Source organism: Pseudomonas sp. NPDC087626, assembly GCF_044743405.1.
GTDB lineage: Bacteria > Pseudomonadota > Gammaproteobacteria > Pseudomonadales > Pseudomonadaceae > Aquipseudomonas.
Genome location: NZ_JBIUWJ010000030.1, coordinates 1 through 57,465, shown reverse-complemented (window position 1 = coordinate 57,465; position 57,465 = coordinate 1). Strand labels below are relative to the sequence as shown.

The window sequence follows — 57,465 nt, the reverse complement described above, 5'->3', positions numbered from 1 at the left end:
AGGGTGGCGAAGTTGTCAGCCATGATCGCCATTTCGGTCTGCTGGACGTGCTCGGCAGTCAGTACGCCGCCCTTGTAGGGCAGGTCCCGGGTGGCGCAGGCGTCTTCGACCAGGGTGCAGCGAAAGCCCAGGTTCTTGGCCGCACGCACGGTGGTACTGACGCTGGAGTGACTCATGAAGCCGCAGACGATCAGGTCCAGGGAGCCAAGGTCCTGCAGGCGTTTTTCCAGGGGCGTGCCGTGGAACGCGCTGGGCAGCAACTTGCCGATGAGGGTTTCGTCGCTCAGGGGTTCGAGGCCGGGAATGAACTCACCGCGCTCGCCCTGGGGGTCGAACAGGCCGCCGACGGTGCCCAGGTGATGCACATGGACAATCGGTCGCCCCGCGGCCCGGGCCGCTGCGAGCAGTTGCTGGATGTTGGCCACGGCCTCTGCCATGCCGGTCAGGGCCAGCGGGCCGCTGAGGTATTCTTTTTGTGCATCGATGATCACCAGTGTCGCGTGGGCCAGATTGGCTGGCGCGTAACCACGACCGCTGAGTTGAAACATCGTCTTTGGAACGGACATTCTGGGGCTCCTTCGAGTGGGGCTTTTGCGACATTGTCCTCTGGCTGAGCGCTTCTGTGAATCGCTACCATCGTAGGCACCGTCGTTGCTGGGCTGCAGCCTGTCAAGAGCTGACCGGATGTTCAACCAAAAGCTGAAAAAACCGGATAAATCCTACATTTGCCCAAGGGTTTTTTCATTGATCGTCGGGGCAGGTTTAGGCTGTTAGAATCCCCGGTCGTTTTTTCAGGAGTTTACCCCGTGATCACTTCCCGTCTGCGCACTTTGCGCGACCATATTCGTTGGGCTGTCAGCCGTTTTCATGGGGAGGATCTGTTTTTCGGCCATGGGACCGACAACGCCTGGGATGAAGCCCGTCAACTAGTGCTGGGGGCGTTGCACCTGCCTTGGGAAATCGCCGACAGCTACCTGGACTGCGCGCTCGAAGACGACGAACTGGTCAACCTGCAGCGGTTGCTCAAGCGCCGTATCGAAGACCGCATTCCCACTGCCTACCTGCTGGGCGAGGCCTGGTTCTGCGGCATGTCGTTCATTGTCGATGAGCGCGTGTTGATCCCGCGTTCACCGATTGGCGAGCTGATCGAAAAACGCTTCGCTCCCTGGCTGGACAGCGAGCCGGCGCGCATTCTCGACCTGTGCACCGGTTCCGGTTGCATCGGCATCGCCTGTGCCTATGAGTTCCAGGACGCTGAAGTGGTGCTGGCGGACTTGTCGTTCGAAGCCCTTGAGGTGGCCAACCAGAATATCGAGCGCCATGGCGTCGATGAGCGGGTGTACACGGTCCAGGGTGACGGATTCGACGGTTTGCCTGGCCAGCGTTTCGACCTGATCGTGTCCAATCCACCGTACGTGGATGCCGAAGACTTTGCCGATATGCCGGACGAGTTCCAGCACGAGCCCGAGCTGGGCCTGGCCTGTGGCGAAGACGGTCTGAACCTGGTGCGGCGCATGCTCGCGCAAGCGGCCGATCACCTGAACGAGAAAGGCTTGCTGATTGTCGAGGTGGGCAACAGCCAGATACACGTCGAGGCGCTGTACCCGGAAGTCGATTTCGCCTGGCTGGAGTTCGAACGCGGCGGCCACGGCGTGTTCATGCTCAGCGCCGAGCAATGCCGTGAACACCAGGCACTGTTTGCATCACGGGCCTGATCCATCCTTCGCGAGCAAGCTCGCTCCTACGGGTTGTTACGAATCCTTGTAGGAGCGAGCGCCCGCTTGCGGCGCCCGCTTGCGGCCTGCTCGCGATGGTCTGCAGAGCGCCGCGCATACCCTGAATGTGCGCGTTGACGTTCTTCGCGGGCAAGCCTTGGTCCTACAGAAGTTGGCGGTGGTCAGCGGTGTGTGGCGATCCAGATCAGCAAACCGGCCTGGAACACTGAAAACGCCACCAGGCAGGTAATGGTGAAGCGCAAGCCGGTTTCTTCGCGTTTGAATTTGCTGACGGTTTCTTCCTGCTTTTGCAGTTTGACTTCCTGCTCAGCCAGGTTCTGCTCGGCTTGCTGCAACATCTGCGCGGCTTCGAGGATTTCCACGAACTGCAGCTTCTCGGTGTTCCAGTCGCCCAGCAGGTCACCGACCTTGCCGGCCTTGACGCTGCCTTTCAAATGCTGGGCGTCGGCGTAGACCACGTCAAAACCGTGCACCCGCAAAAAATGGTCGCGGCGCAGGCGCGTGTCTTCGACCAAGGCATCCTTGTTGCTCAGGTCCATCGCATCAAAGCTGTAGCTCGCCCACTTTTTCTTCGCCCAGGTAATGCCTTGGGCCGCGAGAAAACGCCCGATGCCGCGGTTCATTGGTTCTATCTGCACACCGCTGTCGGGGCCGAAGTGCACGCGCCGCTGTTCGTGGTCGACCCAGACGTCCAGGTGGTTCTGCTCCTTGCGCACCCGCTGGCCCGGCAACGTGATGCTCATGCGCAACAGGCTGCGCTCCTTGTTGTTGCGCTCGGCATAGCCGAACTCGACAAAGCGCAACGGCCGGCCCCCGGTGCTGCGATCGGTTTTCAGCGGCGCCAGGCGCAGCATCCGCCGGTGCTCGGCCGCAACGTCCGCCCACGGCTGCTGCGCCGCTTCGGGGGCCGTTGTGTCGGGCGTGGTGTCGGGTGATTTGTGGGTATCAGTCATAACGGCGAGATCCTGTCCAAGCGCTGCTTGTCGACAGACAATGGGCTGTCGACACTGGCTTATCGGCCGAATTGCGCAGGACTGGAGGGTAAAACCGGGCTAACTTCGAGCAATTGCATCAATAAAGCCGAGGATCCGGGTGCCGAGTTCTGCCGCCAGTGGCAGTTGCGGATCCTTGTAGGACGCCACCTGGCGCTTGATGTCGTTGGGCACGATGCGCATCACGTGGTTCATGCCCTCGATCACCACCAACTGGGCGTCGGGCTTGGCAGCCTTGAGCATTTGCGCATCCCCGACACCGACCTGCATGTCATTGCTGCCCTGGACGATCAGCGCGGGCATGTGCAGGCGGGCGAATGCGGCAGCCGGGTCCTGGCGGAACAGGCTGATCAAGTAGGGTTGCACGCTGGGGCGGAAGATCACTTGCAGCGCCGGCGGCACATTGCTGTCCACCTGACCGGCCTTGAGGCTGTCCAGCAGTTCATTGCTGCGCAGTAGCAACTGGGGCGGCAGGCGGTGGCTCAACTGTTGGCGCAACACCTGATCCACCGGTCGTGCGCTGCCGGACAGGGAAATCAGGCCGGCGGCGTCCACCTGGGGAGCGGCAAGGGTGGCTACCAGTGCCCCTTCACTGTGCCCCAATAGAATCAGCGGCCCCAGGCGCGGGTCACTTTTGAGTTGCTTGCCCCAGGCCACGGCGTCGGCCACGTAGGCCTCCAGGCTCAGGTTGCGCTCGTCCGGGGTGGCCGCCAGGCTCGCCGCCACGCCGCGCTTGTCGTAGCGCACGCTGGCGATATTGTGTTTGGCCAGCACCCAGGCCAGGCGCTTGAGGCTATCGTTGTTGCCGCCCTCTGGGTTATTGCCGTTGCGGTCGGTGGGGCCCGAGCCGGAAATGATCAGGACCACCGGCACCGGGGCGTCGGACTTGGGCAGCAGCATCGAGCCAAACAGCTCGCCGCTGCCGGTATCCAGGCTGACCGGGCGTTGCAGGACCGTGGCCTGCGCGATATTGCACAGCAGGCCGGTAATCAGGGTAAGGCTCAAGGCTATAACTCGCAGCATCATCACGCCATCATTCACAAGGTGTCGGTTGGACTCGCAGACACCCATAAGGTTCGAGGATGAACTACTGGGTGAGCCTGCGTATACTGGCGCGCACTTAGTTCAGCGATTTCACGGAGCGCCCTGCATGTCCGGCAATACCTACGGCAAGCTGTTCACTGTCACCACCGCGGGCGAAAGCCATGGTCCGGCGTTGGTCGCCATTGTCGACGGCTGCCCGCCGGGTCTTGAGTTGTCCCTGGACGACCTGCAGCGCGATCTCGACCGACGCAAGCCAGGCACCAGCCGCCACACCACCCAGCGCCAGGAAGCCGACGAGGTGGAAATCCTCTCCGGCGTGTTCGAAGGCCGGACCACTGGCTGTGCCATTGGCCTGCTGATCCGCAACACCGACCAGAAGTCCAAGGACTACTCGGCGATCAAGGATCTGTTCCGCCCGGCCCACGCCGACTACACCTACCACCACAAATACGGCGAACGCGATTACCGTGGCGGCGGTCGCAGTTCTGCGCGCGAAACTGCCATGCGCGTGGCGGCCGGGGCGATTGCGAAAAAGTACCTGGCGACCCAGGGCATCGTGATTCGCGGCTACATGAGCCAGTTGGGCCCGATCGAAATCCCGTTCAAGAGCTGGGACTCGGTGGAGCAAAATGCTTTTTTCAGCGCCGACCCGGACAAGGTGCCGGAACTTGAGGCCTACATGGATCAACTGCGCCGCGACCAGGACTCGGTCGGCGCCAAGATCACCGTGGTCGCCGAAGGCGTGAAGCCAGGCCTGGGTGAGCCGATCTTCGACCGCCTCGATGCCGAACTGGCCCATGCGCTGATGAGCATAAACGCGGTCAAGGGCGTGGAAATCGGCGCCGGGTTCGCCAGCGTCGCCCAGCGCGGTACCGAACACCGCGACGAGATGACCCCACAAGGTTTCCTCAGCAACAACGCCGGCGGCATCCTCGGTGGCATTTCTTCCGGCCAGCCGATCGTTGCCCACCTGGCGCTCAAGCCAACGTCGAGCATCACCACCCCGGGCCGTTCGATCGATGTCCACGGCAACCCGGTGGACGTGATCACCAAGGGCCGCCACGACCCCTGCGTCGGTATCCGTGCCACGCCGATTGCCGAAGCGATGATGGCCATTGTGTTGATGGACCACCTGCTGCGCCATCGCGGGCAAAACGCCGACGTGCGCGTCAGCACCCCGGTGTTGGGCCAGCTGTGAAGCCGGGCCCTGACGTCGCCGCGGTCTGATGGCCGTGGCGGTGCTCCCGTACTGGCGGCTTTCCAGCTTTTATCTGTTTTATTTCGCCTTGCTCGGTTCGACAGCGCCTTTTTTGGCGCTGTACTTCGACCACCTGGGGTTTTCGCCTGCGCGTATCGGCGAGCTGGTAGCGATCCCGATGCTGATGCGCTGCATCGCGCCCAATATCTGGGGCTGGCTGGGTGACTACACTGGCCGGCGCCTGGCCATTGTGCGTTTTGGCGCGGTCTGTACGCTGCTGACGTTCTGCCTGATCTTCGTCAGCAAGAGTTACGCCTGGCTGGCAATGGTCATGGCCCTGCACGCGTTTTTCTGGCACGCGGTGCTACCGCAGTTCGAAGTGATCACCCTCGCGCACCTGCAAGGCCAGGCTTCGCGCTACAGCCAGATCCGCCTGTGGGGTTCGATCGGCTTCATTATCGCGGTGGTTGCACTGGGGCGGCTGTTCGAATGGTTGAGCCTGGACGTCTACCCGGTAACCCTGGTGGTGATCATGGCGGGGATCATCATCAGCAGCCTATGGGTGCCCAACGCCCAGCCTGCGCCCGGCAACCGCCTGGCCGGGGAGGGCTTCATCAAGCAGTTGCGCAATCCGGGGGTACTGGCTTTTTATGCCTGCGTGGGCCTGATGCAGCTCAGCCACGGGCCGTACTACACCTTCCTGACCCTGCATCTGGAGCGCTTGGGCTACAGCCGTGGAGTGATCGGCATGCTCTGGGCCGTGGGAGTGGTCGCCGAAGTCCTGATGTTCCTGTTCATGAGCCGGATCCTGGCGCGGTTTTCAGTGCGCCGAGTGCTGCTGGCCAGTTTCCTGCTGGCCGCCTTGCGCTGGCTGCTGCTGGGGTCGTTCGCCGAGTTTCTCTGGGTGCTGTTGTTTGCGCAGGTCCTGCACGCGGCCACCTTTGGCAGCTTTCACGCCGCAGCCATTCATTTTGTCCAACGCAGTTTCGGCCCGCGCCAGCAGGGGCAGGGCCAGGCGCTCTACGCGGCGCTGGCCGGCACCGGTGGTGCGCTGGGGGCTTTGTACGCCGGCTACAGCTGGAATGCCCTGGGCGCCACCTTCACCTTTAGTATTGCAAGCCTCGCCGCGCTGGCTGCAGCCGTTATCATTGCCACACGCATGCAAGAGGAGTTGCCGAAATGAGCAGCCTGTCGGTTTACCACGTTTCAAGCCCGGACCTGCCGAACAAGGTCCTGACCCACTTCGACGACATCAGCGCGACCCTGGCCGAACAGGGTGTCAGATTCGACCGTTGGCAGGCGGCTGCGAAGCTTCAGCCGGGCGCCAGCGACGAAGAGCTGGTGGCCGCCTATCAGGGGCCGATCGACCAATTGATGACCGAGCGTGGTTACCTTGGGGTGCAGGTCATCAGTGTCAGCAGCGAGCAGCAGCAACCCGCTGAATCGCCTGCCGAGCTCCTCGAAGAGCAGCATTTTGACGAGGACCTGGTACGGTTGTTTGTTGCCGGACGTGGCCAGTTCAATTTGCATATCGGCGATTATGTGTACGCCGTACTCTGCGAGAAAAACGACCTGATCCTGCTGCCTGCCGGTACTCGGCACTGGTTCGACAAGGGTGAGCGACCGCACTTCGTGGCTATCGGCCTGTTCAGCACTGCTGTGGAACCGCTGCCCCGTATCACCCCAGGTGACTTCGCCGAGCACTTCCCGCGGCTGGAAGATTAAACTGCCGACCGGATACGCTACAGGCGATTAAACGCTGGCGCAGTGCGTCATCCGGGCTTTCCTTGTGCTGTGTGTAGGACGTTGCCTATTGCTGAGTCAGTGAAGACTGATTCAGCGTTCATGCGCTTGTTTAATCCGCCCTCTATGTAACTCTTTCTTTCTGACACTCAACCACTGGCCCGGACGATCACCGTTCGAGTTCAGGCATGGACGATCACCAGGAGAAAGGTAATGGACAGCGCAACGGGTGACGCCGGGCCGGAGGTCAAGCCAGTCAAACGCCGACGCCCGGATCGGGCAGGCAAGCCGCTGAGCGAGAAGGAACTGGAGATCTTGCACTGGGCCAAGCGCGGCAAGACCGTTTGGGAAATCAGTGTGATTCGCTCGATCTCCCAGGCCACGGTGAAATTTCACCTGGCCAATATCTACGCCAAGCTGCAGGTCAGCAACCGTGCACAAGCGGTGGGGGAGGCGGCCAGACGCGGTATGTTGCGCTGAAAAAAGGGCCACCTGACTGGGTGTCAGGTGGCCCAAGGAAATCTGCTAGCAACCCGCTTCGATTACATCGAGTGATAGGTCGGCAGGGCAAAGCGCTGTTGGCTCTGCAGCATGGAAATTTGCGGTAATTCACTGGCCTGTTCCGCCAGGTCGCGACGAATAGCGCTGATCACCCAGGACAGTTGATCGCCAGCATGCAGTTGGGCGTAGGAAATCGAGCGCTTGAAGACTTTGCCTTCACTGCTGCGCAAGGTCAGCAGAATGCCGCCATCCGGGCGTGCCTGGGTGGTGACGTCGAAGTTGGAGAACAGCGAAGTGAATTTTTCTTGGATCAGGCTCATGTCTATCAGCTCCGTGTGCACATGAATGGCAAGCATGGAGGGGTAGTTGCAGTGATTGTGCCAGTATCGTTATCTAAAAAAATACTTATAAATCAATGATATACGAAAAAGTGAATTTTTCGGATTCGTGCATTCTGCATGAATGGCCATCGTGCATCCTGCATTTTGCGAGATTGCACGGCCGTTTGCGGGCCCACCTGCCGGCAGTGGCAGTGGGCGAGGGCCGGATACAAAACATTTCAAAAACCGCGTGTACAGCGACAGAACCCCTGGCGTACTTTTTTGCCGTTAAGCAGAGGTTTTCCGTTGTGTCTCATACAGGGATGAAGTTGCCCGAACACCTCGATTGCATGTTCGCCCGACAATAACAATACAGGCCCGCCGCAGAGGGCCGAACGGGAGCAACCATGAGCAGCACGCACCACGACACTATTACCTGGAGCATGATGCTCCGTAAGTTGCCGTCGATCGTCAAAGCCCTGCCCCGGGTGGTCAAGGGCCTCAAGGTGGCCAATGTCAAACAGCCGGACCAGCCTTGTGGCCTGGCGTTCACCTTCGAACAGGCGACAGTTCGTAACCCTGATGGCCCCGCCTTGCTGCACGGCAGCGTGTCGCTGACTTATGCACAGGTCAACCAGTGGGCCAACCGTATCGCTCATCACCTGTTGGCCCAGGGCATCGGCAAGGGCGACGTGGTCGGGGTGTTCATCGAGAACCGTCCTGAACTGCTGGTCACGGTGCTGGCGGTGGCCAAGGTCGGCGCCGTCAGCGCCATGCTCAATACTTCGCAAACCCACCAGGCGCTGCTGCACAGTGTCAACCTCGTCAAGCCGGCGGCCATTGTTGTCGGTGGAGAGTTGGTCCAGGCCTATTCGGCGATTCGCCAGCAGGTCGCCATCGATGACAGCCGCACCTGGTGGGTGGCTGACCAGGATTGCTCTCGGCATCACGGCGAGGCACCAGAGGGCTTGCGCAACCTGATGGCCGAGAGTGCCGATTGCGCAAGCGACAACCCGCCCAGCAGCCAGCAGGTGTTTCTCGATGACCCGTGCTTCTACATCTATACCTCCGGCACCACCGGGTTACCCAAGGCCGGGGTCTTCAAGCACGGTCGCTGGATGCGCAGCAGCGCCAGCTTCGGCATGATCGCCCTGGATATGAGCCCGGACGATGTCGTCTATTGCACCTTGCCGCTGTACCACGCGACGGGCCTGTGCGTGTGCTGGGGCTCAGCCATCTGCGGCGCCTCGGGTTTCGCCATTCGGCGCAAGTTCAGCGCCAGCCAGTTCTGGAACGATGTGCGTAAGTACCAGGCTACAACCATCGGTTACGTGGGTGAGTTGTGCCGCTACCTGATCGACCAGACGCCGGCCACTAACGACCGGGATCACGCAGTCGTGAAGATGATTGGCAACGGCTTGCGCCCCGGCGTGTGGAGCGAGTTCAAGGGGCGTTTTGCGGTCAATCACATCTGTGAACTGTATGCCGCCAGTGACGGCAACATAGGTTTCAGCAACATCCTCAACTTCGATAACACCATCGGTTTTTCGCTGATGTCCTGGGAGTTGGTGGAGTACGCCCACGACAGCGGTGCGCCGCTACGCAACAGCAACGGCTTCATGCAGAAAGTCGGCAAGGGCCGGCAAGGCCTGTTGCTGGCGAAGATCGACGACAAGGCTCCGCTTGACGGCTATACCGACCCGCAAAAGACCGAAAAAGTGGTGCTGCACGATGTGTTCGAGAAGGGCGACCGTTACTTCAATACCGGTGACTTGCTGCGCAACATCGGTTTTGGTCACGCCCAGTTCGTCGACCGGTTGGGCGACACCTATCGCTGGAAGGGCGAGAACGTGTCCACCACCGAAGTCGAGAACATCCTCTTGCAACACCCGCACATTGCCGAGGCGGTGGCCTATGGCGTGGAGATCAGCAACACCAACGGGCGTGCCGGCATGGCGGCGATCACCCCGGCCGAATCCCTGGCGACCCTGGATTTCAGTGAGCTGCTGAGGTTCGCCCGCGAGCAGATGCCGGCCTATGCGGTGCCGTTGTTCCTGCGGGTCAAAGTCAAAATGGAAACCACTGGCACCTTCAAGTACCAGAAGACCCGACTCAAGGACGAAGCCTTCGACCCCAACAAAACCGGCGACGATCCGATCTATGCCTGGCTGCCCGGTTCAGACACTTACGTGCAGATCACCGAACAGGTACTGGCGGATATCCATGGCGGCAAGTTCCGTTATTGATTGTGGCTATGGTGGCATGAGAGAAAAAAGGGGTGACAGGGGGCAGGCCGCTTGCGGACACTAGCGGCCTATCGATTGACCGAATGTGGAGTCACCCATGTCAGACCAACCCCGCCAGATGACCCCGGAAGAAGCCGCCGAGTTTGCCGAGCAGGTTTTCAACAAGGCCCGTGAAGGCGATGCGGCGATGCTCGCGGCGCTGTTGAGCAAGGGTTTGCCGCCGAACCTGCGCAATCACAAGGGCGACACCCTGTTGATGCTGGCGGCTTACCACGGGCATGTCGATGCGGTGAAAGTGCTGCTGGAGCACAAGGCCGACCCGCAGATTCGCAACGACAACGGCCAGAGCCCGATTGCCGGGGCGGCGTTCAAGGGTGACCTGGCGGTGGTGGCGGCACTGGTCGATGGCGGGGCGGAGATCGAAGGTTCGTCCTTCGATGGCCGGACCGCGTTGATGATGGCCGCGATGTTCAACCGCACAGCCATCGTCGACTACTTGATTGGCAAGGGCGCAGATCCCAAGGCCAAGGACGCCAACGGCATCACCGCGCTGGACGCGGCCAAGACCATGGGCGCGGTGGATACCACGGCGCAGTTGGAGAAGATCCTCGGCTGATAGCCGGGTGGGCCGCAAGCTTCGCTGAATAATTACCGCCAAATACGCTATCCTTCGCGGCCGAAAATCTCCCTCGCTACAGGATCTGCCATGAAAGCCGCACTCATCGAACTCATCAGTAAAATCAGCTCCGGCTGCATGAGCGACGCGCAAATCGTGCAGATCGCCGATGAGGCGGCGAAGGCGTACGCCGACCCGGAGGCGTTCCTGGCGGCCAATCCGGACATCAACTACGACGACACTTTCCCGATTGCATTGGGCGAGTGGGTGGTAGTTGGCAGCCTGCCGGACACCGTGCTGTTCCAGGCTGACACCTATATGGACCTGTTCGAGCAGATCGTTGCGTCGTTCGGCCCCGGTGTGGCGTTCAACATCAAGCCCAAGCAACTGGCCAAGACCGAGGCGCTGACCGCGCTCAACCGGATCCAGATCCAGATGGGCAGCATGAACCCGGAAAACGGCGGTTACACGCTGCTCAACTTCAGCCAGTTGCTCGACGACGAAATCCAGCTCGTGCTGGTGTATGGCAACGACGTGGCACGGGTGCTGGAGTTGTGTGCCGAAGTCGGGATCAATGCGGCGCCGTCCCTGGAAGCGCTCAAGGTAGCCGTACACGTTTAACTCACGGCAATAAAAGGGAACCCTCCCGGGAGCCGGCTATCCTAAGGGGGGAATGCCTTCTATTGGGAGCAACACCATGGGTTCTACCTTTAATGGCCTGGTTGGCCTGATTATCCTGGCGCTGGATATCTGGGCGATCATCAACGTGCTCAAGAGCGGCGCGCAAACCGGGATGAAAATCGTCTGGATACTGCTGATCCTCTTGTTGCCGGTACTGGGCCTGATCATCTGGGCCATTGCCGGGCCACGGGGCAACGTGCGCCTATAGCCCCCATCAACAACCGTAGCAGCTGTCGAGCCCGCGAGGCTGCGTCAACGGCCGCAGGACGTTCATCCGGATTGGCAAGATAGCCGGGGGTCGCTGCGCAACCCAACGCAGCCTTCGGCAGCTGCTACAGGACCAGGTTAGCTCGCAGTACCCTTTTTTGTGTTTCCAGATATGCGTTGCACGAAATTTTCACAACCGCTCCAAGACAATTCGCCCGCTTGTTTTTCATCCCCGGTTTTCGCCCCGCCAGTGCTTGCGAGTAATAAATGGCAATGCCGTGGGTGATCGTGCAACATTTGTGCTCCGCGCAAGGTCCCGGCCATTTCCCCCAAGTCATGGCAATAAGAAAGCCTGGGCGCCGCTACTTCTTTGTAACTTCAACTTCCAATGGGTCCTAAAACGACATGGCAAACACGGACGCCCTGAATCAGCAGCGAGCCTCGAATCGCTTGCTGCAACCGACCGTCAAATCCCATCTGGCGTACACGCTACTCTGCGCCCTGGTCATGATGGTGATGCTCTCCCTGCTGCGCCTGGCGTTGCTGGTGTACAACCGGGAGATGATTCTTGACACACCGGCTTCGACTTTCCTCGAAGCTTTCGCCAACGGCCTGCGTTTCGACCTGCGTCTGGTGATCTACCTCAGCATCCCGCTGTTGCTGTCGCTGTTCAGCGTCCGGGCGATGGCCGCCCGTGGCCTGTTCCGGTTCTGGCTGACGGTAGTGTCGAGCATCGCGCTGTTCCTTGGCCTGATGGAGATGGACTTCTACCGTGAGTTCCACCAGCGCCTCAACGGCCTGGTCTTCCAGTACGTGAAGGAAGACCCGAAGACCGTGATGAGCATGCTCTGGTACGGGTTCCCGGTGGTGCGCTACCTGCTGGCCTGGGTGGTCGGCACTTGGTTGCTGAGCCTGGCGTTCAAGGGCGCTGACCGTGCTACCCGGCCGCGTGGCCCGTTCAGTGGCGGCAATGTCGGCACCCGTCAGGTGGCGCCGTGGTACCTGCGCACGGCGGTATTCATGGTCTGCCTGCTGATCTGCGTAGCGGCCGCCCGTGGCACCCTGCGTCAAGGCCCGCCGATGCGCTGGGGTGACGTGTACACCACCGACTCGAACTTCGCCAACCAGTTGGGCCTCAACGGCACCCTGCAACTGGTGGCCGCGGCGAAAAGCCGGATGTCCGAAGACCGCGACAACATCTGGAAAGCCACCCTGCCGCAGCCTGAGGCGCAGCAGATCGTGCGCGACATGCTGGTCATGCCGGACGAGAAGCTGGTGGATGCCGACAGCGCCGCCGTGCGCCGGGATTTCCTGCCGCCTGCCGACAAGACCCTGCCGATCAAGAACGTCGTCGTGATCCTGATGGAAAGCATGGCCGGTCACTCGGTCGGTGCGCTGGGCGCGCCGGGCAACATCACCCCGTACCTGGACAAACTGTCCAAGGAAGGCCTGCTGTTCGACCGTTTCTTCTCCAACGGCACCCACACCCACCAGGGCATGTTCGCCACCATGGCGTGCTTCCCTAACCTGCCAGGCTTTGAATACCTGATGCAGACCCCGGAAGGCAGCCACAAGCTGTCCGGCCTGCCGCAGTTGCTCAGTGCACGCAAGTTCGACGACGTGTATGTCTACAACGGTGACTTTGCCTGGGACAACCAGTCGGGCTTCTTCAGCAACCAGGGCATGACCAACTTTGTCGGCCGCAACGACTTCGTCAACCCGGTGTTCTCCGACCCGACCTGGGGCGTGTCCGACCAGGACATGTTCGACCGTGGCCTGGTAGAACTCAAGGCGCGTGAAAACGGCAAGCCGTTCTATGCCTTGCTGCAAACCCTGTCCAACCACACCCCATACGCGTTGCCGACTCCTTTGCCGGTGGAGCCGGTCACCGGTCGTGGCAGCCTCAACGAACACTTGACCGCCATGCGCTACTCCGACTGGGCACTGGGGCAGTTCTTCGAGAAGGCCCGCAAGGAGCCGTACTTCAAGGAAACCCTGTTTGTCATCGTTGGCGACCATGGGTTTGGCAACGAGCGCCAGATCACCGAAATGGACCTGGGCCGCTTCAACGTGCCGATGCTGATGATCGCGCCGGGTATCCAGGAAAAGTTCGGTACCCTGGATCACACCGTGGGGACTCAGGTCGACATCGTGCCGACCATCATGGGCCGCCTGGGCGGCGAAACGCGTCACCAGTGCTGGGGGCGTGACCTGCTCAACCTGCCGCAGGGCGATACCGGCTTTGGCGTGATCAAGCCTTCGGGTAGCGAGCAGACTACGGCGATCATCACCCAGGACCAGATCCTGGTGCTGCCGAAGGAAAAGGACATGGCGCCGAAGATGTACCAGTACCAACTGGGCGCCAATCCACGTGCCGAGATCATCCCGGACGCACCGCGTACCGCTGAGATGAAACAGAAACTGGAAGCCTTCCTGCAGACGGCAACCAAAAGCCTGATCGATAACACCGCTGGTGTAGTAGACGGCACGCCGGACTAAGGCCTGGCGTAATACAAAAAAGAGGCCCGTTCGGGCCTCTTTTTTTGCCTGCAGTTTTTGTCTTAGATCCTGCCGAGCAACAGCAATACCAGCAGCACCACGACCACCACGCCAATCACCCCGGATGGCCCATAGCCCCAACTTCTGGAGTGGGGGAATACCGGCAGACCACCGATCAACAGCAGAATCAGGATAACCAGAAGAATCGTGCCCATGTCGAATTCCTTATTGGAGAGTTATTGAACGTCGCATTGGTTGAATAACAGGCCCGACTGCAATAAATCCGAGCGGCTTAATATTTCCGACTGTGGCCGGCGCGAGAAAATTCAAAGTTTCTTTACTGCTATTTGCTTGCCGGTTTATTTCGTTTATCAACCACCGCGAGGGGGCTGCGCTGTGGTTCGGTTTGCCTGGGGCATTCAGCGCTTTGATGGTCATGGGTGTAGGAAATTCCTTCGCTACACTGCGAGCATCTTTCCCAGAACAACAAGGCAACTTCCTATGCAAAATCGCATGATGATCACTGGCGCCGGGTCCGGCCTGGGTCGCGAAATCGCTCTGCGCTGGGCTCGTGAAGGTTGGCAGTTGGCCTTGTCGGACGTCAGCGAGCCCGGCCTGCAGGAAACCCTCAAGCTAGTCCGCGAGGCCGGCGGTGATGGCTTTGTGCAGCGCTGTGATGTGCGCGACTACAGCCAGTTGACGGCCTTTGCCCAGGCCTGTGAGGTCAAGTTCGGCGGCATCGACGTGATCGTCAACAACGCTGGGGTCGCCTCAGGTGGCTTCTTCAGCGAGCTGTCGCTGGAAGACTGGGACTGGCAGATCGCGATCAACCTGATGGGCGTGGTCAAGGGCTGCAAGGCCTTCCTGCCGCTGCTGGAGCAAAGCAAGGGCAAGATCATCAACATCGCTTCGATGGCGGCACTGATGCAGGGGCCGGCCATGAGCAACTACAACGTGGCCAAGGCCGGCGTGGTGGCGCTGTCCGAGAGCCTGTTGATCGAGTTGGCGCAACAGGAGATCGGCGTGCACGTGGTCTGCCCGTCGTTCTTCCAGACCAACCTGCTCGACTCGTTCCGCGGCCCGACCCCGGCCATGAAGGCCCAAGTCGGCAAGTTGCTGGAGAGCTCGCCAATTACCGCCAGCGATATCGCCGACTACATCTACCAGCACGTCGCGGCTGGTGAGTTTATGATCCTGCCCCATGAACAGGGGCGCATGGCCTGGGCACTGAAGCAGAAAAACCCGCAATTGCTGTACAACGAAATGACCGTCATGGCCGACAAGATGCGCGCCAAGGCCCGGCAAAACGCTAGCTGAACTTGCGACTCAGAGGCGCGATGGTTAGGGTTGCCGCATTCTGGCAACCCTGACGAGATGTGCCCATGCTCAACTACCTGTGGTTCTTCCTCGCGGCGCTGTTTGAAATCGCCGGTTGCTACGCCTTCTGGATGTGGCTGCGCCAGGGCAAAAGCGCCTGGTGGATGGTCCCGGCGCTGCTCAGCCTGACGCTGTTTGCCCTGCTGTTGACCAAGGTCGAGGCGACCTACGCCGGGCGAGCCTATGCCGCTTACGGCGGGATCTACATCGTTGCCTCGATCGCCTGGCTGGGGCTGGTCGAGCGGGTGCGTCCGCTGAGTTCGGACTGGTTGGGGGTAGCCCTGTGCGTGCTGGGGGCGAGCATTATTCTGTTTGGCCCACGCTTCACGTCGACCTGAGTCATTTGGCGGGTATTGCAGGGGATGTCTGTAGGGTAATTCGATCTGGCGTGTAGGAAGGGGCTATTTTCCTGGCGCTGTCTTGAAGCTCCGGGGTTCGCCGGCCATCTTCAGGGCTCGGTAATCTCAAGGACTAGAGCCATGCTTGTACTCAGCCGCGTTGTCGGTGAATTGATCTCCATTGGCGACACCATCACCGTGCGTGTTCTCGACGTCAGCGGTGGCAACGTGCGGTTCGGCGTCGAAGCCCCGCGGCACGTCAATGTCCACCGTTGTGAAGTCTACGAACGCATCCAGGCCAAGCGTGCCCGGGAAATGCGCGACTAAGGCTCAGTCGAACAGGTGCTTGGGCACATCGTGCTTGAGCATCAACTGGCACTGCTCGCTCTCGGGGTCGAAGACAATCAGGGCCTGGCCTTTGCTCAGGGCATTGCGCACCCGCAGCACCCGAGTCTGCAGCGGTGTGTCGTCGCCGTTGTCGGTGCCATCGCGGGTGACAAAGTCTTCGATCAGGCGGGTCAGGGTGTCGACTTCAAGTTGGTCGTGGGGAATCAGCATGGCTACCTCGGTCATCAATGCGCCGATCCTACGGCGCTTCGCGCAGCAGGACCAGTGCAAAGTGACCCGGGTCCTAGGACGAACGTTGCCCTACCAGGCTGTCCACCGAGGGCACGCGGGTATCGCTTTCCATCTGTGCATCGTGTTCCAGTTGATGGCTGAAGCGATCCAGTGAGCCTTTGGCCGGTTGGGCGTCGCTGGCAAATACCGGCGGGCTGAGGATGTAGGCACCCAGCAAGCGGCTCAAGGCGGCGAGGCTGTCGATATGGGTGCGCTCGTAGCCGTGGGTGGCGTCGCAACCGAATGCCAGCAGGGCGGTGCGGATGTCATGGCCGGCGGTGACCGCCGAGTGGGCGTCGCTGAAGTAATAGCGGAACAGATCGCGGCGCACCGGCAATTCATGCTCGCTGGCCAGCCGCAACAGGTGGCGCGAGAGGTGGTAGTCATAGGGCCCGCCGGAATCCTGCATCGCCACACTGACCGCGTGCTCGCTGGAGTGCTGACCCGGGGCGACCGGCGCAATGTCGATGCCGACAAATTCACTGACATCCCAGGGCAATGCCGCCGCCGCGCCACTGCCGGTTTCCTCGGTGATGGTGAACAGCGGATGACAGTCGATCATCAAGGGTTCGCCGCTGTCGACAATGGCTTTGAGCGCGGCCAACAGGGCGGCCACGCCGGCCTTGTCGTCCAGGTGCCGGGCACTGATGTGGCCGCTCTCGGTGAATTCCGGCAAGGGATCGAAGGCGACAAAATCGCCGATGCTCACGCCCAGCGAATCGCAATCGGCCCGGGTGGCGCAATAGGCATCCAGGCGCAGTTCGACGTGGTCCCAACTCACCGGCAGTTCGTCGACCGCGGTGTTGAACGCATGCCCCGAGGCCATTAACGGCAGCACGCTGCCCCGTATCACGCCGTTGTCGGTGAACAGGCTGACGCGGCTGCCTTCGGCAAAACGGCTGGACCAGCAGCCCACCGGGGCGAGGGTCAGGCGACCGTTGTCCTTTACCGCGCGCACGCTGGCGCCGATGGTGTCGAGGTGCGCGGAGACGGCGCGATCGGGGCTGTTTTTCTGGCCCTTGAGCGTGGCGCGAATGGTGCCACGGCGGGTCAGCTCAAAGGGGATGCCCAGTTCTTCAAGACGCTCGGCGACGTAGCGCACGATGGTGTCGGTGAAACCGGTCGGGCTGGGGATGGCGAGCATCTCCAGGAGGACTTTCTGCAGGTAGGCGAGATCGGGTTCGGGAATTTTACGGGTCATGGGAATTCCTTGAATTGACTTGAGTCGCGAGCGGCAAGCGGCAAGCGGCAAGCCTCAAGAGCTAACGCGCTCAGGCGTGACTCGCCGCTCGCAGCTGTTAGCTATGCGGAAACAACAGATCCACAAACCGCTCGGCCACCGGTTGTGGTTCGTGATTGGCCAGGCCGGCACGTTCATTGGCTTCGATGAACACGTAGTCCGGCTGATCGGCGGCCGGCACCATCAGGTCCAGGCCTACCACCGGAATATCCAGTGCCCGCGCCGCGCGCACGGCGGCATCGACCAGGGTGGGATGCAGCATCTCGGTGACATCTTCCAGGGTGCCGCCGGTGTGCAGGTTGGCTGTACGCCGCACACACAGGCGCTCGCCCGCGGGCAGGATGCTGCTGTAGGTAAAGCCGGCGGCCTGCAGCGTGCGCTCGGTTTCGTGGTCCAGGGGGATTTTGCTTTCGCCGTCGGTGGCGGCCTGGCGTCGGCGGCTCTGGGCCTGGATCAAGGCGTCGATCGTATGCTGGCCATCGCCGATGATTTGCGCCGGGCGGCGGATGGCGGCCGCGACCACCTCGAAGCCGATCACCAGAATGCGCAGGTCGAGGCCTTGGTGGAAACTTTCCAGCAACACCCGGGAGTCGAAGCGGCGGGCGTCGTCGATGGCCTGTTGCAGCTCGTCGATGCTCTGCAAGTCCACTGCCACCCCTTGGCCCTGTTCACCGTCCAGGGGTTTGACCACTACCCGGCGGTGTTCGTCGAGAAACGCCAGGTTGTCGTCGGCGTTGCCCGCCAGTTGCTGGGCCGGCAGATTCAGCCCGGCGGCCTTGAGCACCTTGTGGGTCAGGCTCTTGTCCTGGCACAGGCTCATGCTGATGGCGCTGGTCAGGTCGCTGAGGGATTCGCGGCAACGCACCCGGCGCCCGCCATGGCTGAGGGTGAACATGCCGGCCTGGGCATCGTCGACCTGCACATCGATGCCGCGCCGGTGGGCTTCATCGACGATGATCCGCGCATAAGGATTGAAATCGGCCTGGGGCCCCGGGCCGAGAAACAGCGACTGGTTGATGCCATTCTTGCGCTTGATGGCGAAGGTCGTCAGCGTGCGAAACCCCAGCTTGGTATAGAGCTGCTTGGCTTGACGGTTGTCGTGCAAAACCGAGAGATCGAGGTAGCTCAGGCCACGGCTCATGAAGTGTTCGATCAGGTGGCGTACCAGCACTTCGCCAACCCCGGGCCGTGTGCACTGCGGGTCGACCGCCAGGCACCACAGGCTGCTGCCGTGTTCGGGGTCGGCGAAGGCCTTGTCATGGTTGAGGCCCATGACGCTGCCGATCACCGCGCCGCTGTCTTCATCTTCGGCCAGCCAGTAGACCGGGCCACCGTGATGCCGGGGCGTCAGGCGCTGCGGGTCGATGGGCAGCATGGAGCGGGCCTGGTACAACTGGTTGATGGCGTGCCAGTCGGCGTCGCTCTGCGCCCGGCGAATGCGGAAGCCGCGAAAGACCCGGGTTGCCTGGCGGTAGTCGCTGAACCACAGGCGCAGGGTGTCGGAGGGGTCGAGAAACAGCTGCGCCGGCTCCAGGCCCAACACTTGCTGGGGCGCGGCCACGTACAGGGCAATGTCGCGCTCGCCCGGTTCTTCATGGGCCAGTTCCCGGGCCAGGCTCGCCGCGTCGGGGAAGGTATGGCCGATCAGCAACCGGCCCCAGCCGCAATGCACGGCAATCGGCTCGCCCGCGTCGCTGCCGTCTTCGGCGAAACGCGCTTGCAGGCGTTCATAGGACGGTGCCTGGCCGCGCAGCAAGCGCTGGTTCAGCGCTGTGGCGTGAGGTTTCATCAGTCAGATTCCTTGTTCGCTGAGCCATAGGTTCAGCGCTGCCAGTTGCCACAGTTTGGAGCCGCGCAACGGGGTCAACTGGCCTTGCGGGTCGGTGAGCAGGCGGTCGAGCATCGCCGGCTTGAACAGTCCACGGTCCTGGCTTGGATCCAGCAGCAGTTCGCGCACCCAGTCCAGGGTCGCACCTTGCAGATGCTTGAGGCCGGGAACTGGGAAATAACCCTTCTTGCGGTCGATCACCTCGCTGGGGATCACCAGGCGCGCAGCTTCCTTGAGCACCTGCTTGCCGCCGTCCGGCAGTTTGAATTTGCCCGGTACCCGGGCTGACAATTCCACCAGGCGGTAGTCGAGAAACGGCGTACGCGCCTCCAGGCCCCAGGCCATGGTCATGTTATCCACACGCTTGACCGGGTCGTCGACCAGCATCACCGTACTGTCCAGGCGCAGCGCTTTATCCACAGGTGCGGCGGCGCCGGGCTGGGCGAAATGTGCCCGCACGAAGTCGCCGGCGGCGTCATGCTCGGTCAGCCATTGCGGTTGCACGGTGGCGGCGTAGTCGTCGTAGCTGCGGTCGAAGAAGGCCTCGCGATAGGCCGCATAGGGGTCGCTGGCGCCATCGACCTGCGGGTACCAGTGGTAGCCGGCAAACAGTTCATCCGCACCCTGGCCGCTTTGCACCACTTTGCAGTGCTTGGCCACTTCCCGGGACAGCAAGTAGAAGGCGATGCAGTCGTGGCTGACCATCGGCTCGCTCATCGCGCGGAACGCGGCGGGCAGTTGCTCGATGATTTCCTTCTCGTCGATGCGCAGTTGGTGATGACGGGTGCCATAGTGCTTGGCGATCAGGTCCGAGTATTGGAACTCGTCACCCCGTTCGCCGCCCGCGTCCTGAAAACCGATGGAGAAGGTCGACAGGTCTTGCACACCGACTTCGCGCAGCAGCCCCACCAGCAGGCTGGAGTCGACGCCGCCGGACAGCAGCACGCCGACATCCACCGCCGCGCGCTGACGAATCGCCACCGCGTCACGGGTACTCTGCAGCACCCGGTCACGCCAGTCTTCCAGGGTCAGGTCGAGTTCGTCGGCGCGGGGTCCGTAGGGCAGCGTCCACCAGGTTTGCTGTTCGGTGCTGCCGTCAGCCTCGATACGCATCCAGGTCGCCGGCGGCAGTTTTTCGATGCCTGCCAGCAAGGTGCGGGGCGCCGGGACCACAGCGTGGAAGTTCAGGTAGTGGTTGAGCGCCACCGGGTCGAGGATCGGGTTGATGTCGCCGCCCTTGAGCAGGGCAGGCAAAGTCGAGGCGAAGCGCAGGCGCTGGCCGGTGCGCGACAGGTACAAGGGTTTGACGCCGAGGCGGTCACGGGCGATGAACAGGCGTTGGCTGTCGCGCTCCCAGATGGCGAAGGCAAACATGCCGTTGAGGCGGGGTAGCAGGTCTGCGCCCCAGGCGTGATAGCCCTTGAGCAACACTTCGGTGTCACCGCCGGAATAGAAGGCGTAACCGAGGCTTTCCAGCTCGGCGCGCAATTCGGGGAAGTTGTAGATCGCGCCGTTGAAGGCCAGGGACAGGCCCAGTTGACTGTCGACCATCGGCTGCGCCGAGCCGTCCGACAGGTCCATGATTTTCAGCCGTCGATGGCCCAGGGCGATCGGTCCCTGGCTGTGAAAACCCCAGGCGTCGGGGCCACGAGGCGCCAGGTGATGGGTGATTCGCTCAATGGCGGCCAGGTCGGCCGGTTGATGATCAAAACGTAACTCGCCAGCTAATCCGCACATAAATTCCTTACCGGTTTTTCCGTTGGGGAGGGTCAATCTCGAACCCGCCGGAAGTGGCGGGTACTCAGAAACTGACCTGCTGCGGTGCTGTGAGTTTTAGATCGATCGGTTATAAGCAGAGGTTGCCGGACTGGCCTCAGGCTTTGCCGCGAATCAACTGGCGCAAGGCAAATCGATTCGGGTGGCAGGCTTCAGCCACGCTGCGGGGCAGGGGCAGCGGTTCATTGTCCAGCCAGGCTGCGAGCAGCTCGCCAGACAGCGGAGCGGTGATCAACCCCCGGGAACCATGGCCGCTATTGACGTACAAGCCTTCGAGCCAAGGGCACGGGTGGTCCGGTACTTGCCGGGCGTCCTTGGCCAGTGCGCCATAGGCCTGGGTGAAGGCTTGGCTGTCGGCCAGCGGACCGACAATCGGCAGGTAGTCGGGGCTGGTACAGCGGAAGGCCGCGCGTCCCTGGAGTTGCTCCGGGTCCAGTTCGGATATGTGCAGGCGCTCGACCAGGTCGGGGGAGATGTCCTTGAGCATGTCCAGGTTGCCCAGGTGTTCGGCGGTGGTCGGCGTGAGGTCGTCGCTCTTGAAGTCGAAGCTGGCGCCCAGGGTGTGTTCACCCAGGCGCGCCGGGGCGACGTAACCTTCGGCGCACACGACGGTGCCGAGGCTCTGGCTCTGCGGGGTTTGCGCTAAACGAGTGATTTGCCCGCGAATCCGCTTGAGCGGCAAGTCGGCACTTTGCGCAAACTGTTTGATCTGCGCCGCGCCAGCCAGGATCACCACCGGCGCGCTGGCCAGCAGGGTCTCGCCATCCCAGGCTTGCCAGAGCTGGTCGACCTTGCGCAGTTGCAGTACTTCGCGGTGGGCCAGCAGTTGCACCTGGGGGTGGGCCGCTTGCCAGCGGCACAACGCAGGCGGGTGCACCCAGCCGCCTTCGGGGTAAAACAACCCGCCGTGTTCCAGGGCGATGCCGGCGATGGCCTGTGCCTGGAGGCGATCCAGCGGCTGCAGCAGATCGCTGGCAAACGCCGCCGCCAGCTTGGCCTGGCGCTCGGCTTCCTTGGCATCGAATGCCAGTTGCAAGACCCCGCAATCATCCCAGTCGTGGCCGCGGTGCAAGTGTTCGAGCAGACGCCGGGTATGGCCGAAGCCGCTGACGATCATTTGCGAGAGGGCGGTGCCGTGGGCCGACAACTTCAGGTACAGCACCCCTTGCGGGTTGCCGGAGGCTTCCTGGGCGAGGTCGGCGTGGCGCTCCAGCAGGCTGACCTGCCAGCCACGTGCGGCGAGGCTGGCGGCACTCGCGCAGCCGGCCAGGCCGGCACCGATCACCAGCGCATGGCGTTCGCCCAGGTGCTGTGGCGGCCGGGCAAACCAGGGTTTGACGGCTGCCGGTGCTGGCGTCTCTGCGGGCCAGGCGATGAACGCCCCGCGCAGGATCTCCCATTTGTGGCCGATGCCCGGCGTGCGGCGCATCTTGAAGCCGGCGGCGTTGAGCAAACGACGCACCCAGCCGGTGCTGGTGAAGGTGCTGATGGTCGAGCCGGGAGCGGCCAGGCGCGCCAGTTCGGCGAACAGTTCGGCGGTCCACATCTCGGGATTTTTCGCCGGGGCAAAGCCGTCGAGAAACCAGGCGTCGATCTGCGCGTCCAGTTGTGGCAACTGCTCCAGGGCGTCGCCAATCAGCAGTGTCAGCGTGACGCGGCCATGGTCCAGCACCAGGCGCTGGAAACCCTGGTGGATGGCGACGTACTGCGCCAGCAAGGGCTCGGCGAAGGCCTTGAGTTCCGGCCACAGGGCCAGGGCTCGCTGCAGATCGGCAGGGCTCAGCGGGTATTTTTCAACGCTGATGAAATGCAGGCGCGCACCCGCCACTGCCTGCTGTTCAAACAGTTGCCAGGCACACAGGAAGTTCAGCCCGGTACCGAAGCCGGTCTCGCCAATCACCAGTTTTTCGCCGGCACTCAGGGCGGCAAAACGTTCGCTCAGGCGGTTTTGTTCGATGAATACATAGCGGGTTTCTTCCAGGCCCGATTGGTCGGAGAAATACACGTCATCGAACACCCGCGAGCGCGGGCGGCCTTGGTCGTCCCAGTCGAGCTGGGCGTGGGGCAATACAGGGTTCATGGCGGGCTCAGCATTGGCAAGGCCGACATTCTAGCGGATCAGGGCAACGGCAACTGATCTATGGCAGCTCGGCGCGTATTACCCGCACAAACCGCCGGTCAATCCGCTAGGCTTGGGCCATCTTGGATGGGAGCCACTCATGTTCGAATCTGCCGAAATCGGTCACGCGATCGATAAAGAAACCTATGAGGCCGAAGTACCGGCGCTGCGTGAAGCCTTGCTCGAAGCCCAGTTCGAGTTGCAGCAGCAGGACCGCTTTCCGGTGATCGTGCTGATCAACGGTATCGAAGGCGCCGGCAAGGGCGAGACGGTCAAATTGCTCAACGAGTGGATGGACCCGCGGCTGATCGAAGTGCGCACCTTCGACCAGCAGACCGATGAAGAACTGGCGCGGCCACCGGCCTGGCGCTATTGGCGGATGCTTCCGGCCAAGGGCCGTATGGGGGTGTTCTTCGGTAATTGGTACAGCCAGATGCTGCAAGGTCGGGTTCACGGCTTGTTCAAGGACGCGGTGCTGGACCAGGCCATCAATGGTGCGGAACGCCTGGAGAAAATGCTCTGCAACGAAGGCGCACTGATCTTCAAGTTCTGGTTTCACCTGTCCAAACAGCAAATGAAGGCCCGCCTCAAATCGCTGCAGGACGACCCGCTGCATAGCTGGCGCATCAGCCCGTTGGACTGGCAGCAGTCCCAGACCTACGACAAGTTCGTGAAGTACGGCGAGCGGGTGATCCGCCGCACCAGCCGCGATTACGCGCCATGGCACATTATCGAAGGCGTCGACCCCCATTATCGCAGCCTGGCGGTGGGCAAGATCCTGCTCGCCGGCCTGCAGGCCGCCCTCAAGCGGCCCAACCTCAAGCCGGACAAGGTCAGCGCCGCGCCACTGACCACCAGCGTGGACCAGCGCGGGCTGCTGGATGCCCTGGACATGAGCCAGCACCTGGGCAAGAAAGACTATGAAGAGCAGTTAATTACCGAGCAGGCACGGCTGGCCGGCTTGCTGCGGGACAAACGCATGCGCAAGCACGCGTTGGTCGCGGTGTTCGAGGGCAATGATGCGGCAGGCAAGGGCGGGGCGATCCGCCGGGTGGCTGCGGCGCTCGATCCGCGGCAGTACAGCATCGTGCCGATTGCCGCGCCGACCGAGGAAGAACGTGCGCAACCTTACCTGTGGCGCTTCTGGCGGCACGTTCCGGCGCGGGGCAAGTTCACCATCTTTGACCGCTCCTGGTATGGCCGGGTGTTGGTGGAACGTATCGAAGGCTTCTGTACGCCGGCCGACTGGATGCGCGCCTATGGCGAGATCAACGACTTCGAAGAGCAACTCGATGCCTCCAATGTAATCGTCGTGAAGTTCTGGTTGGCCATCGATAAACAGACCCAGCTGGAGCGTTTCCAGGAGCGCGAACAGATCCCCTTCAAGCGCTTCAAGATCACCGAGGACGATTGGCGTAACCGCGAAAAATGGGACGACTACCGTGGCGCCGTGGGCGATATGGTCGACCGCACCAGCACCGAGGTCGCGCCCTGGACCCTGGTGGAGGCCAACGACAAGCGCTGGGCCCGGGTCAAGGTGCTGCGTACCATCAACCGGGCGCTGGAAGCGGCGTTCGAGAAATCCGACAAGCACGACAAGAAACACAAGTAGGGGTAGGTCTCTGGCAAGTCGTAAGCGTCGTGTCAGGCTCCATTCATGTTGGCTGCGCCGACCTCATCGCGGGCAAGCCCGCTCCCACGGTAATTGTGGGTGCATGCAAATTTTGCAAGCAAGCATGAAACCTGTGGTAGCGGGCTTGCCCGCGATAGCGGTGTGTCAGGCTCCATTCATGTTGGCTGTGCCGGCCTCATCGCGGGCAAGCCCGCTCCCACGGTAATTGTGGGTGCATGCAAATTTTGCAAGCAAGCATGAAACCTGTGGTAGCGGGCTTGCCCGCGATAACGGTGTGTCAGGTTGCATCCATGTTGGCTGCGCCGACCTCATCGCGGGCAAGCCCGCTCCCACGGTAACTTTGGGTGCGTGCAAATTTTGCAAGCAAGCATGAAACCTGTGGGAGCGGGCTTGCCCGCGATAACGGTGTGTCAGGTTGCATCCATGTTGGCTGTGCCGGCCTCATCTCGAGCGAGCACCATGGGTTTGCATACGCGGGATGAATGATTGTCGCGGTCGGCGGGGTGGTGGATCTATTCTCGATTCACTCCCCTGAACGACAACAACAATGAGGTATGCCATGCGTGAAGTAGTGATCGTCGATAGCGTGCGAACCGGCCTGGCCAAGTCTTTCCGTGGCAAGTTCAACCAGACTCGCCCGGATGACATGGCGGCCCATTGCGTCAACGCACTGCTGCAACGAAATGCTATCGACCCGGCCAGCGTCGAGGATTGCATCGTCGGCGCCGGTTCCAACGAAGGTGCCCAGGGCTTCAATATCGGGCGTAACGTGGCCGTGCTCTCGCGCCTGGGCACTGGCACCAGCGGCATGACCCTCAACCGCTTCTGCTCCTCGGGCCTGCAGGCGATTGCCATTGCGGCGAACCAGATCGCTTCGGGTTGCAGCGACATCATTGTCGCCGGTGGCGTCGAGTCCATCAGCCTGACCATGAAAAGCGTCAACACCGACAACCTGATCAACCCGTTGCTCAAGGAGCAGGTGCCGGGTATCTACTTCCCCATGGGCCAGACCGCGGAAATCGTTGCCCGTCGTTATCAGGTCAGCCGCGAAGAGCAGGACCGCTACGCCCTGCAAAGCCAGTTGCGCACTGCCCAGGCGCAGGCCGGCGGATTGTTCGACGATGAAATCGTGCCGATGACGGTGAAGTACAAGGTCGAGGACAAGCACAGCGGCGAGGTGCAGATCCTCGAGGGCATTGTCGATCGTGATGACTGCAACCGTCCCGACACCACTTACGAAAGCCTGGCCGGATTGAAACCAGTGTTCGCCGAGGACGGCTCGGTGACGGCCGGTAACTCGTCGCAACTGTCCGACGGTGCTTCGATGACCCTGGTGATGAGCCTGGAAAAAGCCCTGCAACTGGGCCTTAAACCCAAGGCGTTCTTCCGTGGTTTTACGGTGGCCGGTTGTGAGCCGGATGAAATGGGCATCGGCCCGGTGTTCTCGGTGCCCAAGCTGCTCAAGGCCAAAGGCCTGCAAGTCGCTGATATAGATCTGTGGGAACTCAACGAAGCCTTTGCCTCGCAATGCCTGTACAGCCGTAACCGCCTGGAAATCGACAACGAAAAGTACAACGTCAACGGCGGCTCGATCTCCATCGGCCATCCGTTCGGCATGACTGGCTCACGCCAGGTCGGGCACCTGGTGCGCGAACTGCAGCGCCGCAACCTGCGCTACGGCATCGTGACCATGTGTGTGGGCGGTGGCATGGGCGCCAGCGGGTTGTTCGAAGCGGTGCGTTGAACCGAGCGACCCATACAGTCTTATTAGCGGCTAGTGCGCAACTGTCCCTGTGTGATGCCGGCGTGGAAGCCTAGAATGGGCTTTTCTCGCCGTCTTGCTCTGGGGTTTGCATGCACATTTCGTCCGGTCGCTGGGTCTATGGTCTGTTCCTGGCCCTGCTGACCGCTTTTTTATGGGGCATCCTGCCGATCAAGCTCAAGCAGGTGCTGCTGGTGATGGACCCGGTCACGGTGACCTGGTTTCGCCTGCTGGTTTCCGGTGGGTGCCTGTTTGCCTACCTGGCCGCCACCCGGCGCCTGCCAAGCCGCAAGGCCCTAGGCCCCAAAGGCGGCTGGCTGGTGCTGATGGCGGTGCTCGGGCTGGTGGGGAACTACGTGCTGTACCTCATGGGCCTGAATCTATTGAGCCCCGGCACTGCGCAACTGGTGGTGCAGGTGGGCCCGATCCTGTTGCTGATCGGCAGTGTATTGATATTCAAGGAGCGTTTCAGCCTGGGGCAGGGGATTGGCCTTCTGGTGCTGATGCTCGGCTTCGGGCTGTTTTTCAATCAGCGCCTGAGCGAGTTGCTGACGTCCTTGAGTGACTACACCGCCGGGGTGCTCCTGATTTTGTTGGCTTCCACCGTGTGGACCTTCTATGCGCTGGGGCAAAAACAATTGCTGACGGTGTGGAATTCGCTACAGGTGATGATGGTGATCTACCTGTTTTGCGCCCTGTTGCTCACGCCGTGGGTGCATCCACTGGAGGCGCTGCAGTTGAGCCCGCTGCAAGGCTGGCTGCTACTGGCGTGCTGCCTCAATACCCTGGTTGCCTATGGCGCGTTTGCCGAGGCGCTGGCCCATTGGGAAGCCTCACGGGTCAGTGCAACGCTGGCGATCACCCCGTTGGTGACTTTTGCGGCAGTGGCGTTGGCGGCCTGGTTATGGCCGGAGTATGTACAGGCCGAGCAGATCAATGGCCTGGCGTATGGCGGCGCGTTGCTGGTGGTGCTGGGGTCGGCGCTGGTGGCATTGGGGCCGTCGCTGATTGCCGGGCTCAGGGCACGGCGGATGCGGGCGGCGGTGACGCGGATCAGTTGAAAAATTGCGGCGTACTTTAGAGCATCGCGAGCAGGCTCGCTCACACAGGGATTGTGTATAACCTGCGCAAGCGTGCCAACTGGCTGCTTCAGCCCTGCTTGCCTGCCTCCAGCATGTTTTCCGGGCGCACCCAGGCATCGAACTGCTCGTCTGTCAGGTAGCCCAACTGCAACGCCGCCTCACGCAGGGTTAACCCCTCGCTGTAGGCTTTCTTGGCGATTTCCGCCGACTTGTCATAACCGATGTGCGGGTTCAGCGCGGTCACCAGCATCAAGCCTCGTTCCAGGTGAGCGGCCATTTGCCCGGCATCCGGTTCCAGGCCGGCGATGCAGTGCAACTGGAAGTTGCTGCAGCCGTCGGCGAGCAAGCGGATCGATTGCAACAGGTTGTGGATGATCACAGGCTTGAACACGTTCAACTGCAGGTGACCTTGGCTCGCGGCGAAGCCGATCGCCACGTCGTTCCCTAGCACTTGGCAGGCCAGCATCGACAGGGCTTCGCACTGGGTCGGGTTGACCTTGCCGGGCATGATCGAACTGCCTGGCTCGTTGGCCGGCAGCCTGACCTCGGCGAAACCGGCGCGCGGCCCGGAGCCGAGCAGGCGCAAGTCGTTGGCGAGTTTCATCAGGGTCACGGCGAGGGTTTTCAGGGCGCCGGACAGGGTGGTCAGCGGCTCATGACCGGCTAGCGCGGCGAACTTGTTCGGTGCGGTGACAAACGGCAGGCCGGAGAGGGCGGCGAGCTCCGCGGCAATCGCTTCGCCAAAGCCATGGGGCGAGTTGAGCCCGGTACCGACGGCGGTCCCGCCCTGGGCCAGTTCGCAGACGGCCGGCAAGGCGCTGCGGATGGCTCGCTCGGCGTAGTCGAGCTGGGCAATGAAGGCGGACATCTCCTGGCCGAAGGTGATCGGCGTGGCGTCCATCAGATGGGTGCGCCCGGTCTTCACCAGCTTCATGTGGCGCGCCGCCAGCTCGGCGAGACCACCGGACAGTTCGTTGATCGACGGCAGCAGTTGCTGTTGCACGGCCTGCACCGTGGCGATGTGCATGGCCGTGGGGAAACAGTCGTTGGAGCTCTGCGAGCGATTGACGTGGTCGTTCGGGTGCACCGGCGCCTTGCCGCCACGCGGGTTGCCGGCCAGTTCGTTGGCACGCCCGGCAATCACCTCGTTGACGTTCATGTTGCTCTGGGTGCCGCTGCCGGTTTGCCAGACCACCAGGGGGAACTGCTCATCGTGCTCGCCGTCGAGCACTTCGTCGGCAGCCTGTTCGATCAGCCGGGCAATATCGGCCGGCAGGTCACCATTACGATCATTGACCCGGGCCGCCGCTTTCTTGATCAGCGCCAGGGCGTGCAGCACCGCCAGTGGCATGCGTTCGCTACCAATCGCGAAATTGATCAGCGAGCGTTGGGTCTGCGCGCCCCAGTAGGCGTCATCCGGGACTTCAACCTGGCCAAGGCTGTCGGTTTCAATACGGCTCATGGGTCACATTCCTTCAGGGTTGATAGCGAAGTTTAGGTGCTGAATGTCGCTGGGGGTTCCATCAGTCGATTTTTCTACCGTTCGGTTGCTGCAAATCAGGCCCGGCAAGGGGGAGGGGTTGAGCGCACGCGTTTTTTAGGCGCAGAATGGCTCCCCTTGGGGTTTTACCTCGCCAGCTAGAAAAGGAAACTCGATGACCCGTCTTCGTGCCATCTGTACCGCGGTTGCCCTGGTCTGCGCCAGCGGCCAGGCCTTCGCCGATACCGCCAGCCACAATGCCAGCGCCGAGGCTTTCCTGACCCTGGCGCATGCCGACAAGCTGGGTACCCCGGTGTACATGCAGGTGCAGCAGATGTTTGCCCAGCGCTTTGCCCAGACCAAGGCCCCGGAGTCGAAAAAAGCCCTGCTGGAAACCTACCAGGCCAAGGCTAACGCCGCACTGGACCAGGCCATTGGCTGGAACAAGCTCAAGCCGGACATGGTCAAGCTGTACACCAGCAACTTCAGCGAATCAGAACTCAAGGACCTGGTCGCGTTCTACAAGTCGCCTCTGGGCAAAAAAGTCCTGGAAAAAATGCCTCAACTGACTCAGCAATCGGCGCAGATGACCCAGGCCAAACTGGAAAGCGCGGTACCGGTGGTCAACAAACTGCTGGCCGACATGACCAACGAACTTGATCCAAAAGCCGCGGCAGCCGCCAAGAAAAAGCCCTGACCGGAGCCCGTGATGACCATGCAACAACGTATTGAGACGACGCTGAACGCGTTGCTACCTGTGCACCTGGATGTGCTGGACGAAAGCCACATGCACAGTCGCGGGTTGCAGACCCACTTCAAGGCGGTAGTGGTCAGCGAACAGTTCGCCGGGCTCAACAGCGTCAAACGCCACCAGAAGGTCTACGCCACGCTGGGCGACCTGATGGGTGAGTTTCACGCGTTGGCGCTGCACACCTATACCCCCGAGGAGTGGGCCAAGACGGGCGTCGCGCCTGCCTCGCCGACTTGTGCCGGCGGCAGCAAGCACTGATCGCCTACAGGCCAGCTGATTTTTGTTAGACTACGCAGCGCGCCGCTTATGCCGGCGCGTTTTTTTTCGCATCCGGTTCACCCTTTACGAGGGTAGCCACCTGGAGAAATACCCATGACACAACAGATTGTCGTGGCGGCACTGTATAAGTTCGTCACCCTGGAAGATTACGTCGCACTGCGCGAGCCCCTGCTGCAGGCGATGGTCGACAACGGCATCAAAGGCACCCTGCTGATTGCCGAGGAAGGCATCAACGGCACGGTTTCCGGTAGCCGCGAAGGCATCGACGGCCTGATGGCCTGGCTCAAGAACGACCCGCGCATGGACGATATCGACCACAAGGAATCGTACTGCGACGATCAGCCGTTCTATCGCACCAAGGTCAAGCTCAAGAAAGAAATCGTGACCCTGGGCGTCGAAGGCGTCGACCCGAACAAGAAAGTCGGCACCTATGTCGAGCCGCAGGACTGGAACGCCTTGATCAGCGACCCGCAAGTGCTGTTGATCGATACCCGTAATGACTACGAGGTCTCGATTGGCACTTTTGAAGGGGCGATCGACCCGAAGACCACCAGTTTTCGCGAATTTCCCGACTACATCAAAGCCAACTTCGATCCGGCCAAGCACAAGAAGGTCGCGATGTTCTGCACCGGCGGCATTCGCTGCGAGAAGGCTTCGAGCTATATGCTCAGCCAGGGCTTCGATGAGGTCTTCCACCTCAAGGGCGGAATCCTCAAGTACCTCGAAGAGGTGCCGCAGGAAGAAACCAAATGGCAGGGCGACTGTTTTGTATTCGATAACCGGGTCACCGTTCGCCACGACTTGAGCGAAGGCGACTACGATCAATGTCATGCCTGTCGTACACCCGTCAGCGTAGAAGACCGCGCATCCGAGCACTATGTGGCTGGCATCAGTTGCCCTCATTGCTGGGATAAGCTGAGCGAGAAAACCCGTCGCAGTGCAATCGACCGGCAAAAGCAGATCGAATTGGCCAAGGCGCGCAACCAGCCGCACCCGATTGGTTACAACTACAAGCAATCCAGCACCGAGGCCTGAACCATGACCGCGCGCCTGCTCTATGTAATGGACCCGATGTGTTCCTGGTGCTGGGGGTTCGCTCCGGTGGCCGAGGCATTGGCCTTGCAGGCGCAGGCCGCCGGCGTGGACGTGCACCTGGTGGTCGGCGGTTTGCGCACGGGCAGTGGCGCGGCGCTGGAGCCGACTACCCGACGCTATATTCTTGAACACTGGCAGGCCGTCAACGACGCCACCGGCCAACCATTCAAGCTCGACGGTGCGCTGCCCGAAGGTTTTGTCTACGACACTGAGCCCGCCTGCCGCGCGCTGGTCACGGCCCGCAGCCTGGCACCGGATTGCGCCTGGCAGTTGCTCAAGCTGATCCAGCAGGCTTTTTATGCACAGGGGCGCGATGTGACCCATGCCAGCGTGCTGGTGGAGTTGGCCGAGCAAGCGGGCTTGCCGCGAATCGAATTCGCCGCAGCCTTCGACCGTGCCGACCAGCACGCCGCCACGGCGGCGGATTTCACCTGGGTCCAGGACCTGGGGATTGCCGGCTTCCCGACCTTGTTGGCCGAGCGTAACGGTCAACTGGCCTTGTTGACCAATGGCTACCAACCACTTAGCGAGCTGTCCCCGTTGCTCGGCCGCTGGCTGGAGCGTGCCGCCTGTGTATGACCAGCCTGACGCTGGACAGCCACCGGAGCGAGTCGATCGGCTGAGTTGGGCACACATCCGTCGCCTGGCACTGCGGCATAAAAAAGCCTTGTGGATCGCCAATGGCGTCGCCGTTCTGGCGACTCTGTGCAGCGTGCCGATTCCCTTGCTGTTGCCGTTGCTGGTGGATGAGGTGTTGCTGGGTAATGGCGATGCTGCGCTGAAGGTGATGAACCACGCGCTGCCCCAGGCCTGGCAAAGCGCCGCCGGTTATATCGGCCTGATGCTGCTGATCACCCTGACCCTGCGGTGTGCGGCATTGTTGTTCAACGTGGTGCAGGCTCGGCTGTTTGCCGGTTTGGCCAAAGACATTGTGTATCGCATTCGCCTGCGGCTGATCGAGCGCCTCAAGTGCATTTCCCTGGGCGAGTACGAAAGCCTGGGCAGCGGCACGGTCACCACCCACCTGGTCACCGACCTGGACACGGTCGACAAGTTTGTCGGCGAGACTCTCAGTCGGTTCCTCGTGGCCATGCTCACGCTGGTGGGCACGGCGGCGATCCTGGTCTGGATGCACTGGCAGCTGGCACTGCTGATTCTGCTGTTCAACCCACTGGTGATCTACGCCACGGTGCAGTTGGGCAAGCGGGTCAAGCACCTGAAGAAGCTGGAGAACGACAGCACCTCGCGGTTCACCCAGGCGCTGACCGAGACCCTGGACGCGATTCAGGAAATCCGTGCCGGCAACCGCCAGGGCTTTTTCCTCGGTCGTCTTGGCGCGCGCGCCCGGGACGTGCGCAACTATGCGGTCAACTCGCAGTGGAAAACCGATGCGTCGAGCCGCGCCAGTGGCTTGCTGTTCCAGTTCGGCATCGACATCTTTCGTGCCGCAGCGATGCTCACCGTGTTGTTCTCCGACCTGTCCATCGGGCAGATGCTGGCGGTGTTCAGCTACCTGTGGTTCATGATCGGTCCGGTCGAACAACTGCTGAATCTGCAATACGCCTATTACGCCGCCGGCGGTGCCCTGACGCGGATCAATGAGCTGTTGTCGCGCGCCGACGAGCCGCAGTACCCAGGAGGGATCGATCCGTTCAAGGGACGCGAGACAGTCGGTATCGAAGTGCAAGGCCTGAGTTTCAGCTATGGCGACGAGCCGGTGCTGGACCAGATGAACCTGTCCATTGCGCCCGGAGAAAAAGTCGCCATCGTCGGGGCCAGTGGTGGCGGTAAAAGCACCTTGGTGCAATTGCTCCTGGGGCTTTATACCCCCCAGGGCGGCGAAATCCGTTTTGGCGGTGTCACCCAGTACGACATTGGCCTGGAAACCATCCGCGAGCATGTCGCGGTGGTGCTGCAGCACCCGGCGCTGTTCAACGACAGTATTCGGGCCAACCTGACCATGGGCCGTGAGCGCAGTGACGAAGCCTGCTGGCAGGCCCTGCAGATTGCCCAACTCGACGCCACGGTCAAGGGCTTGCCCCAGGGGCTGGACAGTATTGTCGGGCGTTCCGGTGTGCGTTTGTCCGGTGGTCAGCGCCAACGCCTGGCGATTGCCCGGATGGTGCTCGCCGAACCCAAGGTGGTGATTCTCGACGAAGCCACCTCGGCGCTTGATGCCGCCACCGAGTACAACCTGCACCTGGCGCTGGCGCGGTTTCTCAGTGGGCGGACCACCTTGATCATTGCTCACCGCCTCTCGGCGGTGAAGCAGGCCGACCGGGTGTTGGTGTTCGATAGCGGGCAAGTTGCCGAGGATGGCGACCATCAGCAACTGATCGCGGAGGGTGGTTTGTACGCCAAGCTGTACGGTCATTTGCAACAGTTGTAGGTTTAACTCCACAACACCTGGAGCGCGTTTTCCCCACCGTCGTAGCCGAACTGCTTTATCACGATCGAGCACGACTCGCAGGGGGGCATCGTCGTGGCGATATTGACGGATTTGATCGCCCTGGGGTCGGGGTATTTTTCCCTGATCACGTGAATCAACTTGCTTTCGCTGTCCAGTGACGTCGGTTTTCTCGACTGTGCTGGCTTGTAGGTGCCGATGTCCTTGATGGTCGTCGGTACGGCCAGCAACTTGCCTTCAGCGGTCACATCGAGGGAAGTGAGGGGAAAGTACTGATTCATGTCGATATTGAAGTAGGTCGATTCACCAACCGGAACCGAATCCGCTCCAAGATGCTGTTTGAACAGCGGCAAGTGACCGGTTGCTTGTTGGGCACCAGAAACGCTCACGTAGATTTCCCGTTGCCCACTGCTGGTCAGGACATCGGCGTAGGCAATGTTTCTTGGATTGAAGGGGCGTTGGCGCTTGGGTATCAACTGGTGCAGCTTGTGCATAGTCTGGTTTATTCTCAGCGCGCTGTTCGCGTTACTGGCGTCGATCGTCGGCGACATGAACAGCGTATCGAAAATATTCGCGGTGCTTTGACGCAAGTCCTCCGGAGCGTCCTTGCTCCTGCTCCATGTCGTGGCTCCTTCAGGCAGTCGAGTGACGATCATTCTGGTTGAATGATCGAACATCAGTGCTTCTCCGGGACTGGTGTCGACCTTCAGGAATTTCATGTTGCCTGGAGGGTTAGGGGCCGTTCCGATCGGAATGGCGATCTCGTCCAGGGTTTTCATGGCGAGCTCAAGGGCTTCTTTGCTGTGGATACGTGCGATGTTGTTGGCACTCAATGACCCGGTGTATACCGTTAGCAGTTCCGCACCCAGGGTACCTTCAGCCATGTCAGCCTTGAACAATCGTTTCAATGTCAGCGGTTCACTCAGGCTTTGTCCCGTGGGCAGTGTTGCGACGTAATATTTGTCGGTGTTGATTCGGCTGAACACATAGGTACTCGATTCATCGATGGATGGCACCAGAATGACTCCGATCCGGTGCGGATCCTCGGCGCCCTCGTAAACCCCCTTGACCTCGATACGGCCATAAATACCTTTGCGGAATATCAGGCTGGCCGGCATTTCGCGGCGGGGCACCAGCCACTTCCTGGCAAAGCCAAGTTCGGTGATGTCACCTGTGTAAAGCTTCGGGATGTTGTCGATAATCTGATAAAGATTTCCCTCGTGGGTTACAAACAGGCCGTCATGGCCTGGCCGGCTAACCGCATCGGAAACCCTGTCGCCAAACCACGGCGCGTAACCTTTGGTTTCGTCAAATGAGCCGACTTCCGGTGTCGGGGCGGGCGTCCCTGTCACAAAACTGCTGAGGCATTCGCTGCTGTTGTTTGGCGCACGGCGTGGTCGACAGGGGATTAACGTCAATGCGTTGCTGTCATCGATCATCTCGACGCGACGCAGTTCTTCGCCATCCAGGCGGTAGGGGACGTCGTCGATGAAAGCTGTCGTACGCCCATCGATGTCGAACTGGTAGCGAGCGTGCGCCTGCTCCGGGAGTTCGATGAACACCAGATCGTCGGTTTTTTTCACGGTGCTGTAGCTTGAGCGACCGAGTGAAAGTTCATGATCCTGGAGCGTGAGCCGGGGGCCATAGGGGCGGGTGGACAGCGGGTCGACCAGGTAATGGTGGCCGTCGATCTTGCGCACCGGAACATCTTCGATGCCTTTGACGTTGCCCAGTTGATCGGCATCAATCAACGGTTTCCAGCGTCCCGGTTCAGTTGCCTGGGGTAGGCCGCTGACAAAGTCATAGCTATCGGCCTTGCCGGCGAGCTTTTTCAATTGGAACATCGCCCGCTTTTCGAGATGGGCTACCGCGCGTCCTGCGCTTCTCACACCCCTGCCAGTGAGTCGTAGCAGGTCAAGCGAACCGTCCAGTGGGTTGAAGTTTTTAACGCTCGAAATCACCAGTTTTCTGGACAGGTTTGCCATCCGCGGCAAAGTCGCGCGAATTCCGATTCTGCCGGATCGGGCGGCCAAGCGGATGCTCCCTGCAACGAACTTACCCAAGGGCATCACAAATGACACAATGTCGAGCACCAGGCCGATCACGCCAAGGACTCGATCACCGAACTGGTCCGATTGAAGGTCTTCGAGGCTGCCCCAGAAGGGTATGAAATCCTTGAGATTGTGCAGCCAGTGCTTTGTGTCGAGATCGCGCTCGTATTGTGTGACTCCCCAAGCCTCGCGGCGTGCCTCCTTTTCATCCACATAAAACAGATGTGTAGCAATGAAGGACGCAATTTGCCCGGTGCGCAAGGAGGACCATGTCAGACAGGAAGAGTAGTCGTGATGCGCCGGCGGAGTTGGGCCAGGCGGGAGGGTTTCGCCGAGCGGGTCGAGGATCGCCATGCAGGTAGCGCCAGGTTTCGGCTGGGCTCCGGTTGTGTGGGCATCCTTGTCGAATGGCAAGCGGTGTGTGCGTATGGCGACATAGGCGTCATAGTCTTCCTCCTTGAAGCGGCTGCGGAAAAAAAACTGGGCACGGACACCACCGACATGGGCTGTTGTCACATCGGGGCGCGGTCGTATTACGCCGGCACGGGGCAGGCACTCATAGAAACGCACGGAGTTCCGGTAAGTGGCTTGCAGCACAAACCCCATGCGTGCCCTGAGCGGCAGGGTGTGTTCTGCCGTTTCTTCATCGGCCTTGCGCGTGGTTTCATCGCGAAGGCTGAGAACCTTGACTTCGCCATGCTCCAACGCTTGACGATCGGGCCATGGCAGCGTGACCAACAGGCTTTTGATCAGGTATTGGTAGGTGTTTTTTGTCTTGGCGAGGTAGCTTTTGAACTGCTTGTCGAACAGTGCGTCGATATCAGGCAATGCGCGGTCCCGTGGAAGCAACAGGATAAGGGAAGCAGGGTCGTCAGGATTTGCCCGGCCCCTTGCGAGCTTGCCATCCGGGGTCAATCTGATCCAGAAGCTCGCGGTCTTGCCGTCCCGGCTGATGTACCACTTGCTATCGGAGCTCAAGCCGCCTGAGGCGTAGACTTCGAGCAGCGGCCAGGTTGCCTGCGGCACAACCGGGGTATCCAGGATGCTGCGTTCAACGCGGTTGCCTGACCGATAAAGGTTGCGCATCACACGGATGCTCAAGGGGTCGATCGAAATGTCGTTGGTCAATGCCAGCTTCAGTTGCTGTTCCGCCAGCTTCAACCGTTGTGGTGGCGCGAGGTCGAGTTGGACGATAGTGTCGTTCAACTTCACCATGTGGTCTTCCAGCACTTGCAGGGTTTTCATTTTGTATTCCCGAACGTCGCTGGTTTGTTCGCTCGGTGCCAATGCCTCGGTCGCTTGCGCCCAGGTCAACGCGGCTGGAATTCTCGTCAGCGCGATCAATTGGAGGAGAGCGTCCTGGGCGTTCTCGCTTTTTTTCAACGGTAGATCGACCAGTTGTTGGAAGGTCAGTCGTTGCAGCAGCGTCGGGTCCAGTGCATGAGCGAGATGGACGCCGTGAACGAAATTGACCCAGACGATAGATGTGGCATAGGGCAAGTCGTTGGGAATGTCGCGTACCTGAAATTCAAGTGGCAACCTGACTTGGCTGAGCCTTGCCAGTAGCGCTGTTTCGGTCGGCGTTGTCGCAAGAAGTGAATCCTCCAGGTGTTGCCGGAAGTTCTTTTGAATCTGCGCGTAGCTTTTGCCGTGGTTGCTGCGGTGTTGCAACTCATAGCCGGCAATCTTGTGTGGTGCTCCTGTATGCTGCAGGTCCAGGTCGTACCATAGTCGTAACGCTTCCAGCAGCAGTTTTGCGCCGATGTCTGGAATCGTTTCTTCGTCGGGTTCTTTGCCGTACCAATTGAGCACTTCCAGTAGCCGCCGGGCCGTGTCGCGTGCCTTCGCAGTGTCGAGCAAGCGCTCGAGGCAGGCCGTGGGCTGGGTGGCCAGTTGATGGGGTGTCATGGGGGGCGAGATCTCACTGGCCAGGGCGTCGATGACGGAGCCGCCTTCATCAGTGAGTATTTTGCTGATGACGTTGTGAATCGCAGTGTGATCGTGCGGTTCTATCAACTCGCTGATTTGCAACCCCTGCTCCAGGTTCAATCGGTGAGCGGCGCGTTTTTCCTGCACTTCTTCAATCAGTCGGCTCAGAGACCCCGGGGTTTGTGCGGTTGGCAATGCAAGGCCGTAAAACTTCAGGCACTGCGGTAAGGGCAGCAAGCGGTCAGTGCGTATGTGTCCACCTATACTCACCAGCGCCCGTTGAAAGGCTCGAATCCCGTTGGCGGAATGTGTTACGTCATCGATCGTGTAAAGGGCGACGGAGCCATCGTTGCGGCTCGTTGAGAAAACACACTGATCGGCGATGCCGTTGACTTCGGTCAGTCGTCCTTTCAGGGGCTTGAGATGCTTGGACAACATCGTGTTTGCGGCATCCTCGAAAAGCGCCAGCAGCAGGGCTTGCGCATGATTGTGCTCAATGCCCAGGGGAGAGCCCGCCTGGGGGGGCATGTAAAAACCATTCAAATCGGAAGATGCTGTTTGTACGCTTTTTAAGGCAGTCAATAACACCCCGTATTCGGTCTGTTGGCTGGCATGTCGTTGCAGCGGGGTGAGCGTTGAGGTTGGAAATTGCATGAGATTGCAGCTCTGGAAATGGATGAGAGCTTTCAGTGTCTGGGCTTCGGTCCGTGCGCATGAGGTACATATGTGTTGCACGTTATGGCGTGTCTTGCTTGCCGGGAGTGAGATCGCCTCCTAGGCTAGCTGTAACGATTTCGGCTGCACGTCGATCAAGCAGCGTTAACGCAAGGGACCTCATGAAGCAAAAAAGGACGCTCGGGACACCTCGGCTGCTGGGCATCGTCTGGCCGTTTATTGCCGTCGTCCTATTTCAGGCCCTGCTCGGTGGTGTCAGCCTCTATACGCTGTCGGCGGTTCGCGGCTATGTGGCCGGCGAGAGCCTGTGGTCCAAGAGCCAGAAAGACGCGATCTACTACCTCAATCTCTACGCTGACAACCGCGACGAATCTATCTTTCGAAAATACCAGCAGGCCATGACGGTGCCGGAAGGTGGCCATGAACTGCGGGTTGCACTGGACCGCGAGCCGCCGGACCTGGAGGCGGCCCGACTAGGCATTCTCAAGGGGGGTAATCACCCGGACGACGTACCGAGCCTGATCTGGCTGTACTTGAATTTTCGCCATTTCAGCTATCTGCAAATCGCTATCGATCGTTGGATTGAGGGTGATGCGTATCTGGTCCAGCTGGACACTGTTGCCCGGGACATGCACGAGCGCATCAGCCGCAACCAGGCCACCGAAGCGGACATGGCGCGGTGGAAAGCGCGGATATTTGCCATCAATGAAGGTGTAACCCCCGCCGCCAAGGCCTTCAGCGATGCGCTGGGCGAGGGCTCGCGGGTGATTTTGCGCTGGTTGCTGTACACCAACCTGGCAACCGCGCTCGGTCTGATTGTCCTGGCCTTGCTGCGGACCCACAAACTGCTCGCGCAGCGCCACGCTTTTGCCGATGCCTTGCAGCTGGAAAAAGAGCGCGCGCAAATTACCTTGCAGTCGATTGGTGACGCCGTGATCACCACCGATGTCGAGGGCGCCATTGCTTACATGAACCCGGCGGCCGAAGCACTGACCCACTGGAAGGCTGGACAGGCCGTCGGCCTGCCGCTGGCGGAGTTGTTCAATCTGCTGGATGAGAACGCCCAGGCCGACGGCTTCACCCTGATCGAGCACATTCTCAGCGGTCAGCTCAGTGGCAGCAGCGAACACGCCAAGCTGATCCAGCGTCTGGACGGCAGTACGGTGTCGGTGACCCTGGTCGGGTCGCCGATTCACACGGCCGGCAAGGTCAGTGGCACGGTGCTGGTGTTGCATGACATGACCCAGGAGCGGCAATACATCGCCAACCTTTCCTGGCAGGCGACCCACGACGCCTTGACCGGCCTGGCCAACCGTCGCGAATTCGAATTTCGCCTGGAGCAGGCGCTGCATAACCTGACACGCCAACCTGGGCGACATGCGCTGATGTTCCTCGACCTCGATCAATTCAAGCTGGTCAATGACACCTGTGGACATGCTGCCGGCGATGAGTTGCTGCGACACATCTGTGCCTTGCTGCAGTCTGGATTGCGCGAGGGTGACACCCTGGCTCGGCTGGGGGGGGACGAGTTCGGCATTCTCCTGGAGAACTGCTCGCCGGAGTCCTCGGAGAAAATCGCCGAGACCCTGCGCCAGACCGTGCAAAACCTGCATTTTGTCTGGAAAGGCCGGCCATTCGTGACCACTGTCAGTATCGGCCTGGTGCACGTCGCGCAGAATCCGGCGACCCTGGAAGCCTTGCTGCGGGCCGCGGACATGGCGTGCTACATGGCCAAGGAGAAGGGCCGTAACCGCGTCCAGCTGTACCATGTCGACGATTCCGAGTTGTCGCTGCGCTTTGGCGAAATGGCTTGGGTGCAGCGCTTGCACATGGCCCTTGAAGAAAATCGCTTCTGTTTGTACTCCCAGGAAATCGCCACCTTGGGGCACGTCGATACAGGCGGTGGGCATGTCGAAATTCTTCTACGACTGCATGACGAAGCCGGGCGAATGATATTGCCCAGTTCTTTTATTCCCGCCGCCGAACGTTATGGCTTGATGACTTCCCTGGATCGCTGGGTGGTCGAGAATGTATTCAAGATAATTGCCCAGTGTATGGCCCGACAACATGAAGGGCCGATGGCGATGTGTGCGATTAATCTGTCAGGCATTACTATTGGTGATGATGAATTTTTAATCTTCTTGCGTCAGCAGTTTGTTATTCACGGTATTCCGCCTGAAATGATTTGTTTTGAAATTACTGAAACCAGTGCAATTTCAAATTTATCCAGTGCAATTAAATTTATTAATGAACTCAAAGGCTTGGGTTGCTACTTTTCTCTAGATGATTTTTGTGCCGGAATGTCATCGTTCGCGTATCTGAAACACTTACCTGTAGACTTTCTAAAGATCGACGGAAGTTTCGTCAGGGATATGCTGGACGACCCGATTAACCGCGCAATGGTCGAAGTGATCAACCACATTGGTCATGTCATGGGTAAGCGCACGATTGCCGAATTTGTTGAAACCCCGCAGATCGAGCAGGCCTTGCTGGAAATCGGCGTGGATTATGCGCAGGGTTACAACATTGAACGTCCGCAGTTGTTTACCACTGACAGCCTGCTCTGTCGGCCGAGTCGACCTCGGCCATTGTTGTTCAAGGCGCCCGGTACGTTCCGTTGAAGTTGTCTGTCGATCCCTGACCATCACAATCAAAAGGAGTGCGACAGTGATCGATACATTCAACAGAACCGGCCCGCTTATGGAAGCTGCTAGTTATCCTGCCTGGGCTCAGCAATTGATTCAGGCGTGCAGCGAGAGCAAGCGTCGGGTTGTCGAACATGAACTTTACCTGCGTATGCGCGACAACCAACTCAGCGCCAGGACCATGCGCCAATACTTGATTGGTGGCTGGCCGGTGGTGGAACAATTTGCGCTGTATATGGCGCAGAACCTGACCAAGACCCGCTTTGCCCGGCACCCGGGCGAAGACATGGCACGCCGCTGGTTGATGCGCAATATCCGGGTAGAACTCAATCATGCCGACTATTGGCTGCATTGGAGTCGTGCCCATGGCGTGAGCCTGGAAGATTTGCAGGCGCAACAAGTGGCGCCCGAACTGCATGCGCTGAGTCATTGGTGCTGGCATACCAGTTCGTCCGACTCGTTGATCGTGGCCATCGCCGCCACCAACTATGCGATCGAGGGGGCGACAGGGGAGTGGGCGGCGCTGGTTTGTTCCAACGGGATCTATGCGGCGTCATTTGCCGATGAGGAACGCAAACGCGCCATGAAGTGGCTGAAAATGCACGCGCAGTACGATGATGCTCATCCTTGGGAGGCGCTGGAGATCATCTGCACGCTCGCCGGCCAAAACCCCAGCAAGGCGCTGCAGGAAGAGCTGCGCCTAGCCGTGTGCAAAAGCTACGACTATATGTACCTGTTCCTGGAGCGCTGCCTGCAACTGGAGTACGTCCACAAGCCCAGCGTAGTCCGTGGGCGAATGGCGATGGCGGAAGGCTGACGGCGCGGCTCCTGCAGCAGCTGGCGCAGCCTGCGTTGGGTTGCGCGGCGACCCCCGACATTCTCAAGCAGGGTGTCGGGGGATTACCCCGCCATCGCCAGGCGATTACGCCCCTCGCGCTTGGCCACGTACAGCGCACTGTCAGCGCGGCGCAGCAGGCTTTCGGCCGATTCTGCGGGGAGCAGGGTCGAGCAGCCGAGGCTGACGGTCAGCTCGATCAGCTTGCCCTCAACCCGATAATCCTCCACCTGTGCGCTGTATCGCAGGCGTTCACCGACCATGGCCGCAGCTTCGCGGCTGGTATTGGACAGCAGGATCAAAAACTCCTCGCCACCGAAACGAAACACCATGTCGACGTTGCGCAGTTGGTTCTTGATCGACGTGGCGACGGCCTTGAGCACCTGGTCGCCAGCAGCGTGGCCGTGGCTGTCATTGACGCGCTTGAAATGGTCGATATCCAGCATCAGCAGGGACAAAGGCTGCTGGTGACGTCGGGCCATGTGGATTTCCCGTTCCAGGGTCTGATCCATGGCGATACGGTTACCGGTACCGGTCAGGGGGTCACGCAGTGCACTTTGAGTCGCCGCTCGATACAGCAGGGCGTTGCGCATGGGGAACAACAAGGGCACCAGCAGGGCTTCGAGGTTGGCCTGCTCCTGCTCGCTGAAACGTTGATTGCGCCGGAACACCAGTTCACCCAGGTGTTCACCCTGATGGCTGAGGCTGTAGCTCACCGAGTGATGGCCGCGCTGGCCGAGCTCCAGGCGCAATTCGCTGGACTCGTGCCGATAGTGCAGGGCGTCCAGCGGAACCAGGCGCTGAACTTCGCGAAAAAACAGGCCGAGGATACGTTGCGGTTCCAGGCTGGTTTGCAATTGCAGGCCCATTTGCTGGCGCAACTGGCTCAGGCTCGCAGGGCGTTCCACAAGGGGCGGGATCTGGCCAAAACCCAGGCGTTGCAATTTGGCGCTATCAAAATCAATTGCGTGGGTCTGGGTCGGAGATTTCATATGGCGTGCGCCCCCAAGCAGGAATGCTGTCTGACAAGCTGGGTTACAGCGTGTTTGGTGCAGATTTAGAGCGAAATGCGTGCCATCGGTTCATTTTCTGGAAAAGCCGATTGCAATCAGATGCTTGGGGCACCCAGCGGGGTATGCCTGCGAGCAATATGACGGTTGTTTGACTAAGCATAGCAGAATAGTGGCACCGCCTGGCTCATGCCGCGGCGGGAAGCCGTCGCGGCATGCTGGGGGCGAGCTTACTGGGCGTCGAACGCCTGGCCGTTGATGCCGCTGCTATCCGGCCCCATGAGGTACAGGTAGACCGGCATGATCTCTTCCGGGGTCGGGTTGTTGTTCGGGTTTTCCCCGGGGTAGGCCTGGGCACGCATGCTGGTGCGGGTGGCGCCCGGGTTGATGCTGTTGGAGCGGATCGGTGCGACGGTGTCGACTTCATCGGCCAGGGTCTGCATCAAGCCCTCGGTGGCGAACTTCGATACGCCATAAGCACCCCAGTAGGCACGGCCCTTGCGACCCACGCTGCTGGAGGTGAAGATCACCGAGGCGTCCTTGGACAGCTTGAGCAGGGGCAGCAGGGTGCTGGTGAGCATGAACATGGCGTTGACGTTGACTTGCATCACGCGCATGAAGTTTTCGCCGGACAGTTGCTCGATCGGCGTGCGTGGACCAATGATCGAGGCGTTGTGCAGCAGGCCGTCAAGGTGCCCGAACTCAGTCTCGATCATTGCCGCCAACTCGTCGTACTGGTGCGGCAGAGCGGTTTCCAGGTTGAACGGGATCACCGCCGGTTGAGGGTGGCCCGCAGCTTCGATTTCGTCGTAGACCTGGGTTAGGTTGGCTTCGGTCTTGCCCAGCAACAGCACGGTGGCGCCGTGAGCTGCGTAGGTTTTCGCGGCGGCTGCACCGATCCCGCGGCCGGCACCGGTGACCAGGATGACCCGGTCCTTGAGCAATTCAGGACGAGCGGAGTAATCAAACATAAAAAACCTCTACAAAAATTCTTCAGGTCAGGCGCAATCCCAGCGGGGGCGCCGGTGCGGCTATCGCCAGCAGGCGCGCTCCCACAGATGTGGTGCGTTGACTGCTTAGCAGCTGCACAACGCGCTATCGAGCACCTTGCGCAACTCCAGCGGATGATCCACCACCACGTCCGCACCCCAGTGCCGCGGGTTGTCGTCTGGGTGAATGTAGCCGTAGGTGACCGCGGCGGTGCGGGTGCCGGCATCGCGTCCGGACTCGATGTCGCGCAGGTCGTCGCCGACGAACAGGACGCTGGCCGGGTCGAGGTCGAGCATCTTGCACGCGAGGATCAGCGGTTCCGGGTCTGGCTTGCTGTTCTTTACGTGATCCGGGCAGATCAGTAGGGCCGAGCGCTCGGCCAGCCCCAGTTGTTGCATGATCGGCTCGGCAAAACGCAGCGGCTTGTTGGTCACTACGCCCCAGATCAGATTGGCCTTCTCGATGTCGGCCAGCAGTTCAGCCATACCGTCGAACAGTTTGCTGTGGACCGCGCAGCCCTTGAGGTAGCGCTCGAGGAACTCCAGGCGTAGTTCCTCGAAGCCTGGCGCCTGCGGGTCCAGCATGAAGGTCGCGGCGACCATGGCCTTGGCCCCGCCGGAAATCTCGTCGCGGATGCGTTTGTCCGGGATCGCTGGCAGCCCGCGCTCGGCCAGCATGTCCTGGCAGATGGCAATGAAGTCCGGCGCGGTGTCGAGCAGGGTGCCGTCCATGTCGAAGAGAACTGCTCTGATTGCCATGGGCTTACTCCTCGCGCAGGGTCTGGATCATGTAGTTGACGTCAACGTCGCTGGCCAGCTTGTAGTGCTTGGTCAGCGGGTTGTAGGTCAGGCCGATGATGTCCTTGACGGTCAGGCCGGCTGCACGGCTCCAGGCGCCCAGTTCGGAAGGGCGGATGAATTTCTTGAAGTCGTGGGTGCCGCGTGGCAGCAGCTTCATGATGTATTCCGCGCCGACGATGGCGAACAGGTAGGCCTTCGGGTTGCGGTTGATGGTGGAGAAGAACACCTGGCCGCCGGGCTTGACCATACGGAAGCAGGCGCGGATCACCGACGAGGGGTCGGGCACGTGCTCGAGCATTTCCAGGCAGGTGACCACGTCGAACTGCTCGGGCATTTCTTCGGCCAGGGCTTCGGCGGTGATCTGCCGGTATTCCACGCTCACGCCCGACTCCAGTTGATGCAACTGGGCAACTGCCAGGGGCGCTTCACCCATGTCGATGCCCATCACGGTGGCGCCGCGCTGTGCCATGGATTCGCTGAGGATGCCGCCGCCACAGCCGACGTCCAGGACCTTCTTGCCCGCCAGTTTGACGCGTTCGTCAATCCAGTTGACGCGCAGTGGGTTGATGTCGTGGAGGGGCTTGAACTCGCTTTCGCGATCCCACCAGCGATGGGCCAGGGCCTCGAATTTGGCGATTTCAGCGTGGTCGACGTTGCTCATGGGTAATCCTCTGAATCTGAAATATTTTGCTGTCAGCCTTGAGGTTCAGCTCAAGGGGTCGTTCTATTCGGTGTGGCCGCTGATGCGTTGGCCCCAGGCGTTGGCCGTGGCGCACAGCTGTTGTTCATCGAGGCGCGTCAGGCGCCGGTCGTCGAGCAATTGCTTGCCGCCGACCCAAAGGTGTTTCACGCAGTCCCGGCCGGTGGCATAGATCAGTTGCGAGACTGGGTCGTAGACCGGTTGCTGGGCCAGGCCGGACAGGTCGAAGGCCACCAGGTCGGCAAGCTTGCCGACTTCCAGCGAGCCAATCTGCTGTTCCAGACCCAGGGCACGGGCGCCGTTGAGGGTCGCCATGCGCAGGGCGCGATGGGCGTCCAGGGCGCTGGCGGATCCGGCAACGGCTTTGGCCAGCAGGGCGGCGGTACGGGTTTCGCCCAGCAGGTCCAGGTCGTTGTTGCTGGCGGCGCCATCGGTGCCGATCGCCACATTGACCCCGGCTTGCCACAAACGCTCCACCGGGCAGAAGCCGCTGGCCAGTTTCAGGTTCGATTCCGGGCAATGAATCACGCTGCTGTTGCTTTCTACCAGCAATGCCAGGTCGTCTTCGCTGATCTGGGTCATGTGCACTGCCTGGAAGCGTGGCCCCAGCAGGCCCAGGCGTGCCAGGCGGGCCAATGGCCGCTCGCCGTGCTTTTCCAGCGCCTGGTGCACCTCGATCGCGGTTTCGTGGACGTGCATGTGAATGGCGGCGTCCAGCTCCTCGGCGATGACCCGGACTTTCTCCAGGTTTTCATCGCCAACGGTGTAGGGTGCATGGGGACCGAAGGCGATTTTGAGGCGTGGATGGTGCTTGAGGTCGCCGAACAGTTCGATGCCCTGGCGGATCGCCTCATCGGCACTGCTGGCGCCGGGAATCGGGAAGTCGAGGATCGGAATCGCGATCTGTGCCCGTATGCCGCTGTTATGGACACGCTCACTGGCAACTTTGGGGAAGAAGTACATGTCCGAGAAGCAGGTGATGCCACCTTTGATCTGTTCGGCGATGGCCAGGTCGGTGCCGTCGCGTACAAAGGCTTCATCAACCCACTTGGCCTCGGCTGGCCAGATGTGCTGTTCGAGCCAGGTCATCAGTGGCAAGTCGTCGGCCAGGCCGCGGAACAGGGTCATTGCCGCATGCCCATGGGCGTTGATCAGCCCGGGGCTGAGCAGCATGCCTGGCAACTCCCGGACCTCATGGGCCGCGAGTTTGAGTGCAGCGCTGCGCGGACCGATGAAGGCAATTCGCCCGTCGCGGATCCCCAGGCCATGCTCCTTGAGCACCACGCCCGCCGGCTCGACAGGCACCAGCCAGGTCGGCAGCAAGAGGAGGTCGAGAGCGGCAACGGGGGTCGGCATCGAGGATTCGGTCCAGTGCTTTTGTAAAGGATGGCGAAGTATACCCGAGCGTCTTCGCGGGGGGATCGCTATAATCGACGGCTTTTGTTCATGAGTACGGGGTGAGGGATGCGCGATCGACTGTTGGCTGCTGAGAAGGTGAAGGCCATCGATTGGCGAGACGGCACCCTGTACCTGCTGGATCAGCGCCTGCTGCCGTTCGAGGAGCGCTGGATCGCCCATACCAGCGCGGCACAGGTGGCGGAGGCCATTCGTGCGATGGTGGTCCGTGGCGCCCCGGCAATCGGCATTAGCGCCGCCTATGGCATGGTGCTGGCCGCGCGTGCCCGAATCGCCGCAGGTGGCGACTGGCAGGCGGCGCTGGAAGAGGATTTCGCCCTGCTGGCCGAGTCCCGCCCGACTGCGGCTAACCTGTCCTGGGCCCTGGGGCGTATGCGCGAACGCCTGGCGCGGCTCAAGGCTCACGCCCAGCCCTTGGTCGCGCTCGAAACCGAAGCCCTGGCGATCCAAGAAAGTGATCGTGAGGCCAACCTGACCATCGCCCAGTTGGGCGTCGACCTGATTCGCAAGCACCAAGGCAACGCGCAGACCATCCTCACCCATGGCAATGCCGGTGCGCTGGCCACGGGCGGCTTCGGTACGGCGCTGGGGGTGATTCGCGGGGCGTTCCTGGAAGGCATGGTCGAGCGGGTCTATGTCGACGAAACCCGGCCCTGGCTACAAGGCTCGCGCCTTACCACCTGGGAGCTGGCCAACGAAGGCATTCCGGTGACTGTCAATGCCGATGCCGCCGCCGCCCATATCATGAAGACCAAGGGGATTACCTGGGTGGTCGTCGGCGCTGATCGGATCGCCGCCAATGGCGATGTGGCTAGCCAGATCGGCACCTACCAGTTGGCAGTCAACGCCATGCACCACGGCGTGCGCTTCATGGTGGTGGCGTCGAGCTCGACCATCGACATGGACCTGGCCAGCGGCGAGGACATCGCCCTTGAAGAGCGCGACGCCGGTGAGTTGCTCGAAGTGGGCGGCAAGCGGATCGGTGAGGGGGTCGAGGCTTTCAATCCGGTGTTCGACGTCACGCCGGCGGACTTGATCGATGCCATCATCACCGAAAAAGGCCTGGTCGAGCGGCCGGATACCGCAAAGATGGCGCAATTGATGTGCCGCAAGCGCCTGCATTGATCAGCTCAGGTGCCTGAGCGATTGTCGTCGCGAGCAGGTTCATTCCCACAGGTTTTGCGCCCACCACAGGCTCTGCAGGAGCTGGCTTGCCAGCGAAGGGGCAGGTCAAGTCAATAAATTAACCACAATCTAGTCTCGAATCAGCCTCTAAGCTTCTCTCGTCCCCCTCAAGCCTGTCATCGGTCAACTAACTATGCTCCATGCGCATCAGGGGGATAGGTGCGTGGCGGCTCTTGTGATAACATCCGGCGGTTTCCAAGGTCGCCCCGCGGGGTAACCTTTACTGCGCAGATCCATGGCATAACTCGTTGATTTGTCGTAAGTCGGTGCATGGCACTCAGCCTGCAGCGGCGAGCTTCGTTCGTCCCATCTGGATGTGACGAAGTTTCACCAGAAAAAGGAATCAGGCTTCTCATGGGCGAACTGGCCAAAGAAATCCTCCCGGTCAATATCGAAGACGAGCTGAAGCAGTCCTACCTCGACTACGCAATGAGCGTAATTGTCGGGCGGGCACTGCCTGATGCGCGCGATGGCTTGAAGCCCGTGCATCGGCGTGTGCTGTTCGCTATGAGCGAGCTGGGTAACGACTTCAACAAGCCGTACAAGAAATCTGCCCGTGTTGTCGGTGACGTGATCGGTAAGTATCACCCCCACGGTGATACCGCGGTGTACGACACCATCGTTCGGATGGCGCAGCCATTCTCGCTGCGTTACCTGCTGGTCGACGGCCAGGGCAACTTCGGTTCGGTCGACGGCGACAACGCCGCAGCGATGCGATACACCGAAGTGCGCATGACCAAGCTGGCGCACGAGCTGCTGGCTGACCTGCACAAGGAAACCGTGGACTGGGTGCCGAACTACGACGGCACCGAAATGATCCCGGCGGTCATGCCGACCCGTATTCCCAACCTGCTGGTCAACGGCTCCAGCGGTATCGCCGTGGGCATGGCGACCAACATTCCGCCGCACAACCTCGGTGAAGTCATCGACGGTTGCCTGGCGCTCATCGACAATCCTGAGCTGACTGTCGACGAGTTGATGCAATACATCCCGGGTCCGGACTTCCCGACCGCTGCGATCATCAACGGTCGCGCCGGCATCATCGAAGCCTACCGTACCGGCCGCGGGCGCATTTACATGCGTGCCCGCTCGACGATCGAAGACATCGACAAGGTCGGTGGTCGCCAGCAGATCGTCATCACCGAACTGCCTTACCAGTTGAACAAGGCGCGTCTGATCGAGAAGATCGCCGAGCTGGTCAAAGAGAAGAAACTGGAAGGCATCACCGAGCTGCGCGACGAGTCCGACAAGGATGGTATGCGCGTCGTGATCGAATTGCGTCGCGGCGAAGTGCCAGAGGTGATTCTCAACAACCTCTACGCCCAGACTCAGCTGCAAGCAGTGTTCGGTATCAACATCGTTGCGCTGATCGATGGCCGTCCGCGGATCCTCAATCTCAAGGATCTGCTGGAAGCCTTCGTGCGTCACCGTCGCGAAGTCGTGACCCGTCGTACCGTGTTCGAGCTGCGTAAAGCTCGCGAGCGTGGCCACATCCTGGAAGGCCAGGCCGTTGCCCTGTCGAACATCGACCCGGTCATCGCCCTGATCAAGGCCTCGCCAACGCCGTCGGAAGCCAAGGAAGCGCTGATCAGCACTGCCTGGGAATCCTCCGCCGTGGTGGCGATGGTCGAGCGCGCCGGTGCCGACTCTTGCCGTCCAGAGACCCTGGACCCGCAATACGGCCTGCGCGAAGGCAAGTACTTCCTGTCGCCGGAACAGGCGCAAGCCATTCTGGAGCTGCGTCTGCACCGCCTGACTGGCCTGGAGCACGAAAAGCTGCTGGCCGAGTATCAAGAGATCCTCAACCAGATCGGCGAGCTGATCCGCATCCTCAACAGCGCCACGCGCCTGATGGAAGTGATCCGCGAAGAGCTGGAAGTGATCCGCGCCGAGTACGGCGATGTGCGTCGCACCGAAATCCTCGATGCCCGTCTCGACTTGACCCTGGGTGACATGATCCCGGAAGAAGAGCGCGTCGTGACCATTTCCCACGGTGGCTACGCCAAGACCCAGCCATTGGCTGCGTACCAGGCTCAGCGTCGTGGCGGTAAAGGCAAGTCGGCGACTGGCGTCAAGGATGAGGACTACATCGCTCACCTGCTGGTTGCCAACAGCCACACCACGCTGCTGCTGTTCTCCAGCAAGGGCAAGGTGTACTGGCTGAAAACCTACGAGATTCCGGAAGCTTCCCGCGCTGCCCGTGGGCGTCCGCTGGTCAACCTGCTGCCGCTGGACAGTGATGAGTACATCACGACCATGCTGCCGGTCGAGGAATACACCGAAGGTCACTTCATCTTCATGGCGACCGCCAAAGGCACCGTGAAGAAGACCCCGCTGGAATCCTTCAGTCGTCAACGCAGCGTCGGCCTGATTGCGCTGGAGCTGGACGAAGGCGACGTATTGATCAGCGCAGCCATCACCGATGGCGAGCGTGAAGTCATGCTGTTCTCCGACGGCGGCAAGGTCACTCGCTTCAAGGAATCCGATGTACGTGCCATGGGCCGTACTGCACGTGGTGTGCGCGGCATGCGCCTGCCGGAAGGGCAGAAGCTGATTTCCATGCTGATCCCGGAAGAAGGCAGCCAGATCCTCACCGCTTCGGCGCGTGGTTATGGCAAGCGTACCGCCATCGGCGAGTTCCCGGAGTACAAGCGTGGCGGCCAGGGCGTGATCGCCATGGTCAGCAACGATCGCAACGGCCGTCTGGTAGGTGCCGTTCAGGTGCTCGACGGTGAGGAGATCATGCTGATTTCCGACCAGGGCACTCTGGTGCGTACCCGTGTCGACGAAGTCTCGAGCCTGGGTCGTAACACCCAGGGCGTGACCCTGATCAAGCTGGCCAGCGACGAAACGCTGGTAGGCCTGGAGCGGGTCCAGGAGCCGTCGGAAGTCGAAGGTGACGAGCTGGAAGGTGAAGAGGGTGCGGTATTCGACGGCGAGGTCGTGATCGACGACGTGGTTGACGATCAGCAACTCGATGCCGCCGCTGACGAAGAACCGCAAGAGTAAGCGGACAAACAGGGGGCGGATGAAAATTCGCCCCCTTGTTGTTTGTCCCTATGGAAAATTGATGACCCTGTAGGAGCGAGCTCGCTCGCGATGGACGTTAACGATGACGCGGGTTTCCTGATTAAGCGCGGCGTCCTCAGGTTTTTCGCGAGCAAGCTCGCTCCTACAGTTGATCGCTGCTCAGCCATGTGAGTGGCGATCGCCCCCTATAAATGTGTGATACCACCAAATCAGAGCGAGATTGGATGTGAGCAAGAGAGCCTATAACTTCTGTGCCGGTCCGGCGGCACTTCCCGAAGCTGTCCTGCAACGTGCCCAGGGTGAACTCCTGGATTGGCACGGCAAGGGCCTCTCCGTCATGGAAATGAGCCATCGCAGTGATGAGTTCGTGTCCATTGCCACCAAGGCCGAGCAGGATCTGCGTGATCTGCTGAATATCCCTTCGAACTACAAAGTACTGTTTCTGCAAGGTGGCGCGAGCCAGCAATTTGCCCAGATTCCGCTGAACCTGTTGCCGGAAAACGGCACCGCCGACTATATCGACACCGGTATCTGGTCGCAGAAAGCCATCGAAGAAGCTTCCCGTTACGGCCACGTCAACGTTGCCGCGACCGCCAAGCCCTACGACTATTTTGCAATTCCCGGACAGAACGAGTGGCAGTTGTCGCAAGACGCCGCCTACGTGCACTACGCGCCGAACGAAACCATCGGCGGCCTGGAGTTTGGCTGGGTGCCGGAAACTGGTGATGTGCCGCTGGTCGCCGACATGTCTTCGGACATTTTGTCGCGCCCGATCGATGTTTCGCGTTTTGGCATGATCTACGCCGGCGCCCAGAAAAACATCGGCCCGAGCGGTATCGTGGTCAACATCGTGCGCGAAGACCTGCTGGGTCGTGCCCGCTCGTTGTGCCCGACCATGCTCGACTACAAGGTCGCGGCCGACAACGGCTCGATGTACAACACCCCGCCAACCCTGGCCTGGTACTTGTCCGGCCTGGTGTTCGAGTGGCTGAAGGATCAAGGTGGCGTGGAAGCTATCGGTAAGCTCAACGAGGCCAAGCAGCGCACTCTGTATGACTTCATTGATGCCAGCGGCCTGTACAGCAACCCGATCAACAAGACTGATCGCTCGTGGATGAACGTGCCGTTCCGCCTGGCCGACGATCGCCTGGACAAGCCATTTTTGGCCGGTGCCGAGGAGCGGGGCCTGCTGAACCTCAAGGGTCACCGTTCGGTAGGCGGTATGCGCGCCTCCATCTATAACGCCGTCGACATCGTTGCGGTCAACGCACTGGTTTCGTACATGGCAGAGTTCGAGAAGGAACACGGCTAATGTCTGAGCAAGAACTCAAGGCACTGCGCCTGCGCATTGATTCGCTGGACGAAAAGGTCCTGGAGCTGATCAGTGAGCGTGCCCGCTGCGCCCAGGAAGTCGCGCGAGTAAAGATGGCCTCGCTGGCCGAAGGCGAAGTGCCGGTGTTCTATCGTCCTGAGCGTGAAGCTCAGGTGCTCAAGCGCGTGATGGAGCGAAACCAGGGGCCGCTGGGCAACGAAGAGATGGCGCGGTTGTTCCGCGAAATCATGTCCTCGTGCCTGGCGCTCGAGCAGCCGCTGAAAGTGGCTTACCTGGGGCCTGAAGGCACCTTCACCCAGGCAGCCGCCATGAAGCACTTTGGTCACGCGGTGATCAGCAAGCCGATGGCGGCGATCGATGAAGTGTTCCGTGAAGTGGCTGCCGGCGCGGTGAATTTTGGCGTGGTGCCTGTGGAAAACTCCACGGAAGGCGCCGTCAACCACACCCTCGACAGCTTCCTTGAGCACGACATGGTCATCTGTGGCGAAGTCGAGCTGCGGATTCACCACCACTTGCTGGTGGGTGAAAACACCAAGACTGACAGCATCAGCCGCATCTACTCCCACGCCCAGTCCCTGGCCCAGTGCCGCAAGTGGCTGGATGCGCATTACCCGAATGTCGAGCGCGTGGCGGTCTCCAGCAACGCCGAGGCAGCCAAGCGGGTCAAGGGTGAGTGGAATTCGGCGGCAATCGCTGGCGACATGGCGGCTGGCCTGTACGGCCTGACTCGCCTGGCCGAGAAGATCGAAGATCGTCCGGACAACTCCACGCGCTTCCTGATGATCGGTAGCCAGGAAGTGCCGCCGACTGGCGACGACAAGACCTCGATCATCGTCTCGATGAGCAACAAGCCGGGTGCGCTGCACGAACTGCTCGTGCCTTTCCACGACAACGGCATCGACCTGACTCGCATCGAGACTCGTCCGTCGCGCAGTGGCAAGTGGACCTACGTGTTTTTCATCGACTTCGTCGGCCACCACCGCGATCCGCTGGTCAAGGGTGTGCTGGAGAAAATCAGTCAGGAAGCAGTGGCACTTAAAGTGTTGGGTTCCTACCCCAAAGCAGTTCTCTAAGGGCGTTAACAATGAGTGGCGACTTCCTCGCTCTGGCACAGCCGGGCGTGCAACAACTTTCGCCTTACGTTCCGGGCAAGCCCGTGGACGAACTGGCTCGCGAGCTGGATATCGATCCGGCCAGCATCGTCAAACTGGCCAGCAACGAAAACCCGCTGGGTGCCAGTCCCAAGGCCTTGGCGGCGATTCGTGAAGAGCTGGCCGAGCTGACCCGGTATCCGGATGGCAATGGCTTTGCGCTCAAGACCCTGCTGGCAGAACAGTGCCGTGTCGAGCTGAGCCAGGTGACGTTGGGCAACGGCTCCAACGATATTCTTGAGCTGGTGGCGCGTGCCTATCTGGCACCCGGCTTGAACGCAGTGTTCAGTGAGCACGCCTTTGCGGTCTATCCGATCGTCACCCAGGCCGTTGGTGCTGATGCGCGGGTAATCCCGGCCAAGGACTGGGGGCACGACCTGCCGACCATGTTGGCAGCGATCGACGCCAACACCCGAGTAGTGTTCATTGCCAATCCGAACAACCCGACCGGAACCTGGTTCAGTGCCGAGGCACTGGATGAGTTCCTGCAGGATGTGCCTGCCTCGGTGCTGGTGGTGCTGGACGAGGCGTACATCGAGTACGCCGAGGGCAGTGAGCTGCCCGATGGCCTGGATTTTCTTGCTGCGTATCCGAACTTGCTGGTATCGCGCACCTTCTCCAAGGCCTATGGCTTAGCGGCGTTGCGCGTCGGTTATGGTTTGTCGACGGCGGTGGTGGCTGACGTGCTGAATCGCGTGCGCCAGCCCTTCAACGTCAACAGCCTGGCACTGGCAGCCGCCTGTGCCGCGTTGCAAGACGATGAATACCTGGCTGAAAGCCGACGCCTGAATGAGGCTGGCATGCAGCAGTTGGAAGCCGGGTTCCGTGAGCTGGGGCTGGGCTGGATCCCGTCCCGGGGCAACTTCATCTGTGTTGATCTGGGGTGCAGTGCTGCGCCGATCTTCCAGGGCTTGCTGCGTGAAGGTGTGATTGTGCGTCCGGTGGCCAACTACGGCATGCCGAACCACCTGCGCATCACCGTCGGCCTGCCGGCGGAAAACAGCCGTTTCCTCGAGGCGCTGAGCAAGGTTCTGGCTCGTGGTTGATGTCAGTGCCGTGCAACCTGCTGCGCCGCTGATCGGCCGCCTGGTGGTGGTCGGCCTGGGGCTGATCGGCGGTTCGTTTGCCAAGGGCTTGCGCGAAAGCGGCATTTGCCGTGAGGTGGTGGGGGTCGATCTCGATCCGCAATCGCGCAAGCTTGCCGTAGAGCTGGGCGTGGTCGACCGCTGTGAAGATGACCTGGCGGCCGCCTGTGTCGGTGCCGACGTCATTCAGTTGGCGGTGCCGATCCTGGCCATGGAGAAGCTCCTGGCGTTGCTCGCGGGCATGGACCTGGGCGCAGCGATCCTGACGGATGTCGGCAGTGCCAAGGGCAATGTGGTGCGTGCGGCAACCCAGGCGTTCGGCGGCATGCCGCCACGCTTCGTGCCGGGGCACCCGATTGCCGGTTCCGAGCAGAGCGGGGTTGAGGCCTCCAATGCCCAGCTGTTCCGCCGGCACAAGGTGATCCTTACGCCGCTTGAGCAAACCGATCCGGCTGCGCTGGCGGTGGTTGATGCGTTGTGGCGCGAATTGGGTGCCGATGTCGAGCACATGCAGGTTGAGCGCCACGACGAGGTGCTGGCCGCAACCAGCCATCTGCCGCACCTGTTGGCGTTCGGTCTGGTCGACTCTTTGGCCAAGCGCAATGAAAATCTTGAGATCTTCCGTTACGCTGCGGGCGGCTTCCGCGATTTCACAAGAATCGCCGGTAGCGACCCGGTGATGTGGCACGACATCTTTCTCGCTAACCGGGAAGCGGTGCTGCGCACACTCGATACATTTCGCAGCGACCTCGACGCCTTGCGCGACGCGGTCGATGCAGGGGACGGGCACCAATTGTTGGGCGTATTCACTCGCGCCCGGGTTGCCCGCGAGCATTTCAGTAAAATCCTGGCCCGCCGGGCCTATGTGGACGCTATGAACTCCAACGACCTGATTTTCCTGGCACAACCTGGTGGCCGCCTGACTGGGCGGATTCGTGTACCGGGCGATAAATCGATTTCCCACCGTTCGATCATGCTCGGCTCGCTGGCTGAGGGTGTCACCGAAGTCGAAGGCTTCCTCGAGGGCGAAGATGCCCTGGCGACCCTGCAGGCCTTCCGCGACATGGGGGTGGTCATCGAAGGGCCGCACCATGGTCGTGTGACCATTCACGGTGTGGGCCTGCATGGCTTGAAACCGGCGCCTGGCCCGATCTACCTGGGCAACTCCGGCACTTCGATGCGCCTGCTGTCTGGCCTTCTGGCTGCGCAGAGCTTCGATAGCACCCTGACGGGCGACGCCTCGTTGTCCAAGCGCCCGATGAATCGCGTGGCCAATCCGCTGCGGGAAATGGGTGCGGTGATCGAAACCGCCGCTGAAGGCCGTCCGCCGATGATCATTCGTGGTGGTCATGCCCTCAAGGGCCTGACCTACACCATGCCGATGGCCAGCGCCCAGGTTAAGTCCTGCCTGCTGTTGGCTGGTCTGTACGCCGAAGGCCAGACCACGGTCACCGAGCCTGCGCCAACGCGTGACCATACCGAGCGCATGCTGCGCGGCTTCGGCTATCCGGTAACTGTCGAGGGCGCAACCGCTTCGGTCGAGTCCGGCCACAAGCTGACTGCCACTCACATCGAAGTGCCGGGCGATATCTCTTCGTCGGCGTTCTTCCTGGTCGCCGCTTCGATTGCCGAAGGTTCCGAACTGGTGTTGGAGCACGTCGGCATCAACCCGACCCGCACCGGGGTGATCGATATCCTGCGTCTCATGGGTGCCGACATTACCCTGGAAAACCAGCGCGAAGTGGGCGGCGAGCCGGTGGCTGACCTGCGCGTGCGCGCGGCTCAACTCAAGGGCATCGAGATTCCCGAGGAGCTGGTGCCGCTGGCCATCGACGAGTTCCCGGTACTGTTCGTGGCGGCAGCTTGTGCGCAAGGCCGGACTATCCTGCGCGGTGCCGAAGAGCTGCGGGTCAAGGAATCTGACCGGATCCAGGTCATGGCCGACGGTCTGCTGGCGCTGGGCGTCAAGTGCGAGCCGACGCCGGATGGGATTATCATTGACGGCGGCCAGATCGGTGGTGGCGAAGTCCATGGTCATGGCGATCACCGGATTTCGATGGCGTTCAGTGTGGCGTCGTTGCGCGCCAATGCGCCGATCCGCATCCATGATTGCGCCAACGTCGCCACCTCCTTCCCGAATTTCCTCGCGTTGTGCGCGCAGGTCGGTATCCGCGTTGCCCAAGAGGCTCAGTCGTGAACAACATTGCTCCAGTTATCACCATCGACGGGCCAAGCGGTTCGGGTAAAGGCACTATTGCCGGCATGCTCGCCAGGCGCCTGAACTGGAATCTGCTGGATTCCGGTGCGTTGTACCGTTTGCTGGCGTTCGCTGCGCGCAACCACGGGGTCGACCTGACCAACGAGGAATTGCTGAAGAAACTTGCCGCTCATCTGGATGTGCAGTTCATCGCGGCGACCGACGGTCAGTTGCAGCGCATCATCCTTGAAGGGGATGAGGTCAGCGATGCGATCCGCACCGAAGTTGCCGGTGCCGGCGCCTCCCAGGTAGCTGCGCTGCCGGCTGTGCGTGAGGCGCTGCTGCAGCGCCAGCGGGCTTTCCAGGAAGCCCCGGGGCTGGTGGCTGACGGTCGTGACATGGGTACGGTGGTCTTTCCCGATGCACCCTTGAAGATTTTTCTGACCGCCAGCGCCGAGGAACGAGCGCGCCGCCGATATTTGCAGTTGAAGGGCAAGGGCGAGGATGTTAGTCTGTCGAGTCTGCTAGATGAGATCCGTGTGCGCGATGAGCGCGACACCCAGCGAGCGGTAGCCCCGCTCAAGCCGGCGGTCGACGCGATTCAGCTGGATTCCACGGAGTTGTCCATCGATCAGGTGCTGGAACGCATCATGAGCGAAATCGCCCTCCGCGATATCGCCGGGTGACCAAGAAGGCCGTAGGGGACCAGTCATAGTCCTGCGGTGCTTCTTTTAATTGAAACTAACCCACACCGTCTGGGGTGTGGAGATGGGCGTATTCTTCGCCCTTATCAACAGGAATTAAAATGAGCGAAAGCTTTGCGGAACTCTTTGAAGAAAGCCTAAAAACCCTGAACCTTCAGGCA

Annotated in this window: 47 protein-coding genes (1 of these 47 only partly in view); 30 read left to right on the top strand and 17 right to left on the bottom strand. The window is 60.9% G+C overall.

The genetic code is table 11. The annotated features are described in order from the left end of the window. Positions 1–566, bottom strand: partial view of a cysteine hydrolase family protein gene (locus tag ACIOVD_RS21870; protein WP_095167955.1) — the 5' portion only. It extends 25 nt beyond the left edge of the window; only the first 566 of its 591 coding nucleotides appear in the window; it begins with the start codon at positions 564–566; its stop codon lies beyond the left edge, outside the window. 240 nt (positions 567–806) lie between these two features. Here ACIOVD_RS21870 and prmB point away from each other — a divergent pair, with 240 nt between their 5' ends. After that, complete coding sequence (prmB, locus tag ACIOVD_RS21865) at positions 807–1,715, top strand: 50S ribosomal protein L3 N(5)-glutamine methyltransferase (protein WP_401130155.1); 909 nt, start codon at positions 807–809, stop codon at positions 1,713–1,715. 182 nt (positions 1,716–1,897) lie between these two features. Here the strand turns inward: prmB and ACIOVD_RS21860 are convergent, their stop codons facing one another. Both ACIOVD_RS21860 and ACIOVD_RS21855 read right to left on the bottom strand, forming a co-directional pair. Next, entirely contained in the window at positions 1,898–2,689 is a 792-nt protein-coding gene (locus ACIOVD_RS21860; protein WP_159997404.1) for a hypothetical protein, read from the bottom strand. Between the two features lie 99 nt (positions 2,690–2,788). Further along, entirely contained in the window at positions 2,789–3,799 is a 1,011-nt protein-coding gene (locus tag ACIOVD_RS21855; protein ID WP_095167960.1) for an alpha/beta hydrolase, read from the bottom strand. A 79-nt stretch (positions 3,800–3,878) separates the two neighbouring features. Here ACIOVD_RS21855 and aroC point away from each other — a divergent pair, with 79 nt between their 5' ends. The 4 genes from aroC (at position 3,879) to ACIOVD_RS21835 (ending at position 7,193) form a co-directional block, all read left to right on the top strand. Then, on the top strand, positions 3,879–4,970 hold the full coding sequence (gene aroC / locus ACIOVD_RS21850) for a chorismate synthase (protein WP_095167962.1): 1,092 nt from the start codon (positions 3,879–3,881) through the stop codon (positions 4,968–4,970). Positions 4,971–4,998: 28 nt separating this feature from the next. Beyond that, entirely contained in the window at positions 4,999–6,153 is a 1,155-nt protein-coding gene (locus tag ACIOVD_RS21845) for an MFS transporter (protein WP_401130152.1), read from the top strand. After that, on the top strand, positions 6,150–6,695 hold the full coding sequence (locus ACIOVD_RS21840) for an acireductone dioxygenase (protein ID WP_401130150.1): 546 nt from the start codon (positions 6,150–6,152) through the stop codon (positions 6,693–6,695). The genes ACIOVD_RS21845 and ACIOVD_RS21840 overlap by 4 nt, the downstream gene beginning before the upstream one ends. Before the next feature lie 231 nt (positions 6,696–6,926). Beyond that, entirely contained in the window at positions 6,927–7,193 is a 267-nt protein-coding gene (locus tag ACIOVD_RS21835; RefSeq protein WP_095167966.1) for a helix-turn-helix transcriptional regulator, read from the top strand. A gap of 62 nt (positions 7,194–7,255) precedes the next feature. On the opposite strand, the gene ACIOVD_RS21830 is transcribed toward ACIOVD_RS21835, so the two are convergent. Then, positions 7,256–7,534: a DUF3509 domain-containing protein gene (locus tag ACIOVD_RS21830; protein WP_095167968.1), complete on the bottom strand. Its 279-nt coding sequence runs from the start codon at positions 7,532–7,534 to the stop codon at positions 7,256–7,258. A 407-nt stretch (positions 7,535–7,941) separates the two neighbouring features. Here ACIOVD_RS21830 and ACIOVD_RS21825 point away from each other — a divergent pair, with 407 nt between their 5' ends. The 5 genes from ACIOVD_RS21825 to ACIOVD_RS21805 all read left to right on the top strand — a co-directional run bounded on the left by ACIOVD_RS21825 (position 7,942) and on the right by ACIOVD_RS21805 (position 13,783). After that, positions 7,942–9,780 carry a long-chain-acyl-CoA synthetase gene (locus tag ACIOVD_RS21825; protein ID WP_401130147.1) on the top strand — a complete coding sequence of 613 codons (1,839 nt, stop codon included), beginning with the start codon at positions 7,942–7,944 and terminating at the stop codon, positions 9,778–9,780. Positions 9,781–9,877: 97 nt separating this feature from the next. Then, a complete protein-coding gene (locus ACIOVD_RS21820) occupies positions 9,878–10,396 on the top strand; it encodes an ankyrin repeat domain-containing protein (protein WP_095167972.1) in 519 nt (172 codons plus the stop codon). A gap of 90 nt (positions 10,397–10,486) precedes the next feature. Further along, positions 10,487–11,017, top strand: coding sequence for a hypothetical protein (locus ACIOVD_RS21815; RefSeq protein ID WP_401130145.1), 531 nt, complete (start codon positions 10,487–10,489; stop codon positions 11,015–11,017). Between the two features lie 76 nt (positions 11,018–11,093). Further along, positions 11,094–11,285 carry a PLDc N-terminal domain-containing protein gene (locus tag ACIOVD_RS21810; RefSeq protein ID WP_095167976.1) on the top strand — a complete coding sequence of 64 codons (192 nt, stop codon included), beginning with the start codon at positions 11,094–11,096 and terminating at the stop codon, positions 11,283–11,285. Between the two features lie 404 nt (positions 11,286–11,689). Beyond that, positions 11,690–13,783: an LTA synthase family protein gene (locus ACIOVD_RS21805; protein WP_401130142.1), complete on the top strand. Its 2,094-nt coding sequence runs from the start codon at positions 11,690–11,692 to the stop codon at positions 13,781–13,783. 62 nt (positions 13,784–13,845) lie between these two features. Here the strand turns inward: ACIOVD_RS21805 and ACIOVD_RS21800 are convergent, their stop codons facing one another. Continuing rightward, the gene (locus ACIOVD_RS21800; RefSeq protein ID WP_095167980.1) at positions 13,846–13,998 is read right to left on the bottom strand and encodes a DUF3309 family protein; all 153 of its coding nucleotides are present in this window, start codon (positions 13,996–13,998) and stop codon (positions 13,846–13,848) included. Between the two features lie 286 nt (positions 13,999–14,284). Between ACIOVD_RS21800 and ACIOVD_RS21795 the strand changes: the two genes are divergently transcribed. The 3 genes from ACIOVD_RS21795 (at position 14,285) to csrA (ending at position 15,825) form a co-directional block, all read left to right on the top strand. Beyond that, positions 14,285–15,100, top strand: a complete 816-nt coding sequence (locus ACIOVD_RS21795; protein WP_095167982.1) for an SDR family oxidoreductase — start codon at positions 14,285–14,287, stop codon at positions 15,098–15,100. Positions 15,101–15,165: 65 nt separating this feature from the next. Continuing rightward, positions 15,166–15,498, top strand: a complete 333-nt coding sequence (locus ACIOVD_RS21790; protein ID WP_159997392.1) for a YnfA family protein — start codon at positions 15,166–15,168, stop codon at positions 15,496–15,498. Positions 15,499–15,639: 141 nt separating this feature from the next. Then, the gene (gene csrA, locus ACIOVD_RS21785; protein WP_095167985.1) at positions 15,640–15,825 is read left to right on the top strand and encodes a carbon storage regulator CsrA; all 186 of its coding nucleotides are present in this window, start codon (positions 15,640–15,642) and stop codon (positions 15,823–15,825) included. A 3-nt stretch (positions 15,826–15,828) separates the two neighbouring features. Here csrA and ACIOVD_RS21780 read toward each other — a convergent pair whose 3' ends face one another. From ACIOVD_RS21780 to mnmC, 5 genes are all read right to left on the bottom strand, one after another. After that, the gene (locus ACIOVD_RS21780; protein WP_095168255.1) at positions 15,829–16,056 is read right to left on the bottom strand and encodes a YheU family protein; all 228 of its coding nucleotides are present in this window, start codon (positions 16,054–16,056) and stop codon (positions 15,829–15,831) included. Positions 16,057–16,129: 73 nt separating this feature from the next. Further along, a complete protein-coding gene (locus ACIOVD_RS21775; protein ID WP_166591345.1) occupies positions 16,130–17,317 on the bottom strand; it encodes an osmoprotectant NAGGN system M42 family peptidase in 1,188 nt (395 codons plus the stop codon). 97 nt (positions 17,318–17,414) lie between these two features. Continuing rightward, positions 17,415–19,145 (bottom strand): N-acetylglutaminylglutamine synthetase, encoded by a 1,731-nt coding sequence (ngg, locus tag ACIOVD_RS21770; protein WP_095167989.1) that lies wholly within the window; start codon positions 19,143–19,145, stop codon positions 17,415–17,417. A gap of 3 nt (positions 19,146–19,148) precedes the next feature. Beyond that, positions 19,149–20,921: an N-acetylglutaminylglutamine amidotransferase gene (locus ACIOVD_RS21765; protein WP_320332815.1), complete on the bottom strand. Its 1,773-nt coding sequence runs from the start codon at positions 20,919–20,921 to the stop codon at positions 19,149–19,151. A gap of 136 nt (positions 20,922–21,057) precedes the next feature. Then, positions 21,058–23,040, bottom strand: coding sequence for a bifunctional tRNA (5-methylaminomethyl-2-thiouridine)(34)-methyltransferase MnmD/FAD-dependent 5-carboxymethylaminomethyl-2-thiouridine(34) oxidoreductase MnmC (mnmC, locus tag ACIOVD_RS21760; RefSeq protein ID WP_159997376.1), 1,983 nt, complete (start codon positions 23,038–23,040; stop codon positions 21,058–21,060). 139 nt (positions 23,041–23,179) lie between these two features. Here mnmC and pap point away from each other — a divergent pair, with 139 nt between their 5' ends. The 3 genes from pap to ACIOVD_RS21745 all read left to right on the top strand — a co-directional run bounded on the left by pap (position 23,180) and on the right by ACIOVD_RS21745 (position 27,535). After that, entirely contained in the window at positions 23,180–24,691 is a 1,512-nt protein-coding gene (gene pap, locus ACIOVD_RS21755) for a polyphosphate:AMP phosphotransferase (protein ID WP_095167995.1), read from the top strand. Between the two features lie 580 nt (positions 24,692–25,271). Then, positions 25,272–26,456: a thiolase family protein gene (locus ACIOVD_RS21750; protein WP_095167997.1), complete on the top strand. Its 1,185-nt coding sequence runs from the start codon at positions 25,272–25,274 to the stop codon at positions 26,454–26,456. Between the two features lie 110 nt (positions 26,457–26,566). Further along, positions 26,567–27,535, top strand: coding sequence for a DMT family transporter (locus ACIOVD_RS21745; protein ID WP_095167999.1), 969 nt, complete (start codon positions 26,567–26,569; stop codon positions 27,533–27,535). Positions 27,536–27,623: 88 nt separating this feature from the next. Here the strand turns inward: ACIOVD_RS21745 and ACIOVD_RS21740 are convergent, their stop codons facing one another. After that, complete coding sequence (locus ACIOVD_RS21740) at positions 27,624–29,018, bottom strand: class II fumarate hydratase (protein WP_095168000.1); 1,395 nt, start codon at positions 29,016–29,018, stop codon at positions 27,624–27,626. A gap of 193 nt (positions 29,019–29,211) precedes the next feature. Here ACIOVD_RS21740 and ACIOVD_RS21735 point away from each other — a divergent pair, with 193 nt between their 5' ends. The 5 genes from ACIOVD_RS21735 (at position 29,212) to ACIOVD_RS21715 (ending at position 33,550) form a co-directional block, all read left to right on the top strand. Further along, positions 29,212–29,733 carry a DUF2059 domain-containing protein gene (locus ACIOVD_RS21735; protein WP_159997372.1) on the top strand — a complete coding sequence of 174 codons (522 nt, stop codon included), beginning with the start codon at positions 29,212–29,214 and terminating at the stop codon, positions 29,731–29,733. Positions 29,734–29,745: 12 nt separating this feature from the next. Beyond that, positions 29,746–30,045, top strand: a complete 300-nt coding sequence (locus ACIOVD_RS21730) for a BolA family protein (protein WP_401130136.1) — start codon at positions 29,746–29,748, stop codon at positions 30,043–30,045. Positions 30,046–30,159: 114 nt separating this feature from the next. Continuing rightward, entirely contained in the window at positions 30,160–31,101 is a 942-nt protein-coding gene (locus ACIOVD_RS21725) for a rhodanese-related sulfurtransferase (protein WP_095168005.1), read from the top strand. Between the two features lie 36 nt (positions 31,102–31,137). Next, on the top strand, positions 31,138–31,740 hold the full coding sequence (locus ACIOVD_RS21720) for a DsbA family protein (RefSeq protein ID WP_174244628.1): 603 nt from the start codon (positions 31,138–31,140) through the stop codon (positions 31,738–31,740). Continuing rightward, a complete protein-coding gene (locus tag ACIOVD_RS21715; RefSeq protein ID WP_401130134.1) occupies positions 31,733–33,550 on the top strand; it encodes an ABC transporter ATP-binding protein in 1,818 nt (605 codons plus the stop codon). The genes ACIOVD_RS21720 and ACIOVD_RS21715 overlap by 8 nt, the downstream gene beginning before the upstream one ends. 2 nt (positions 33,551–33,552) lie before the next feature. On the opposite strand, the gene ACIOVD_RS21710 is transcribed toward ACIOVD_RS21715, so the two are convergent. Next, positions 33,553–38,202, bottom strand: a complete 4,650-nt coding sequence (locus ACIOVD_RS21710) for a hypothetical protein (RefSeq protein ID WP_401130132.1) — start codon at positions 38,200–38,202, stop codon at positions 33,553–33,555. Between the two features lie 182 nt (positions 38,203–38,384). Here ACIOVD_RS21710 and ACIOVD_RS21705 point away from each other — a divergent pair, with 182 nt between their 5' ends. Beyond that, positions 38,385–40,844, top strand: a complete 2,460-nt coding sequence (locus tag ACIOVD_RS21705; protein WP_095168010.1) for an EAL domain-containing protein — start codon at positions 38,385–38,387, stop codon at positions 40,842–40,844. Between the two features lie 79 nt (positions 40,845–40,923). Next, positions 40,924–41,685, top strand: coding sequence for a TenA family transcriptional regulator (locus tag ACIOVD_RS21700; RefSeq protein ID WP_371917586.1), 762 nt, complete (start codon positions 40,924–40,926; stop codon positions 41,683–41,685). 83 nt (positions 41,686–41,768) lie between these two features. Here ACIOVD_RS21700 and ACIOVD_RS21695 read toward each other — a convergent pair whose 3' ends face one another. The 5 genes from ACIOVD_RS21695 to ACIOVD_RS21675 all read right to left on the bottom strand — a co-directional run bounded on the left by ACIOVD_RS21695 (position 41,769) and on the right by ACIOVD_RS21675 (position 46,559). Next, entirely contained in the window at positions 41,769–42,695 is a 927-nt protein-coding gene (locus tag ACIOVD_RS21695; RefSeq protein WP_095168013.1) for a GGDEF domain-containing protein, read from the bottom strand. 248 nt (positions 42,696–42,943) lie between these two features. Continuing rightward, complete coding sequence (locus ACIOVD_RS21690) at positions 42,944–43,684, bottom strand: YciK family oxidoreductase (RefSeq protein ID WP_095168015.1); 741 nt, start codon at positions 43,682–43,684, stop codon at positions 42,944–42,946. Positions 43,685–43,789: 105 nt separating this feature from the next. Then, a complete protein-coding gene (mupP, locus tag ACIOVD_RS21685) occupies positions 43,790–44,461 on the bottom strand; it encodes an N-acetylmuramic acid 6-phosphate phosphatase MupP (protein ID WP_095168017.1) in 672 nt (223 codons plus the stop codon). A 4-nt stretch (positions 44,462–44,465) separates the two neighbouring features. Beyond that, on the bottom strand, positions 44,466–45,164 hold the full coding sequence (gene ubiG, locus ACIOVD_RS21680) for a bifunctional 2-polyprenyl-6-hydroxyphenol methylase/3-demethylubiquinol 3-O-methyltransferase UbiG (protein WP_095168018.1): 699 nt from the start codon (positions 45,162–45,164) through the stop codon (positions 44,466–44,468). Between the two features lie 63 nt (positions 45,165–45,227). Then, positions 45,228–46,559: a TRZ/ATZ family hydrolase gene (locus ACIOVD_RS21675; protein WP_401130128.1), complete on the bottom strand. Its 1,332-nt coding sequence runs from the start codon at positions 46,557–46,559 to the stop codon at positions 45,228–45,230. A gap of 108 nt (positions 46,560–46,667) precedes the next feature. Here ACIOVD_RS21675 and mtnA point away from each other — a divergent pair, with 108 nt between their 5' ends. The 7 genes from mtnA (at position 46,668) to cmk (ending at position 57,286) form a co-directional block, all read left to right on the top strand. After that, positions 46,668–47,744, top strand: a complete 1,077-nt coding sequence (gene mtnA, locus ACIOVD_RS21670) for an S-methyl-5-thioribose-1-phosphate isomerase (protein ID WP_095168021.1) — start codon at positions 46,668–46,670, stop codon at positions 47,742–47,744. A 414-nt stretch (positions 47,745–48,158) separates the two neighbouring features. Then, positions 48,159–50,813, top strand: a complete 2,655-nt coding sequence (gene gyrA, locus ACIOVD_RS21665; RefSeq protein WP_095168022.1) for a DNA gyrase subunit A — start codon at positions 48,159–48,161, stop codon at positions 50,811–50,813. A 247-nt stretch (positions 50,814–51,060) separates the two neighbouring features. Then, complete coding sequence (gene serC / locus ACIOVD_RS21660; RefSeq protein ID WP_095168258.1) at positions 51,061–52,146, top strand: 3-phosphoserine/phosphohydroxythreonine transaminase; 1,086 nt, start codon at positions 51,061–51,063, stop codon at positions 52,144–52,146. Then, positions 52,146–53,240, top strand: coding sequence for a prephenate dehydratase (pheA, locus tag ACIOVD_RS21655; RefSeq protein WP_017129662.1), 1,095 nt, complete (start codon positions 52,146–52,148; stop codon positions 53,238–53,240). Before serC ends, pheA begins: the two co-directional genes overlap by 1 nt. A gap of 11 nt (positions 53,241–53,251) precedes the next feature. Further along, complete coding sequence (gene hisC, locus ACIOVD_RS21650; RefSeq protein WP_401130124.1) at positions 53,252–54,364, top strand: histidinol-phosphate transaminase; 1,113 nt, start codon at positions 53,252–53,254, stop codon at positions 54,362–54,364. A gap of 28 nt (positions 54,365–54,392) precedes the next feature. Further along, a complete protein-coding gene (locus tag ACIOVD_RS21645) occupies positions 54,393–56,600 on the top strand; it encodes a bifunctional prephenate dehydrogenase/3-phosphoshikimate 1-carboxyvinyltransferase (protein ID WP_095168260.1) in 2,208 nt (735 codons plus the stop codon). Beyond that, the gene (gene cmk, locus ACIOVD_RS21640; protein WP_095168025.1) at positions 56,597–57,286 is read left to right on the top strand and encodes a (d)CMP kinase; all 690 of its coding nucleotides are present in this window, start codon (positions 56,597–56,599) and stop codon (positions 57,284–57,286) included. The genes ACIOVD_RS21645 and cmk overlap by 4 nt, the downstream gene beginning before the upstream one ends. Positions 57,287–57,465: the final 179 nt, after the last annotated feature.

Excerpts from the sequence above, each read along its gene's own strand:
- ACIOVD_RS21780 (WP_095168255.1), bottom strand. The coding sequence starts at position 16,056 with ATGCTGATTCCCCACGACCAACTTGAAGTCGACACCCTGACCCGCCTG.
- pap (WP_095167995.1), top strand. The coding sequence starts at position 23,180 with ATGTTCGAATCTGCCGAAATCGGTCACGCGATCGATAAAGAAACCTAT.
- ACIOVD_RS21845 (WP_401130152.1), top strand. The coding sequence starts at position 4,999 with ATGGCCGTGGCGGTGCTCCCGTACTGGCGGCTTTCCAGCTTTTATCTG.
- ACIOVD_RS21810 (WP_095167976.1), top strand. The coding sequence starts at position 11,094 with ATGGGTTCTACCTTTAATGGCCTGGTTGGCCTGATTATCCTGGCGCTG.
- ngg (WP_095167989.1), bottom strand. The coding sequence starts at position 19,145 with ATGAAACCTCACGCCACAGCGCTGAACCAGCGCTTGCTGCGCGGCCAG.
- ACIOVD_RS21840 (WP_401130150.1), top strand. The coding sequence starts at position 6,150 with ATGAGCAGCCTGTCGGTTTACCACGTTTCAAGCCCGGACCTGCCGAAC.
- ACIOVD_RS21775 (WP_166591345.1), bottom strand. The coding sequence starts at position 17,317 with ATGACCCGTAAAATTCCCGAACCCGATCTCGCCTACCTGCAGAAAGTC.
- ACIOVD_RS21705 (WP_095168010.1), top strand. The coding sequence starts at position 38,385 with ATGAAGCAAAAAAGGACGCTCGGGACACCTCGGCTGCTGGGCATCGTC.
- ACIOVD_RS21710 (WP_401130132.1), bottom strand. The coding sequence starts at position 38,202 with ATGCAATTTCCAACCTCAACGCTCACCCCGCTGCAACGACATGCCAGC.
- gyrA (WP_095168022.1), top strand. The coding sequence starts at position 48,159 with ATGGGCGAACTGGCCAAAGAAATCCTCCCGGTCAATATCGAAGACGAG.
- ACIOVD_RS21815 (WP_401130145.1), top strand. The coding sequence starts at position 10,487 with ATGAAAGCCGCACTCATCGAACTCATCAGTAAAATCAGCTCCGGCTGC.
- ACIOVD_RS21860 (WP_159997404.1), bottom strand. The coding sequence starts at position 2,689 with ATGACTGATACCCACAAATCACCCGACACCACGCCCGACACAACGGCC.
- ACIOVD_RS21720 (WP_174244628.1), top strand. The coding sequence starts at position 31,138 with ATGTGTTCCTGGTGCTGGGGGTTCGCTCCGGTGGCCGAGGCATTGGCC.
- ACIOVD_RS21695 (WP_095168013.1), bottom strand. The coding sequence starts at position 42,695 with ATGAAATCTCCGACCCAGACCCACGCAATTGATTTTGATAGCGCCAAA.
- ACIOVD_RS21765 (WP_320332815.1), bottom strand. The coding sequence starts at position 20,921 with ATGTGCGGATTAGCTGGCGAGTTACGTTTTGATCATCAACCGGCCGAC.
- ACIOVD_RS21700 (WP_371917586.1), top strand. The coding sequence starts at position 40,924 with ATGGAAGCTGCTAGTTATCCTGCCTGGGCTCAGCAATTGATTCAGGCG.
- ACIOVD_RS21730 (WP_401130136.1), top strand. The coding sequence starts at position 29,746 with ATGACCATGCAACAACGTATTGAGACGACGCTGAACGCGTTGCTACCT.
- pheA (WP_017129662.1), top strand. The coding sequence starts at position 52,146 with ATGTCTGAGCAAGAACTCAAGGCACTGCGCCTGCGCATTGATTCGCTG.
- csrA (WP_095167985.1), top strand. The coding sequence starts at position 15,640 with ATGCTTGTACTCAGCCGCGTTGTCGGTGAATTGATCTCCATTGGCGAC.
- ACIOVD_RS21805 (WP_401130142.1), top strand. The coding sequence starts at position 11,690 with ATGGCAAACACGGACGCCCTGAATCAGCAGCGAGCCTCGAATCGCTTG.
- ACIOVD_RS21735 (WP_159997372.1), top strand. The coding sequence starts at position 29,212 with ATGACCCGTCTTCGTGCCATCTGTACCGCGGTTGCCCTGGTCTGCGCC.
- ACIOVD_RS21800 (WP_095167980.1), bottom strand. The coding sequence starts at position 13,998 with ATGGGCACGATTCTTCTGGTTATCCTGATTCTGCTGTTGATCGGTGGT.
- aroC (WP_095167962.1), top strand. The coding sequence starts at position 3,879 with ATGTCCGGCAATACCTACGGCAAGCTGTTCACTGTCACCACCGCGGGC.
- ACIOVD_RS21675 (WP_401130128.1), bottom strand. The coding sequence starts at position 46,559 with ATGCCGACCCCCGTTGCCGCTCTCGACCTCCTCTTGCTGCCGACCTGG.
- ACIOVD_RS21835 (WP_095167966.1), top strand. The coding sequence starts at position 6,927 with ATGGACAGCGCAACGGGTGACGCCGGGCCGGAGGTCAAGCCAGTCAAA.
- ACIOVD_RS21825 (WP_401130147.1), top strand. The coding sequence starts at position 7,942 with ATGAGCAGCACGCACCACGACACTATTACCTGGAGCATGATGCTCCGT.
- ACIOVD_RS21820 (WP_095167972.1), top strand. The coding sequence starts at position 9,878 with ATGTCAGACCAACCCCGCCAGATGACCCCGGAAGAAGCCGCCGAGTTT.
- ACIOVD_RS21750 (WP_095167997.1), top strand. The coding sequence starts at position 25,272 with ATGCGTGAAGTAGTGATCGTCGATAGCGTGCGAACCGGCCTGGCCAAG.
- ubiG (WP_095168018.1), bottom strand. The coding sequence starts at position 45,164 with ATGAGCAACGTCGACCACGCTGAAATCGCCAAATTCGAGGCCCTGGCC.
- hisC (WP_401130124.1), top strand. The coding sequence starts at position 53,252 with ATGAGTGGCGACTTCCTCGCTCTGGCACAGCCGGGCGTGCAACAACTT.
- ACIOVD_RS21725 (WP_095168005.1), top strand. The coding sequence starts at position 30,160 with ATGACACAACAGATTGTCGTGGCGGCACTGTATAAGTTCGTCACCCTG.
- ACIOVD_RS21690 (WP_095168015.1), bottom strand. The coding sequence starts at position 43,684 with ATGTTTGATTACTCCGCTCGTCCTGAATTGCTCAAGGACCGGGTCATC.
- ACIOVD_RS21855 (WP_095167960.1), bottom strand. The coding sequence starts at position 3,799 with ATGGGTGTCTGCGAGTCCAACCGACACCTTGTGAATGATGGCGTGATG.
- ACIOVD_RS21830 (WP_095167968.1), bottom strand. The coding sequence starts at position 7,534 with ATGAGCCTGATCCAAGAAAAATTCACTTCGCTGTTCTCCAACTTCGAC.
- ACIOVD_RS21795 (WP_095167982.1), top strand. The coding sequence starts at position 14,285 with ATGCAAAATCGCATGATGATCACTGGCGCCGGGTCCGGCCTGGGTCGC.
- mupP (WP_095168017.1), bottom strand. The coding sequence starts at position 44,461 with ATGGCAATCAGAGCAGTTCTCTTCGACATGGACGGCACCCTGCTCGAC.
- ACIOVD_RS21740 (WP_095168000.1), bottom strand. The coding sequence starts at position 29,018 with ATGAGCCGTATTGAAACCGACAGCCTTGGCCAGGTTGAAGTCCCGGAT.
- ACIOVD_RS21790 (WP_159997392.1), top strand. The coding sequence starts at position 15,166 with ATGCTCAACTACCTGTGGTTCTTCCTCGCGGCGCTGTTTGAAATCGCC.
- mtnA (WP_095168021.1), top strand. The coding sequence starts at position 46,668 with ATGCGCGATCGACTGTTGGCTGCTGAGAAGGTGAAGGCCATCGATTGG.
- mnmC (WP_159997376.1), bottom strand. The coding sequence starts at position 23,040 with ATGAACCCTGTATTGCCCCACGCCCAGCTCGACTGGGACGACCAAGGC.
- ACIOVD_RS21745 (WP_095167999.1), top strand. The coding sequence starts at position 26,567 with ATGCACATTTCGTCCGGTCGCTGGGTCTATGGTCTGTTCCTGGCCCTG.